Below are 57,671 nucleotides of genomic sequence, written 5' to 3'. Positions count from 1 at the left end.
TCAAGTGATGGGAAGTTTCATCTTGAGGGGGGCTTCATGCTTAGATGCTTTCAGCACTTATCCTTACCACACGTAGCTACCCAGCTATGCTCCTGGCGGAACAACTGGTACACCAGCGGTGTGTCCATCCCGGTCCTCTCGTACTAAGGACAGCTCCTCTCAAACTTCCAACGCCCACGACGGATAGGGACCGAACTGTCTCACGACGTTCTGAACCCAGCTCGCGTACCGCTTTAATGGGCGAACAGCCCAACCCTTGGGACCGACTACAGCCCCAGGATGCGATGAGCCGACATCGAGGTGCCAAACCTCCCCGTCGATGTGAACTCTTGGGGGAGATAAGCCTGTTATCCCCGGGGTAGCTTTTATCCGTTGAGCGATGGCCCTTCCATGCGGAACCACCGGATCACTAAGCCCGACTTTCGTCCCTGCTCGACTTGTAGGTCTCGCAGTCAAGCTCCCTTCTGCCTTTACACTCTTCGAATGATTTCCAACCATTCTGAGGGAACCTTTGGGCGCCTCCGTTACCTTTTAGGAGGCGACCGCCCCAGTCAAACTGCCCGCCTGACACTGTCTCCGAACCGGATTACGGTCCTGGGTTAGAATGGTCATACAGTTAGGGTGGTATCCCACGGATGCCTCCACGTAAGCTGGCGCTCACGCTTCAAAGGCTCCCACCTATCCTGTACAAACTGCACAAACATTCCATATCAGGCTACAGTAAAGCTCCACGGGGTCTTTCCGTCCTGTCGCGGGTAATGCGCATCTTCACGCATAGTATAATTTCACCGGGTCTCTCGTTGAGACAGTGCCCAAGTCGTTGCACCTTTCGTGCGGGTCGGAACTTACCCGACAAGGAATTTCGCTACCTTAGGACCGTTATAGTTACGGCCGCCGTTTACTGGGGCTTCGGTTCAAAGCTTCGCTCCGAAGAGCTAACTCTTCCCCTTAACCTTCCAGCACCGGGCAGGTGTCAGCCCCTATACTTCGCCTTTCGGCTTCGCAGAGACCTGTGTTTTTGCTAAACAGTCGCTTGGGCCTATTCACTGCGGCTCACTCACAAGTGAGCACCCCTTCTCCCGAAGTTACGGGGTCATTTTGCCGAGTTCCTTAACGAGAGTTCTCCCGCTCACCTTAGGATTCTCTCCTCGCCTACCTGTGTCGGTTTGCGGTACGGGCACCTATAATCTAACTAGAGGCTTTTCTTGGCAGTGTGAAATCAGGAACTTCGGTACTCTATTTCCCTCCCCGTCACAGCTCAGAATCATGTCAGACGGATTTGCCTATCTGACTTCCTCGCATGCTTGGACGCACATCCATCGGTGCGCACTCCTTATCCTCCTGCGTCCCCCCATTGCTCAAACAATCATGAGGTGGTACAGGAATATCAACCTGTTGTCCATCGCCTACGCCTGTCGGCCTCGGCTTAGGTCCCGACTAACCCTGAGAGGACGAGCCTTCCTCAGGAAACCTTAGGCATTCGGTGAAAGAGATTCTCACTCTTTTTTCGCTACTCATACCGGCATTCTCACTTCAAAGCGCTCCACCAGTCCTCACGGTCTGACTTCGCAGCACTTTGAACGCTCTCCTACCATTGTTCGTAAGAACAATCCGCAGCTTCGGTGATACGTTTAGCCCCGGTACATTTTCGGCGCAGCGTCACTCGACCAGTGAGCTATTACGCACTCTTTCAATGATGGCTGCTTCTAAGCCAACATCCTGGTTGTCTGTGCAACGCCACATCCTTTTCCACTTAACGTATACTTTGGGACCTTAGCTGGCGGTCTGGGCTGTTTCCCTTTCGACTATGAACCTTATCACCCATAGTCTGACTCCCAAGCGTAAGTAACTGGCATTCGGAGTTTGACTGAATTCGGTAACCCGGTAGGGGCCCCTAGTCCAATCAGTGCTCTACCTCCAGTACTCTCTATCTTGAGGCTAGCCCTAAAGCTATTTCGGAGAGAACCAGCTATCTCTGTGTTCGATTGGAATTTCACCGCTACCCACACCTCATCCCCGCATTTTTCAACATACGTGGGTTCGGGCCTCCAGTCAGTGTTACCTGACCTTCACCCTGGACATGGGTAGATCACACAGTTTCGGGTCTACGACCGCATACTCATTCGCCCTGTTCAGACTCGCTTTCGCTACGGCTCCGTGTCTTCCACTTAACCTTGCATACGATCGTAACTCGCCGGTCCATTCTACAAAAGGTACGCCGTCACCCATTAACGGGCTTCGACTACTTGTAGGCACACGATTTCAGGTTCTATTTCACTCCCCTCCCGGGGTGCTTTTCACCTTTCCCTCACGGTACTGGTTCACTATCGGTCACTAGGGAGTATTTAGCCTTGGGAGATGGTCCTCCCGGATTCCGACGGAATTCCACGTGTTCCGCCGTACTCAGGATACACTCCGGAGGAAATTCCTTTTCGATTACAGGGCTGTTACCTTCTTTGGCTGACCTTTCCAGGTCGATTCATCTAAAGAATTTCTTTGTCACTCCAATGGAATGTCCTACAACCCCAAGAAGCAAGCTTCTTGGTTTGGGCTCTTTCCGTTTCGCTCGCCGCTACTCAGGAAATCGATGTTTCTTTCTCTTCCTCCAGGTACTGAGATGTTTCAGTTCCCCGGGTCTGCCTCACCTACCCTATGTATTCAGATAGATGTACTGTTCCATTACGAACAGTGGGTTCCCCCATTCGGAAATCCTCGGATATCATGTTTACTTACAACTCCCCGAGGCATATCGGTGTTAGTCCCGTCCTTCATCGGCTCCTAGTGCCAAGGCATCCACCGTGCGCCCTTATTCACTTAACTAAAGTTTTTGAATAAGATGGCTGATTACAGAATGTAATCAGTTGTGTCGCTATATCAATAGCTTTTTTGCCTTATTTTTAAAGTTTGATGTCGTTGTTACTCTTATTTAGTTTTCAAGGTACAAACTTCCTTTGAGAGAATTGCTCTCTCAAAACTGAACCAAACAACCACGTACGAATTCCGTTATATATCCTTAGAAAGGAGGTGATCCAGCCGCACCTTCCGATACGGCTACCTTGTTACGACTTCACCCCAATCATTCGTCCCACCTTCGGCGGCTGGCTCACGTCTGTGTTACCTCACCGACTTCGGGTGTTACGAACTCTCGTGGTGTGACGGGCGGTGTGTACAAGACCCGGGAACGTATTCACCGCGGCATGCTGATCCGCGATTACTAGCGATTCCGGCTTCATGCAGGCGAGTTGCAGCCTGCAATCCGAACTGAGAACGGTTTTATGGGATTTGCTGGACCTCGCGGGTTCGCTTCCCTTTGTTCCGTCCATTGTAGCACGTGTGTAGCCCAGGTCATAAGGGGCATGATGATTTGACGTCATCCCCACCTTCCTCCGGTTTGTCACCGGCAGTCACCTTAGAGTGCCCAACTGAATGCTGGCAACTAAGATTAAGGGTTGCGCTCGTTGCGGGACTTAACCCAACATCTCACGACACGAGCTGACGACAACCATGCACCACCTGTCACTTTGTCCCCGAAGGGAAAACTCTATCTCTAGAGCGGTCAAAGGATGTCAAGACCTGGTAAGGTTCTTCGCGTTGCTTCGAATTAAACCACATGCTCCACCGCTTGTGCGGGTCCCCGTCAATTCTTTTGAGTTTCAGCCTTGCGGCCGTACTCCCCAGGCGGAGTGCTTAATGCGTTAACTTCAGCACTAAGGGGCGGAAACCCCCTAACACCTAGCACTCATCGTTTACGGCGTGGACTACCAGGGTATCTAATCCTGTTCGCTCCCCACGCTTTCGCTCCTCAGCGTCAGTTACAGACCAGAGAGTCGCCTTCGCCACTGGTGTTCCTCCACATCTCTACGCATTTCACCGCTACACGTGGAATTCCACTCTCCTCTTCTGCACTCAAGTCCTCCAGTTTCCAATGCACGTTTGCGGTTGAGCCGCAAGATTTCACATCAGACTTAAAGAACCGCCTGCGAGCGCTTTACGCCCAATAATTCCGGACAACGCTTGCCACCTACGTATTACCGCGGCTGCTGGCACGTAGTTAGCCGTGGCTTTCTGGTCAGGTACCGTCAAGGTACGATCAGTTACTATCGTACTTGTTCTTCCCTGACAACAGAGTTTTACGATCCGAAAACCTTCATCACTCACGCGGCGTTGCTCCGTCAGACTTTCGTCCATTGCGGAAGATTCCCTACTGCTGCCTCCCGTAGGAGTCTGGGCCGTGTCTCAGTCCCAGTGTGGCCGATCACCCTCTCAGGTCGGCTACGCATCGTCGCCTTGGTGAGCCGTTACCTCACCAACTAGCTAATGCGCCGCAGGCCCATCTGTAAGTGACAGCAAAAGCCGCCTTTCAACTTTCTATCAGGTGATAGAAAGTGTTATCCGGTATTAGCTCGCGTTTCCGCGAGTTATCCCAGTCTTACAGGCAGGTTGCCTACGTGTTACTCACCCGTCCGCCGCTCGTTCCACGAACTTCCCTCCGAAGAGTTCCGTTCGCTTCCCGCGCTCGACTTGCATGTATTAGGCACGCCGCCAGCGTTCGTCCTGAGCCAAGATCAAACTCTCCATAAAAGTGTTTGAAACATTAGCTTTCAGAAGTCAACTTCTGACTTATTTTTTAAGAAAAACGAGGTTGTCTTTCTTCTTTCGTACTGGTTGTTTTGTTCAGTTTTCAAAGAGCAATTTGTTTCTGTCGTTTTTAGCGACAAGATATAACATATCATGTTTGTAAGACATTGTCAACAACTTTTTAAATAAATTGTTGAGTGGAGCCTAGCGGGATCGAACCGCTGACCTCCTGCGTGCAAGGCAGGCGCTCTCCCAGCTGAGCTAAGGCCCCGTAGATAAATCAGTTATATTTATTTAATGGTCGGGAAGACAGGATTCGAACCTGCGACCCCTTGGTCCCAAACCAAGTGCTCTACCAAGCTGAGCTACTTCCCGATGGCGCGCCTGAGAGGAGTCGAACCCCTAACCTCTTGATCCGTAGTCAAACGCTCTATCCAATTGAGCTACAGGCGCTTATGGTGCCGAGGACCGGAATCGAACCGGTACGGTAATCACTTACCGCAGGATTTTAAGTCCTGTGCGTCTGCCAGTTCCGCCACCCCGGCAATATTTTGGAGCGGAAGACGGGATTCGAACCCGCGACCCCCACCTTGGCAAGGTGGTGTTCTACCACTGAACTACTTCCGCATATTGCTTTTTAAATTAAAAATAGTGGTGCGGGTGGAGGGACTTGAACCCCCACGCCCGAAGGCACTAGATCCTAAGTCTAGCGCGTCTGCCAATTCCGCCACACCCGCAAATGGTGAGCCATGAAGGATTCGAACCTTCGACCCTCTGATTAAAAGTCAGATGCTCTACCGACTGAGCTAATGGCTCCTGCAAAAAGGAAAATGGTGCCGGCCAGAGGACTTGAACCCCCAACCTACTGATTACAAGTCAGTTGCTCTACCAGTTGAGCTAGGCCGGCGTAATGGTGGAGGATGCAGGGCTCGAACCTGCGACCCCCTGCTTGTAAGGCAGGTGCTCTCCCAGCTGAGCTAATCCTCCGGATTGATAAAGCCTGGCAACGTCCTACTCTCGCAGGGGGAAGCGCCCAACTACCATTGGCGCTGAAGAACTTAACTTCTGTGTTCGGCATGGGAACAGGTGTGACCTCTTCGCTCTCGCCACCAGACAATAAAATATGTAACTTGAAGATGTTTCCTGAAAAACAAGGACAAGTTATATTATATGCATTTTAGAATAAAAATGCAACACTTTTTTTCAAGAATTTGCACCCTGAAAACTAAATAAGAGTAACGTGACATGAAAAAACTTAGATAAGTCCTCAATCGATTAGTATCCGTCAGCTGCACGTGTCGCCACGCTTCCACCTCGGACCTATCAACCTCATCGTCTCTGAGGGATTTTACTCACTTCAAGTGATGGGAAGTTTCATCTTGAGGGGGGCTTCATGCTTAGATGCTTTCAGCACTTATCCTTACCACACGTAGCTACCCAGCTATGCTCCTGGCGGAACAACTGGTACACCAGCGGTGTGTCCATCCCGGTCCTCTCGTACTAAGGACAGCTCCTCTCAAACTTCCAACGCCCACGACGGATAGGGACCGAACTGTCTCACGACGTTCTGAACCCAGCTCGCGTACCGCTTTAATGGGCGAACAGCCCAACCCTTGGGACCGACTACAGCCCCAGGATGCGATGAGCCGACATCGAGGTGCCAAACCTCCCCGTCGATGTGAACTCTTGGGGGAGATAAGCCTGTTATCCCCGGGGTAGCTTTTATCCGTTGAGCGATGGCCCTTCCATGCGGAACCACCGGATCACTAAGCCCGACTTTCGTCCCTGCTCGACTTGTAGGTCTCGCAGTCAAGCTCCCTTCTGCCTTTACACTCTTCGAATGATTTCCAACCATTCTGAGGGAACCTTTGGGCGCCTCCGTTACCTTTTAGGAGGCGACCGCCCCAGTCAAACTGCCCGCCTGACACTGTCTCCGAACCGGATTACGGTCCTGGGTTAGAATGGTCATACAGTTAGGGTGGTATCCCACGGATGCCTCCACGTAAGCTGGCGCTCACGCTTCAAAGGCTCCCACCTATCCTGTACAAACTGCACAAACATTCCATATCAGGCTACAGTAAAGCTCCACGGGGTCTTTCCGTCCTGTCGCGGGTAATGCGCATCTTCACGCATAGTATAATTTCACCGGGTCTCTCGTTGAGACAGTGCCCAAGTCGTTGCACCTTTCGTGCGGGTCGGAACTTACCCGACAAGGAATTTCGCTACCTTAGGACCGTTATAGTTACGGCCGCCGTTTACTGGGGCTTCGGTTCAAAGCTTCGCTCCGAAGAGCTAACTCTTCCCCTTAACCTTCCAGCACCGGGCAGGTGTCAGCCCCTATACTTCGCCTTTCGGCTTCGCAGAGACCTGTGTTTTTGCTAAACAGTCGCTTGGGCCTATTCACTGCGGCTCACTCACAAGTGAGCACCCCTTCTCCCGAAGTTACGGGGTCATTTTGCCGAGTTCCTTAACGAGAGTTCTCCCGCTCACCTTAGGATTCTCTCCTCGCCTACCTGTGTCGGTTTGCGGTACGGGCACCTATAATCTAACTAGAGGCTTTTCTTGGCAGTGTGAAATCAGGAACTTCGGTACTCTATTTCCCTCCCCGTCACAGCTCAGAATCATGTCAGACGGATTTGCCTATCTGACTTCCTCGCATGCTTGGACGCACATCCATCGGTGCGCACTCCTTATCCTCCTGCGTCCCCCCATTGCTCAAACAATCATGAGGTGGTACAGGAATATCAACCTGTTGTCCATCGCCTACGCCTGTCGGCCTCGGCTTAGGTCCCGACTAACCCTGAGAGGACGAGCCTTCCTCAGGAAACCTTAGGCATTCGGTGAAAGAGATTCTCACTCTTTTTTCGCTACTCATACCGGCATTCTCACTTCAAAGCGCTCCACCAGTCCTCACGGTCTGACTTCGCAGCACTTTGAACGCTCTCCTACCATTGTTCGTAAGAACAATCCGCAGCTTCGGTGATACGTTTAGCCCCGGTACATTTTCGGCGCAGCGTCACTCGACCAGTGAGCTATTACGCACTCTTTCAATGATGGCTGCTTCTAAGCCAACATCCTGGTTGTCTGTGCAACGCCACATCCTTTTCCACTTAACGTATACTTTGGGACCTTAGCTGGCGGTCTGGGCTGTTTCCCTTTCGACTATGAACCTTATCACCCATAGTCTGACTCCCAAGCGTAAGTAACTGGCATTCGGAGTTTGACTGAATTCGGTAACCCGGTAGGGGCCCCTAGTCCAATCAGTGCTCTACCTCCAGTACTCTCTATCTTGAGGCTAGCCCTAAAGCTATTTCGGAGAGAACCAGCTATCTCTGTGTTCGATTGGAATTTCACCGCTACCCACACCTCATCCCCGCATTTTTCAACATACGTGGGTTCGGGCCTCCAGTCAGTGTTACCTGACCTTCACCCTGGACATGGGTAGATCACACAGTTTCGGGTCTACGACCGCATACTCATTCGCCCTGTTCAGACTCGCTTTCGCTACGGCTCCGTGTCTTCCACTTAACCTTGCATACGATCGTAACTCGCCGGTCCATTCTACAAAAGGTACGCCGTCACCCATTAACGGGCTTCGACTACTTGTAGGCACACGATTTCAGGTTCTATTTCACTCCCCTCCCGGGGTGCTTTTCACCTTTCCCTCACGGTACTGGTTCACTATCGGTCACTAGGGAGTATTTAGCCTTGGGAGATGGTCCTCCCGGATTCCGACGGAATTCCACGTGTTCCGCCGTACTCAGGATACACTCCGGAGGAAATTCCTTTTCGATTACAGGGCTGTTACCTTCTTTGGCTGACCTTTCCAGGTCGATTCATCTAAAGAATTTCTTTGTCACTCCAATGGAATGTCCTACAACCCCAAGAAGCAAGCTTCTTGGTTTGGGCTCTTTCCGTTTCGCTCGCCGCTACTCAGGAAATCGATGTTTCTTTCTCTTCCTCCAGGTACTGAGATGTTTCAGTTCCCCGGGTCTGCCTCACCTACCCTATGTATTCAGATAGATGTACTGTTCCATTACGAACAGTGGGTTCCCCCATTCGGAAATCCTCGGATATCATGTTTACTTACAACTCCCCGAGGCATATCGGTGTTAGTCCCGTCCTTCATCGGCTCCTAGTGCCAAGGCATCCACCGTGCGCCCTTATTCACTTAACTAAAGTTTTTGAATAAGATGGCTGATTACAGAATGTAATCAGTTGTGTCGCTATATCAATAGCTTTTTTGCCTTATTTTTAAAGTTTGATGTCGTTGTTACTCTTATTTAGTTTTCAAGGTACAAACTTCCTTTGAGAGAATTGCTCTCTCAAAACTGAACCAAACAACCACGTACGAATTCCGTTATATATCCTTAGAAAGGAGGTGATCCAGCCGCACCTTCCGATACGGCTACCTTGTTACGACTTCACCCCAATCATTCGTCCCACCTTCGGCGGCTGGCTCACGTCTGTGTTACCTCACCGACTTCGGGTGTTACGAACTCTCGTGGTGTGACGGGCGGTGTGTACAAGACCCGGGAACGTATTCACCGCGGCATGCTGATCCGCGATTACTAGCGATTCCGGCTTCATGCAGGCGAGTTGCAGCCTGCAATCCGAACTGAGAACGGTTTTATGGGATTTGCTGGACCTCGCGGGTTCGCTTCCCTTTGTTCCGTCCATTGTAGCACGTGTGTAGCCCAGGTCATAAGGGGCATGATGATTTGACGTCATCCCCACCTTCCTCCGGTTTGTCACCGGCAGTCACCTTAGAGTGCCCAACTAAATGCTGGCAACTAAGATTAAGGGTTGCGCTCGTTGCGGGACTTAACCCAACATCTCACGACACGAGCTGACGACAACCATGCACCACCTGTCACTTTGTCCCCGAAGGGAAAACTCTATCTCTAGAGCGGTCAAAGGATGTCAAGACCTGGTAAGGTTCTTCGCGTTGCTTCGAATTAAACCACATGCTCCACCGCTTGTGCGGGTCCCCGTCAATTCTTTTGAGTTTCAGCCTTGCGGCCGTACTCCCCAGGCGGAGTGCTTAATGCGTTAACTTCAGCACTAAGGGGCGGAAACCCCCTAACACCTAGCACTCATCGTTTACGGCGTGGACTACCAGGGTATCTAATCCTGTTCGCTCCCCACGCTTTCGCTCCTCAGCGTCAGTTACAGACCAGAGAGTCGCCTTCGCCACTGGTGTTCCTCCACATCTCTACGCATTTCACCGCTACACGTGGAATTCCACTCTCCTCTTCTGCACTCAAGTCCTCCAGTTTCCAATGCACGTTTGCGGTTGAGCCGCAAGATTTCACATCAGACTTAAAGAACCGCCTGCGAGCGCTTTACGCCCAATAATTCCGGACAACGCTTGCCACCTACGTATTACCGCGGCTGCTGGCACGTAGTTAGCCGTGGCTTTCTGGTCAGGTACCGTCAAGGTACGATCAGTTACTATCGTACTTGTTCTTCCCTGACAACAGAGTTTTACGATCCGAAAACCTTCATCACTCACGCGGCGTTGCTCCGTCAGACTTTCGTCCATTGCGGAAGATTCCCTACTGCTGCCTCCCGTAGGAGTCTGGGCCGTGTCTCAGTCCCAGTGTGGCCGATCACCCTCTCAGGTCGGCTACGCATCGTCGCCTTGGTGAGCCGTTACCTCACCAACTAGCTAATGCGCCGCAGGCCCATCTGTAAGTGACAGCAAAAGCCGCCTTTCAACTTTCCATCAGGTGATAGAAAGTGTTATCCGGTATTAGCTCGCGTTTCCGCGAGTTATCCCAGTCTTACAGGCAGGTTGCCTACGTGTTACTCACCCGTCCGCCGCTCGTTCCACGAACTTCCCTCCGAAGAGTTCCGTTCGCTTCCCGCGCTCGACTTGCATGTATTAGGCACGCCGCCAGCGTTCGTCCTGAGCCAAGATCAAACTCTCCATAAAAGTGTTTGAAACATTAGCTTTCAGAAGTCAACTTCTGACTTATTTTTTAAGAAAAACGAGGTTGTCTTTCTTCTTTCGTACTGGTTGTTTTGTTCAGTTTTCAAAGAGCAATTTGTTTGTCGCTGTTTCAAATTGGCGACTTTATTAATTTATCATATCTGCAATTCGTTGTCAACAACTTTTTAAAATTTATTTTGTTGTTAATCTGTTGAATCGTTTGTGTGATGCGCATTGCGTTATGCAACGATAATTAATTTATCATGATTCCAAACCGAAAGCAAGTCTTTTTTAAAATAAAATAGTACAAGTTAAATATTTCTATAATTCATTTTATTGAAGCAGTTTTAAAACCCCTTAATAAATCACTATTCTCAAAGGTTTTCCTCTCTTTCACTCCCTTACGTATACATACAAAAGCACCGACAGAAGAGTAACCTTCCAGCGGTGCTTTCAACAATAATATAATGGTTAATTAACGATTTTTCATTTGCGGGAATAACAGTACGTCCCGAATAGAAGGCGAATTTGTTAACAGCATCACCAAACGATCTACTCCAATTCCTAAACCGCCAGTTGGTGGCATACCATATTCTAATGCTTCTAAAAAGTCTTCATCCATATAATGTGCTTCATCATTTCCTTGGTCTCTTTCTTTCACTTGCGCTTCAAAACGTTGGCGCTGGTCAATCGGGTCATTCAGCTCACTAAAGGCATTAGCATGCTCTCTTCCTACAATAAATAACTCGAAACGATCTGTAAAACGCTCATCCTCTTTGTTCTTTTTAGCGAGAGGAGAAATTTCTACAGGATGTCCAAAAATAAATGTAGGTTGAATGAGTGTTTCCTCTACCTTTTGCTCAAAGAATTCATTTACAATATGTCCGAAAGTCATCGCATCTGTAATTTCTACGTTATATTCCTTTGCTAAAGCACGTGCTTCATCATTCGATAAGTGCTGCCAGAAGTCTACACCTGTCTCTTTTTTTATCGCATCTACCATATGCAGTCTTGTCCATTTAGGCTCAAGGTTTACTTCCTCATCGCCATATTGAATCGTCGTTTTTCCATATACTTCTTTTGCAATATGTGCAATTAAGTTTTCCGTAAGATCCATAATATCATGATAATCCGCATATGCTTCATATAGTTCAATCATTGTAAATTCAGGGTTATGTCTTGTGGAAACCCCTTCGTTACGGAATACACGGCCTATCTCATATACTTTTTCTAACCCGCCGACAATAAGGCGTTTTAAATGTAGTTCGATTGCAATACGCATATATAATTCAGCATCCAGCGCATTATGATGCGTAATAAATGGACGCGCAGATGCTCCGCCCGGAATACTGTGCATCATCGGTGTTTCTACTTCTAAATAACCTTGAGCATTTAAATATTCACGCATGGATTGAATAATCTTACTGCGGGCTACGAACGTATCTCTGCTGTCCGGATTAGTGATTAAATCAAGATAACGCTGACGATAGCGCTGTTCAATATCTTTTAAGCCATGATATTTTTCTGGCAGCGGGCGCAGTGATTTGGTTAATAGATGAAATTCTTTCGCTTTAACAGATAATTCTCCAACATTTGTTTTAAACATAACCCCTGTCACACCGACAATATCACCTAAGTCCACTGATTTAAATACATCATATGCCTCTTCGCCAATTGCATCTTTACGAACATATAATTGAATTTGTCCGCTTAAATCCTGAAGATGCGCGAATCCCGCTTTCCCTTTTCCGCGCTTTGTCATTAAACGTCCTGCAATCGTTACTTCATCTGGAATTTCCTCCAGCTCTTCTTTAGAATATTGATCATATTTTTCAACTAGATCGTTTGTTAAATGCGTACGTTCAAATTTTTCACCGAATGGATTCAATCCTTTTTCCATGTATTCTGTGAGTTTGTCACGTCTTACCTGCATATGTTCATTCAATTCTTCTGACACTTCTACCACTCCACTTCTTAATTAATTATGATATCTTCTAACCTTGTCATTAAAACAGTTATTGCTTTATCATCACGGAGAATCACCCGTGAAACTCCCACGGAATGAAGCTTCGTTTTATATTTCTGTCTTCCACAGTCTGACGTCCGCCTTATCCTTCTCTGGAAGTTCTTCTAAATAGGCTTCTACAGTCTTCTTTTGTACAGGTACAACAAAACCCGGAGCGATTTCTGCTAATGGAATTAATACAAAAGCCCGCTCATGCATGCGGGGATGCGGTATAATCAATCTTTCTACTGTACTATTTTCATAATTAAATGTCAAAATGTCAAGGTCAATCGTCCGCGGACCGAATCGGATATCACGTTTTCTGCCGAGTTCTTTTTCAATCTGCTGACAAGCCTCAAGCAGATCCATGGATGATAAATTTGTTTGAAGCGCTAATACCATATTTAAAAAATCTGCCTGGTCCTGGTATCCAACCGGCGCAGTTTCATATATAGAAGATTTTTTTTGGATAGAGATATATTCATTTGTCTCTAATAAGTCTAATGCTTGCGTCAGATGTTCTTCTCTCGGTTCAATATTTGTTCCGAGAGCAATAAATGCTTGATTCATTTCGTTCTCTCCCTATAAATTTCTACAGCTACCGATTCATAGTAGCCCGGAATCGGTGGATCCGGCTTTGTTAGACGGATGGAACATGCCTCCAATTGTTCAAAAGAAGTAAAGAGCTCATCTGCAATTGCTTCTGCCACCGCTTCAATCAAATGAAACCTTTCCCCCTCTACGACATGCTTTATTTTTTCATATGCTTCCCCATAGTGAACGGAGTCCTCCATTGCATCAGACTGTCCCGCCTTCTTTAAAGATAGGTACAGGTCAGCATCCACATAAAAACGCTGCCCCAACGTATTTTCTTCAGGTAACAGCCCGTGATATCCATAAAACTGCATTCGTTTTAGAATAATTTTGTCCATCCTTGTCCATCCTTTCTTTAAACATGCTCTCTCCTCTATTCCTATCCCTTATAGATTCGTATAATAAATCGCATCTGCTACTTTTGCCGCTTCCAGGTTCGCCTTTACATCATGTACACGAACAATACGGGCGCCTTTAGCAATTCCAATTACTGTCGTTGCTGCCGTCCCGATATCTCTTTGATTTGCAGGAACATCTAAAATATCACCAATAAATCTTTTACGGGATGCTGCCAAAAGCAGCGGATAACCAAATATATTCAGCTCTTGCAGTTCTTTAATCATATATTGATTTTGCTCCATTGTTTTTGCAAAGCCGATACCTGGGTCAAGAATAATCTGTTTATCCTCTACACCGGCTTGTTTAGCAATAGAAACACTTGCTTCTAAGTCTGCTTTCACATCCGAAATAAAGTCCCCATAGTCCATATCCGTTCGATTATGCATAAGAATAATGGGCACCTGATAACGGGCAGCAACCGCAGCAATTTCCGGTTCTTTTTTTGCTCCCCAAATATCATTTATCATAGAAGCGCCGGCTTTTACTGCTTGCTCTGCTACAGATGCTTTAAATGTATCCACGGATATAGGTATCTGCAAATCATTTTTTAACGCTTCAATAACCGGGATAATACGCTCTGCTTCTTCTTCCGCACTGACAGGAGTATGGCCCGGCCTGGTGGATTCTCCGCCGATATCAATGATATCCGCCCCTTCTTTCTCCATTTTCTTCGCCGCGGCAGCCGCCTTTTCAATATCTGTATATCGTCCCCCGTCCGAGAAGGAATCCGGCGTCACATTTAATATCCCCATAATATGCGTCCGTTTATTTAAATCTAATTGAAACTCTTTTGCCTGCATCACTTGCATTATCCGCCCCTTCTCTGTTAAAAATATATCTATTCTACATCCTACCCTAAGAAGGTAAAGAACAAAAGTGGAAAGCGCTGGTTAAGAAAGATTAACGTAAAAAAGGAACCAGCTTCAATACGGCTGATTCCTTTTACATTCCGAGATTTATTTTTCGTCTTCAAATTGATACAGCGCTGTAGATAGGTAACGCTCTCCGTTATCAGGAAGGACTGCAAGAACCTTCTTTCCTTTTCCTAAGTCTTTCGCTACTTTTAGTGCTGCAGCAACCGCTGCTCCAGAAGAAATTCCTCCCAGAATTCCATTTGTAGTAGCAACTTTACGCGCTGTTTCAAAGGATTCTTCATTTCCGATCGGAAGTACCTCATCATAAATTGATGTATCAAGCACTTCTGGTTTGAAGCCTGCGCCAATTCCCTGAATTTTATGAGGTCCAGGATTTCCACCTGAAAGCACCGGGGAATCCTTTGGCTCAACAGCATAAATTTTAATGCCGTCAAAATGCTCTCTCAGCACTTTTCCAGCACCAGTAATCGTTCCACCGGTACCAATACCGGAAATAAAAGCATCTAATCCATCTGACATCTGCTCTACAATTTCTTTACCAGTTGTTTTTGCATGAATTTCAGGGTTAGCTGGATTATTAAATTGCTGTGGCATGAAATAGCCATTTTCCTCTTGTAATTCCTTCGCTTTGGCAATGGCACCCTTCATTCCTTCAGCTCCTGGAGTTAAAACTAACTTCGCTCCATACGCCTTCAATAAATTACGACGTTCTTGACTCATTGTATCCGGCATAACCAGAATCGCCTGATATCCTTTAGCAGTAGCAACCATTGCCAAACCAATCCCGGTATTTCCGCTGGTTGGTTCAATGATGGTGTCACCTGGTTTTAATTCACCTGCATTCTCTGCAGCTTCTACCATCGCAGCTGCAATGCGGTCTTTCACCGAGCTTCCCGGATTCATAAATTCTAATTTAACATATACATCTGCACTGTTCTCATCCGCTACATTATGAAGCTTTACAATCGGTGTTCCTCCAATTAAACCTGCAATATTATTAACAACTGTCATATAACTCCTCCTAATACCAAGTATTTTTATATGATTTATATATAATGTATTGCTTTCTTAAGAAAATGTCAATCCTAAATGCGAAAAAAACGCCTATTTTTCTAATCTAAAAGCAATATACGAATTTGTCGTCCGATTTTAGCTGCATCCAAAGCAGCTCGTCATGTTTCCATTTTTATCAATGTACCACCTATGATTGCTTAAGTTCTTCTAGCTCTTCTTCTGTAAAATGGTAGTGTTCATTACAAAAATGGCAGGTTGCTTCTGCTCCGTGATCTTCATCGATCATTAGCTGGATTTCTTCATTACCTAACCCAATGATAGCATTAGCAAGTCTCTCTTTCGAACATTTGCATTGAAATTCAATTGGCATTTTCTCCAATATATTTACATTTTCTTCGTCAAACAAGGTATATAGAATTTCTTCTGGTGTTTTTCCTTCCCGGATCAGCGTAGAAATAGCAGGGAAAGACTGAATACGGTCTTCCAGCCGTTCAATCACCGCTTCATCCGCTCCTGGCATTACTTGTACGATAAAACCGCCTGCCGCTAAAATACTCAAGTCCGGGTTAACCAGAACCCCTGCGCCTACTGCGGATGGAACCTGTTCAGAGGTTGCAAAATAATACGTGAAATCTTCACTTATTTCTCCAGAAACAATCGGTGTTTCACCGGTGAAATAGTCTTTCATCCCTAAATCCTTGATAACGCTCAGATTCCCCTCTGTCCCGACTGCTCTAGCCACATCCAGCTTTCCTTTATCATTTAAATCAAAATCGACATGCGGGTTTGTAACATAGCCGCGGACGTGACCTTTACCATCTCCATCAGCAACAATAGCTCCAGTTGGTCCATTTCCCATTACTTTTACGGTAACGGAGTCGTCCCCTTTTAACATTGCTCCCATCATTGCTGTTACCGTTATGGTACGTCCAAGTGCTGCAGAAGCTGTTGCCCATGTATCCTGTCTCCGGCGAGCTTCCTCCACTGTTTCTGTCGACGTAATAGCATATGCTCGGATCATGCCATCATAGGTTGTCGCTTTAATTAAATAATCCTTCACCATCATCATTCCTCCGTTTATTGATAATACTTTTTATAAATAAGATACAGCCCATTCAACGTGAGATAGGGCTCGACAGCATCTATGGTTTCTGATTCATGTGCAATAAGTTTAGACAAACCACCCGTTGCGATAACCGTTGAGTTTGTCCCTTTTTCTTGTTGTATTCGTTTGACCAGCCCATCAATTTGACCAATGTACCCGTAAAATACACCAGATGTCATTGCCTCAACAGTAGAAGAACCAATCACACGCTGCGGTTTCTGAATCTCAATTTTCGGCAGCTTCGAAGCTCTTGTGTTCAGCGCCTCCATCGAAATATTTACACCCGGGGTAATAATCCCGCCAGCGTACCTTGCTTCTTCATCCACATAGCAGTAAGTTGTCGCTGTCCCAAAATCAATGATGATTAGCGGTGCTCCGTATTTTTCAATACCTGCTATAGCATTAACAATCCGGTCCGCCCCAACTTCAGACGGATTTGGATAATTCATCTTAATTAGCTTATCATAAGAAGTTTTCCCGATAACCACAGGTTCTATATCAAAATAATCGCGGCTCATTTTTTCTAACGCAAACATAATAGGCGGTACAACGGAAGAAATAATCACCCCGGTGATTTCCTTAAAATGAACACCTTTATATTCAAATAAAGAATGGACAAGCATGCCAAATTCATCTTCTGTTTTATACCGGTCGGTTTTTATCCGCCAGTGATGAATTAATTTATCATTATCAAAAACACCCAGAACTGTATTGGTATTCCCTACATCAAGAACAAATAACATCTGTCACCATACCTTCCTTTGTTTCTCTAAAATTTAATATAACATACTTCTTTTCAGGAAAAACCAAAAAAGCATCCGTCCAATGAACAAAAAGAAGCAGCCTTTCTATTCCTTTGGCTGCTTCCTTTCTATATCTTTTCCAATCCTTTAGTTTTTACGATCAGAATCGGAGTCATCTTCCTTATTATCATCCGTGTGATCTGTTTCTTTTTCTTCAGAACCACCGCCCATAATCGGGTCGTTAATATAAGAGTCGGATTTCTTTTCCGCTCTTTCTTTTGCTTCTTCAAAAGAAAGACCTTTTTTATCCTCATCCTCTTTTTCTTCCTTCGAATGGATGCTTACCTTCACATCATCTGAATCCTCTTCCGGTTCAGGAAGCGTTCCATTTTCAAAAAGAGACTTGATTTGTTTCGCATCGAGTGTTTCTACTTCTAATAATGTTTTTGCAAGCAATTCTAATTGCTCTCTATGCTCTGTAAGAATACGTTTTGCACGGTCATAACAGTAATTAATGAAATTTTGCATTTCCTTATCGATATCCTGTGCAATCGCATCCGAATAGGTCTGTTCATTTTGAATGTCTCGGCCAAGGAATACATTCCCGCCACCGCCGCTGCTGAATTGAAGCGGACCAATCTTATCACTCATACCGAATTCGGTTATCATCTTATGCGCAATACCTGTTGCACGCTGGAAGTCATTCGAAGCACCTGTACTCACTTCGCCAAAAATGATTTCTTCTGCAACACGTCCGCCCAGTAAACCGGTGATTTTATCAAACAGCTCTGGTTTTGTCATGAAGTAACGGTCTTCCCTTGGAAGCATCACCGCATAACCGCCGGCTTGGCCACGAGGAACGATGGTAACTTTGTGAACCACATCTGCATCATCAAGAACCATCCCGATAACGGTATGACCACTCTCATGATAAGCAACGATATTTCTTTCTTTTTCAGAAATAACTCTGCTTTTCTTCGCAGGTCCCGCAATCACACGGTCAATGGCTTCATCGATATCCAGCTGACTGATTTTCTTACGGTCAGCTCTTGCTGCAATTAATGCTGCTTCATTGAGTAAGTTCTCTAAATCCGCACCTGAAAAGCCTGGTGTACGCATAGCAATCGTTTTTAAATCTACTGTATCTTCCAACGGTTTATTTTGAGCGTGAACACCAAGAACCGCTTCACGGCCTTTGACATCTGGACGATCTACCATAATCTGCCTGTCAAAACGTCCTGGACGCAATAGGGCCGGGTCAAGAATATCAGCACGGTTTGTTGCAGCGATCATGATAATACCTTCATTCGCTCCAAATCCATCCATTTCCACCAATAGCTGGTTTAATGTTTGCTCACGTTCATCATGTCCACCGCCAAGACCCGCTCCACGCTGACGGCCGACTGCATCAATCTCATCAATAAAGATGATACATGGCGAATTTTTCTTCGCATTTTCAAATAAGTCACGGACACGGGACGCACCGACACCAACGAACATCTCTACGAAATCAGAACCACTGATAGAGAAAAATGGTGTTCCCGCTTCACCAGCAACTGCTTTTGCTAATAAAGTTTTACCAGTACCTGGAGGTCCGACAAGAAGTACACCTTTTGGAATACGTGCGCCTACTTGTGAGAATTTGCGCGGGTCTTTTAAGAATTCCACAACCTCGACAAGCTCTTGTTTCTCTTCATCGGCACCAGCGACATCTTTAAAGCGGACTTTTTTCTTATCTTCAGAGTACATTTTTGCCTTACTCTTACCGAAGTTCATCACACGGCCGCCGCCACCGCCGCCTTGCGCCTGGCTAAGAATGAATAGTAAGAATAGACCAATCAATAAGAATGGAATAATTCCAGTTAAGAATGTGAGCCAAGGACTAGGCTGCTCTTCCTCTTCCACCGTTAATTCACTTTGCTCGCTTGCACTATTTGTAATTTGTGAAACAAGTGCTTCATTATCCGGTACCTGAGCAACAAATTCTGTCTCATCGTCCATTAATGTACCCGTCAAACGGATGATACCATGTGACGGCTGAAAGGTCAGTTCTTTAATCTCACCATTATTTAAAGCATTCATAAATTGCTGTACATCATACTGCTCCTGATCTTCACTTGGATTGTTAAATACTCCGATTACACCAATAATGATTATAAATAAGAGCATCCATACGAAGACCTTACGAAATATCTGATTCATTGCTTACCTCCTCCCAAATGGGGAAAAACTATAGTAAATCGTATCATAGTAAAATCGCTTTATACAAATAATTTAACCATTTTTGACGAATTATTTTTTTGGAATGTTTAAGAAATCCGATAAATATAATCATACGCTTGGAACATCCGCATGTATGAAAGAAATTATTGCAAAAACCCGGATGATATCGTCCAAGATGATTTTTCAAATACATGCATTGCCCGCAAAGTAAAAAATCTATTTTATGCGGGCTTTCTTTTACAGCCTGTCCCTTCCCAAGCGCGGCTTCTTCCTTTTCATTTTCTCCATCAGCCGCCATAAATTTCTGGCTTAAGAACACCGATATACGAAAGGTTTCGATATTTTTCTGCATAATCTAAACCGTAGCCGACAACAAATTCATCCGGAACTTCAAAACCAATTAAATCTGCTTTAATATCTGCTGTTCTTCCAGCCGGTTTATTAAGAAGTGTCACGATCTTAATGGAATTTGCTTTACGATATTTAAACAGGTCTACTAAGTAGTTCAATGTCAGTCCGCTGTCAATAATGTCCTCAACAATAATTAAATCGCGGCCCTCTACTTTTGTATTCAAGTCCTTCAGGATTTTTACTTCTCCTGTGGAGGATGTGCCGCCGTCATAGCTGGATACATCCATAAAATCCATTTCTAAATGGATTTCTGTATGCCGAAGAATATCTGACATAAACGGCAATGCACCTTTTAACACGCCAATAGCCAAGGGAAATTTGCCCTCGTATTCTTCTGTTAATATTGCACCGAGCTCCTTGCATTTTTTTTGAATTTCTTCCTCGCTTACCAAGATTTTTTCAATCTCATTATGAATTGTTTCCTGCGCCATTTTTTCTCCTCCTAATCAGCGTCATGAGCTAATTTTCAGTTTTATATTCATTCCTTTACCATTTTGTGCAGTCTCCGCTTTTTTTAGACCGACGACCCACAGGATCTCCTCTTTATCATCCACTATTATCGGCCAATTATCCCGCAGATTTTGGGGTATCTTCGCATCTATAAAAATATCCTTCAGCTTTTTTGAACCATTTAGTCCCCTTACAGACATACGATCTCCCGCTCTTCTTACTCGGATATGTAGTGGTAATGAAATCGAATCTAGCGGAAAAACAAAGGTTGCTTCATCCTCTGCCGGGGCTTCTTTGATAATGGCAGCCTCAATCTTTGTGCCATCAGACAGCACCGTTTCACCTGGAACTGGCAATAAAGAGGGTTGAGCTGACTTTACGGATGATTGATGACCAAATTGCAGATAAATCTTCCCATATATATTTGTCACACGGAGCCTTAACGGAAAATCAATACTTGTACTTCCATTTCGGCGTCTCAACAGGTCAAAAAAGTTTACTTCGTGGATATAAGATAGGTCTTTAGGCAAGGTTCCATATAGATAGTTTAATATTAGATGAAAGGCCCGTCTTTGTAAAGCCTGAGGAAGCTCTGAAAACGCTTCTGCTGCAAAACAAATTTCCCTTGTATCTTCCCGAAATTCCGCCACTTTTTCTACCATTTCCTTCGCCTGCTCCTGCAAGTATTGTTCGTCCTGGACTAACGTTTCGCTGAGCGTCTGAATGGTGTCTGCGATACGCGGATTTTTCTCCTTCAGCAGCGGGACGACGTTTTTCCGGTAATAATTTCTCGTATACGTATCATCCGCGTTCGTTTTATCGACCTGATAGCTCAATTGATATTTTTCCAAATAAGCCAGGATGTTATTCTTTGTCACCCCTAATAAAGGACGGATAATTTCACCGCCGGCAAAATCACGCCGCACGGGAATCCCTTTTAAAGCATTTGAGGTCGCCATTCTTACCATTCGCATAACCATCGTTTCAATTTGATCATCGGCGTGATGTCCAAGAGCAAGCAGTTCAGCTTTTTTCTCATGCATCAGATCCAAGTAAACACCATAGCGTAATTCACGTGCAGCAACCTCTTCACTGACACCCTTTTCCTTTTGATATTGTCTGACGTCCACCATTCTTTCCACGCAGGGTATTCCCCATTCCTGACAAGTATCTTTCACAAATTGACAATCGTCGGCAGAATCTCCGTTACGCAGCTGATGATCTATGGTCACTGCTATAAGGCTTAATTCCCATTTGGATGAAATGTTGTTCAAGAAATGTAATAGCGCAATCGAATCCGGTCCTCCTGAAACGCCGACAAGAACCGTTGCATGCTTTTGAATTAGGCGGTGCCTTCTGATAAATGCACACACTTCCTGCTCCATCTCATTCCTCCTCCATCCATCGGTTCTGGCTCCCTATACGGTTAGGATAAAATTAGAAAAAAACCGTATTTTAACTATACTTCTATCATACTCCTTTTTGAGGAACGGTTCAAAAGAGAGGATGCAAAAAAGCATATTTTCAGACGATCTTTTTTCAGTTTAAGGCAATAACAAAGAAATAATCCAAAAAACAGAGGCTGCCAGAGAAATACTAAAGGATTCTTTCACAGGATATACTTTTTTTTGCTGCGTTTTTTTTCGATATTGGCTGCGCTTGTGCTGTACCTGTTTTATCTTGCCCATTACATCTTTTTTCATTTCTGTTGCGGTAGAATACTTTCCTTTTAGTGCCTTCTTTAAAAATGGATGCAGGAGCTGCAGGTCGTTGGCCCGATACAACTTTTTCTCAAGCAGCTTTTCAGAGGATTCCCCCGCTATCCGGTCAAAGCGTCTCGGATAATAGATATGGAGAAACACCATCGCAACCGCAAATAAATCATAGCTTGGCTCTGCCTTGCGCGTTCCAAGCCCCCAATAGCCGCGATCAAAAAACTCTGTATATTCTTTAATAGAACGCCCCATCCTTGTTGTGCCGCCTACATCAACCAGTCTGATTCTTGGCGGATTCGATTCCACAAGAATATTATCTGTTTTTAAATCGCCAAAGGTCCAGCCTGCCTGATGAAGCTGGTCTAAATCCTCTAACAGCTGAACCATCAATACGCCCAGCCACTTCTTGCCTCTCGCCTGAATAAACGCACCTAATGTCTGCCCCTCCATATACTCCATCACATAAAAGGAATACACCCTGCCGCCTGGTGCTCTCCAATCATCGACATCCAACAAAGAAGGTCCAAGGCGATATCCTTGAACCTTTTTCAATGCTTTGAGCACATTGACTTCTACCGTTACAGCCGTATCCTGTTCGCTTATTTTCAAAGCAACCGGCCGTCCATGATGCATGCAGAGATACACAGCTCCAATTGCACCTTCGCCAATTTTTCTCACAACGGTATAGGATTTTTGATGCCACTTCCCTGTTATCTTTTGCTGAGAATGTAACCTAATAGCCGGTTTCTTCCATGTCGAATGGTTCTTCATCCGAATTCCTCCGTAGCTGCTTTTTGCTAAATTGGTACATTGCTGCTCGTAATGCCGGCCCGGTCGGGGTGATTCCTCCGCTTGTTAATTTCGGAAAAACCTTGGAAATCCCATCCAGCCTCGGCGACCAATCAAGCACAAGCTCAATATCGTTCCGCCTGCCAGGAAACCGGTAAATACAAAAGCGGTTTTTTCCAACTCGTGCATTCAAGCTCATAGATAAGTCAAACAACGCCTCCTTGACTGTTTCTAATTTATCACGCATGCTCGCACTGCTGTCGACTAGCACCACCACCTCTAAATCGCTGGTTTCTCCTAAGTCCTCTACCACTTCCATGATTTCACCGCGTTTTTCCGGATCCAGCTCTTCCATCGACTGATCTTTTCCTAAAATGCTGCGCAATTCTTTATTGACAAATCCCTGCAATGTTTGTGTCATTGCCTGTCTGGTTACCATTTGCACCGTTTGAGATAAACGTTCACTATAGACAATTTGACTGACTCCGCCGCCAGATACAGCGATATCCTCCACTTCCTGAAGACCCTCTGGCTGTTCCGTCTGATCATCGTCTAATATACCAATGACATTCACTGTGATTCCCTGTTGGTTTGCTAAACCGGCTACCGTTGCAGGGCTTTCGCCTTTATTGGAGCAGCCATCGGTTAATAGCAAAATTTGTTTTAATGTTCCTGCGTTCATTTCATGTATACCTCCTCATCTTCCATTACCATCATCACCAAATAATGCTTTCTGTATACGTATATTTGGCAGATTGGCTTGAGAGAAAGAAGCATACAGCTGAGCGTGCTCTACATCGAGAGCAGCTTCTCTTGCCGGACTGGAACATTAGCCCATTTCGGTGTATTTTTCTTTACTTTAGCAACCAATACGGTCATGTCATCATGAATATCCCCCGATCTGGTTCGAATCACCTCTTCTAATAATAAATCAGCAATTTCCTGCGGATCCTCCGTATCCATCTCTTTGATTTTCCGTTTAATCCAAATATCAATGTTTTCCACGTCTTTCGGGCCGTCAAAAATGCCGTCACTCATCATGATTAATAAATCATTCGGCTTTAGCTGCTCACTGACAATATCTACATCAAATTCCTGAATAATCCCCATCGGCAAATTGCTGGCCTCTATTTTTATCATGGAATTCCCTCTGCGGACAAAGCTTGGAGTCGAACCAATTTTTAAAAATTCAGCAGATGCATTATGCAGATCCACCACTGCTAAATCAAGCGTTGCAAACATCTCATCCGTGGTACGCAAAGCAAGAATCGAATTAATTGTTTTGATTGCTACCTTTTCCCGTATCCCAGTCTGCAAAATTTGCTGCAGTAAACGTAATGTCTCTGTACTTTCTTCCTTTGCACGCTTTCCATTCCCCATCCCATCGCTGATAGCCATTGCAAATTTCCCTGCGCCCAGCTCAATGGTCGTAAAGCTGTCACCAGATACAAGCCCCCCTCCTTTTGCTGCATTGGCCGCCCCTGTCTCCACCTCAAAATCCCTTGCTGATCCAAAGACGAAGTGGCTGTATCCATAAGGGAAAGAAGAAATGTCCTCATTCCTTACCACAATCATCTCATCGAGCAGCTCCGAAAGAACCGGAGCAATTAATTTTTCCCCTTCCCCATGATATTCGTAGAAACTTGTCGTTAGTTCAATATCTACATTTCCCTTCTCTAAGTGATAAATATCTAAACGGACTAATTCGATCCCCATCTGTTTCAAAGCTTGAATAATTTGCGATTCCTGCAGTTCATGATGCTGCCGTTCTTTTAATATTTCTTTAGCAAAATCATTCATTACATCAGAAACGCCCTGAAGCTGGTCAGAAACTAAGCGCTTACTTTCTGTCACCTGCTGTCTCAGCTGTTGGTTCGCCTCATAGAAGCTCATTTCTGACTGCATTGCCTCCTTGACCTGGCGCGATCGCACACAATGATTCTCAAATTCCTTCACGACATTTCGGTGGGGCTCCTGCCCGGCGGTAATATTCTGCTTCATCGTCTCCATCAGCGAATAGGTTTTATCAAATTCCTTCTGCCAGCATTTATTCTTTAAAAAGCAGTCCTGACATGTTTTTTCCGTTACCTGGCTTAAAAAGTAATCGGTATCTCGCTTCTCGTCCCTTTTTTCATCACTTAATGTCCTGTCTGTCACGGCAAAGCTTTTGGATAACGCCTGAAAGACATCGGAAAATTGTTCCACGCGTTTGGCAGTAACATTTCGGACCTTTTGCGAGTACTGCTCCTGTTCATTTGTATATGCTTCTGTTCCCGGAATATAACGGGCAATTTGCTCCAGCCAGGATGCCGGTGTCATCAAAAATAGCAGCACAGCCATAAGTGATTCCGTTAACGACGGCAATAAAGCAACACTCTCCCCATAAACACCGATGAGTCCTGTCCCAATCAAAAGCCCCACCGCTGTTCCCGGTTTCCTTCCTTCCTTCAGCAGTCCTCCAAGCACACCTGAAAATGCAAGCAGACTCATTTGATAGAGGTTAACCACATTGGCTAATGACAAGATCATTCCTGCCACCACGCCCACCGTAGAACCAATAGCAGCACCTCCAATAAAGGCAAACACCAAAACAAAATACCTTGAAAAAACATGCTCTAAGGATGCGCCGTACACCTCCCAGCCGATAAACCCTGTTAATACCGAGGCAATCAGAATAATCAAGCAGACAATTTCTTCACTTTTTAAGGTGGGTTTATATCGTTTTGGTGATAATAACGGAATACTTTGCATAAATATAAGTACAAGGATTGCCCCAAGGACTCCTTCAACGGCCAGCATCATCCATTCAAAGGATGATATGGTGCCCTGGAGAGAATATAAAAACATTCTCGGCAGACTGGTTGCAAAAAAGACAGTAATGGGCAGCATCCACTGTTGATGCTTTAAAGATTTTGTTGCTGCCGAGATAAAGATAAATAAAATAAAAGCAATAAAAATATAAGCTACATGCTGCATCGAGTAAGTCAGCGCCCCTAATATAACAGCTATCATCGACCGGAAGGATTTTTCCCGATGGACAAGCCACATGCTCGCAATGAAGGCCACAGCAAATGGAGATACTGTCTGCAGGATGACAGCTCGTCCTAATAAAAAGCCTGTAATATAGAATAACCAGCCCTGTGCGATCAATATATGGTTGACCTTCGCAGTAATCTGTTCTCTCCATTTTCTCTTTTTACTTGCTTTCTCGATTGTAATGCTTCCCGATTCCACCCTTGGAATTGAACCTATCATTTTATCCACTCCCATCTTTCCAACTAGTAAAACATAGGTTGCTTTCTTTTTTTGTCAAAAAAACATGGCAGTTTATAAAAATCGTTCGACGTAATCTTGGGAAGTTACCATCGTTTTACAAAAAGGGTGTACCTTAGGATATTCATCCAGTTTCATTAAAAAAGCAGAGGGTACGTTGCTTTGCAAATCATATACGGGATTTTACTTCATTTTAAACCTCCGCATTTTTTTAAACATCGCTACATCATTTGTAGAAAAAGTGAGGGGAAATGCGGTTCTTTTTTATAACCTCGACAAGATAACCGAACTTTTCGAAATTAAGGAAGTAAACGCGGATTTTTTAGTTCGCAGGAATCATATCCGGAAGAATTTTAAAATAAGCTTCAAAAAATTATAGAGAAACTATTGACAGTTTATGCTGTCTGTTGTATGATTTTTCTTGTTGATTTCACTTGGCGGCGTAGCTCAGCTGGCGAGAGCGTACGGTTCATACCCGTGAGGTCGTGGGTTCGATCCCCTCCGCCGCTATCCTAAATAATAAAAAAACTCATTTCTTTAAATAAAGAGATGAGTTTTTTTGTGTAAACGAAATAAATTGATTTCATCATTCCATATGTTGACAGGAGGAGAAATCCTCGCTACATGTTAAAAAAAAGCAGGAACCAGCGTCCCTGCTTTTTTATTTATCCATAGAGCATTATTAATAGACAGCAACTACTATCCTCTTCTGGCACCCCGTCCTCCGCGCTTGGATTCTGTGTGCTTCTTCAAAGAGGCTAAACGATCCTCGGAATCCTTCAGGAAACGATTCATTTTGGACTCGAAGTTCTCTGTGCGTTCTTTTTGACTCTTTTGACTTTTTGGACGTGCTTGTTGCGGGCGATCTTTCGCCTTTCTGATGGACAGGCCGATTTTGCCATCCTTTTCGACATTAATGACTTTAACTGTTACTTCGTCTCCAACTGTTAAATGCTCATTAATATCTTTAACATAGTTGTCAGCAACCTCACTAATATGAACGAGACCTGTTTTACCCTCTTCTAACTCCACAAAAGCTCCAAAATTAGTGATTCCGGTTACCTTTCCTTGCAGCTTGCTGCCTACTTCAATTGACATAAAAGAAATGCTCCTCCTTAAAAGATTAAATGTTCTTCAATATATAGTATATTAATCAAAATAAAAAGTGTCAATATGACGGGTCTTCATCCGGTAATTTAAATATAAGTTCTCCTTCATTTGAGAAGAAATAATTAGTTCTGGCAATCTCAAGAACATATTCTTCATCCTGCAGGAGTTCGATTTCATGATTTAAATCTGATTCTTGCTGCTCTAAATCTGCAAGCTGCTGTTCTAACTGTTCGTATTCTTCCATTTTGTCTGCCTTTGTTGCCCGCTGATTAAAATGATAGATGGACATACTTCCTACGATAACCGCTACAACTAATGCATACAGTACCAACCGTCTGGTAAGACGCTGTTTTTTTCTATTCTGCCGCTCTATGTACGCATCGTACTGGTGCACGGATTTAGATTGAAGCTTTGTTACTTTCTTCTTTCTTTCCTCCACAGCTTTACCTCCTTCGATAAGACTGAATCCATTTTGGGATGCTTAAAAAATCCACTTAATCATATTTTTTAAACACGTATTTATAAACTATATTCTTCATTTTACTATAAAATCCTGCTATTTGCAGAAAGAAATTTTGAATAGATTGTGGACAAAGGCGAAAAAGCCCTTTCCCTATCCACCGGAAAGGAGTAAATAAAAATAGACACAGCCATGTTATTATTTTGAAAACTCCCATCAGAATTGCCTTTATCATACGATAGAACGTCAAGAATATCCACTGCAAAGGAGAAATAAGCAAGAAATTTATTATTTTTTCTATACCCCGATAAATTGCTTTAAAAACACGAATCATATGCTCTAATAATTTTTTATACAGCTGCTTCGCCAAGGCCTGGTAAATAGAAAAACCAAAGAGACACGCTAACACAATATAAATCCTGAGCTCTCCTTGGTTGACACGATATAATATATAAAATAAAATGCCGGCCTGGGTCATCCAAAATAATATTTCTAAAAAATAAGTTAAAAATAATCGTCCCTTCCAATAAATCGTGAAGCGCCGGAAGGTTTCCTGGACAACACCTAGATAAAACCCACTTATAATCATCGTGATAAGTGTTAAAAATTGCGTAGATAACGTCATCGGAATATCTTGCTAAAGAACCCTTTAGCTTTCTCCTGCTGCTGATCATCTACATAGGAAAGCTCGTATATTTTTCCTTTAATGGTGACAATACCTTCTGTCACATCTAAATTCTTCAATTGCAGATTCTGTCCGCGGATAATCAAGTATCCCATCACCGTTTCTAAAAGGAATGCTTCATTATCAAAGCTGTCCACTTCTTTGACGCCCGTAATTTCAAGGTTTTTTCGTTTGTCTATTTTTACGGTATGCTCTAGTTCAACATGATTTCTTACATCTTTATTCTCATAATAATTCATATAAAAACCCTCCCTATCGTTAATAATTTATGATGGGAGGGACAAGTATAGAACTATATTTTTACTGCTCTATTTTTTCTTCTTTCACAATGGTGTAAAGGGTATCTGCTTCATCTTTACGGACATTTTCCCGCAGTGAATTTACTTTTACCGTAACCAATTTCTGGCCAAATCGAATAACAAGCTCATCCCCTTCAGAAAGGACGGAAGAAGCCTTCGCTGCGTTTCCATTTACAGTGATTCTTCCTTGGTCTGCTACTTCTTTAGCTAATGTACGGCGTTTAATGATTCGGGATATTTTTAAAAATTTATCTAATCTCATCTTTCTTCTCCTCTCACCGCTTGATTTTTCTTCGCTTCTTCCCAATAAGCATCCATTTCCTGCAGAGAAGCTGTTTCAGGACTCTGCCTCTTTTCTTCAAGCTTGTTTTCTATATATTGAAATCGGCTGATAAATTTCCGGTTGGCACGCTCCAGCGCAACCTCAGGATTGACTTTATAGTATCTGGAAATATTCGCTAAGACAAATAATACATCTCCCAGCTCCTCTTCCACATCCGTCAAATCTTTATCCTGAACAGCTTCGATAACTTCATCGATCTCTTCCTTCAATTTCTCCCATACTTCGTCTACATGACTCCATTCAAAGCCGACTTTCCCTGCTTTGGACACAAGCTTATATGCTTTAGCTAAAGCAGGAAGATGTACGGGAATACCGTCCAGCACGGATTCCCTCTCTTTTCCTTTTTCCTGTTTTTTGAGCTCTTCCCAGTTCTCTAACACTGTTTCCTCAGTATCTGCTGTTGCTCCCCCAAAAACATGCGGATGGCGGTAAATCATTTTATCCGAAATCGACTGAATTACATCATCTATCGTAAAATAACCATTGTCCTCGCCAATTTGACTATGCAATAAAATATGCATCAACAAATCACCAAGCTCCTCGACAATATGGTCATCATCTTCTTCATCAATCGCTTCAATCAGCTCATAGACCTCTTCAATCGTATGATGACGCAAGGATTCATGCGTCTGCTTCTTATCCCACGGGCAGCCATCAGGTCCGCGCAAAATCGCCATCACTTCACGTAAGAACGGGAAGGTATGGTGCAGATATCCTTTTGGAACCGGAGGGATATATAGCGTAGTCAAATTGCTGATTTCCATCCGGTGATCCAATTCTTCTAAACGAACTTTTTCAATTTTTTCCGCCCTGCTGCCAGCCGCTTCCACAATATAAACCTCATAAGCAGGCGGCAAATCCTCCAATAAAGTCAGCTTGACCTCGGAGGCAATGAACATGTCATATACCTGACAAACAAATAAATGATTACCGAAATGAAGCTGATCACGTCTGAAATCTGTTCCGTCTACAAATTGAAATCCTTCAATAGGATCAATTTGCATGGCAGTAAATAAGTCATCTAAATAGCTTTGCCCGCCTGCAATCAATACCTCGACCTCGTTCTGCTCCAATAGAAGCTGAACGGTTTTCTCTGCCAGCATAGGATGGCCGGGAACAGCGTAGATAACGGTGTCCTCACTTGTTTTAGCAGCTTCTACAAGCTGTGCTGTAATACGGGCATATACCGTATCAAACTGCTCTTCTTCTTCATAAAGCGTATCAAAAGAAGTAAAAGAGACTCTCTCTGCTTCCAGCACTTTGATAACGGGATGATCATTAGTTCTTGCATAAATCGTTTGCTGTGCTTGCGTTAATTTTCTATATATACCGAGCGGGAGCTGCTCTATATCTCCTGCGCCCAATCCAATAACCTCTATTTGCTTCAAGGTTTTTTCCTCCCTTTATGATAAATACGTAACAGGTACGCTGATTTTGGTAAAATACGAATTTGTGCTTCGGTTAATCCGCCTGTTTTTAGCAATACAAAGAGGAATAAACCTGCGCCTGATACCGAAATAAAAAGAACATATATCAGCAGCAGCAGCCTTATATCTATCACAAGTGCAGAAAACATTCTCTGCATCACCAAAAGGTATATAACCATCGATAAGCTCGCTGCAGCCAAGCTTTTCCATGACATTGAACGATATAATGACACGCTTGGCAATTTTCGATATAACTCGATTCCTACAAGCAATAATAACACACTGAGACTTAAAATCGTTGCTATACTCGCGCCATATACCTCAAAATGCGGAATAAGAATCAGGTTGCTGCCTACCTTCACTACAAAGGAAATACCGATAAATACAGCTGTTCGCACAATCATCCCCAAGCTTTGCAAAATCGATGCGCCGATAATCGAAATGGTAGACATGCCGATAGCTATAATCAATAATCTTAATTCGCTCGTACCCTGCATATTTTTATAAAGCAGCTGGTTGACCTCCGGGAAAATAATAAATAGCCCTAAAACAGCACCTATGGCGATAAAAATACCAACATGCATGGCTGTTTGAATATAATTCATTACTTGCTCCCGTTGTTTTTTTAATTTCTGATAATTAATCGCCGGTATAATCGCTAAAGCAATGGACGAACCAATGATGGTCGCCACCTGAATCAGCGGCTGCCCCCGGTCAAACACGCCTTTCATTTCTTTAGCAGCTATCTCTGCTGCTCCGCTTGCCATCAATCTCGGCACAAATGTAAAAGCATCTGCTAACTGCATGAATAAAAGTGTCATATGATTCATCGCCGCAGCTACCCCAAATAAAAGCAAGGTTTTCACATATTTTTTCCATGGGACAGCTTCCTCCAAAGAAAATGCTTTAACGTCTGCAGGGGAATGCTTTCGATTTTTATAATAAAAGCACACCAGCACAACAAGCGCACTGACTCCTCCCAGCAAGGATGCAAGCACGGCCGTCGTTCCAATGGCATCAATTTGAAAAATACCTTGGCTGACCAGCAGCGCTCCGGCAATAATGGTCCCTACACGAATAAATTGTTCTCCGATTTGCGAAAATGCAGTAGGAGCCATCTCATACTTTCCCTGCTGTATCCCCCGGAATAAAGCCAGTACAGGAACAATCAGGAACACGGCGGCTGTAACTTGATATAAACCAACAAAACGCTCATCCCCAGCTAATCGGGCTAATAATGGAGCTGTAAAATACACGATTGCAATAAGCAAGAGATGAAAGCTCCCAAGAATAAAAAGGATTGGCCGATAGAATCCTCTCCAGGACAGCGCTCTTCCTTTTTCCAGCTCCGTTGCTGTTAGCGAGGAAATAGCAGAAGGGAACCCGTACAATGCAAGCATCGTAGCAATTCCCAATAATGGATAGAGCTGCTGATACATATAAAAGCCGATATCCCCTGTTAAGTTTTGCAATACAATACGATAAACAGCACTAAGCACTTTACTTATCAAACCAGCGATACTCAGTACCACCGCACCTTTAACCAGCCGGCTTGTTTCATTATCTGACATGATAAATTTTTCCTTTTCCAAATGAATTTCTCTCAGTATATCATATCAGGGAGAGAAGCACGTTGCTAAGAAAAATCAAGAAAAAAAGAAGCCTGTCTTCTAGATTGGAGGTAACCTAGAGAAAGCTTCTTCTAGAAAAAATAATAGTAAAAGTATGGTCTATTCCATTTGTTTCGCCAGGAAAACAGATGCCGTCTCTGCCGCCTTCTGTTCTACCTTGCTCAGTTTATCTTCTTTCGAAAAAATCATTACACAGCCGATGGGGTCGCCATTGGCAATAATCGGATGAATCGAATAAGAGTGCAGCTCCTGTTCATTTCCATCTACAATTTCCATCTGGGACTTATCCCCTTCATAAACAGGCGATCGTCCTTCAATAATGTCAGTAATCTTACCGCTCAGCGATTTATTCAAGTACTCTTTTTTAGATTCTCCTGCTACAGCAATAATTTCATCCCGGTCAGTGATAATAACCGGTGCTTGCAAGGATTGAAACAATGCCTCCGCATATTCTTTCGCAAAATGACCCAGTTCACTGATTGGGGAATATTTCTTTAAAATAACCTCTCCTTCCCGGTCAACGAAAATTTCGAGGGGGTCTCCTTCACGAATACGCAAGGTTCTCCGAATTTCTTTTGGCACCACTACTCTTCCTAAATCATCGATACGTCGTACGATTCCTGTTGCTTTCATCTAAGTATCCTCCCTTTCTAAATGACGATTCTGACCTGGATGGAAGGACTTCCTTCCATGATTCATCACCGGTTGTTGTTATAGTATTAAACAACCAGAGATAACTATACATTCCAATTGAAATTTTTGTTATTTTATTTGGAATGTATAGGAAAACCCTCCGCTCCAGCCGTGTTCTTCGCATAAAAAAAGCTGCTCTCTTTTCGTAAGAAAGCAGCTTTTCACTGGTTTATCATATCTTTAACGATTCACATCGCTTAATTTTTTAATGAATTCAATAACGGTATCGTGCCGTTTATAAGCCTTGTCTTTGCTCCATTTAATACCTGCTTTTAAGTTTTGATTTTCGGTGCCCAGACTGACTTGACGATCAAATTGATTCGCCGCTTCAAATAATTTAGAGCCATCAATTTCCTGACTTCTTTCTTCATCGAGCAGCATCGTGATTTTTTGCGGCGCTTCTGTAATGGATTGCACACGCTGTTTCTTCGCATGCATTCTCATAATGCTTACCGTGAATAAATTTTCGACTTCTGCAGGATAATCTCCGAAGCGGTCAATTAATTCGTCTCTTAAATCCTGGACTGCTTCCGGGCTATCCACGTTTTGGAATTGCTTATACATTTCAATTTTCTGTTTCTCATCATTCAAGTATTCATCCGGAATATATGCATCGATTTTTAATGAAATCTCCGGTTCAAACGGCTTAATATCTTCTACTTCTTTTCCTTCTTTGCGGGCATCGATTGCATCCTTCAGCATTTGAGAATACATATCAAACCCAACTGAATCAATAAATCCGTGCTGCTGTGCGCCGAGTAAATTTCCAGCACCGCGAATAGACAAATCGCGCATCGCAATCTTAAATCCAGAGCCGAGCTCTGTAAATTCTTTAATGGCCTGCAATCGTTTCTCAGCCACCTCTGTTAATACCTTATCACGCTGATACGTGAAATAAGCATAAGCTACACGATTAGAACGCCCGACACGGCCTCTTAATTGGTAAAGCTGGCTCAGCCCCATACGATCGGCATGATTGACAATCAAAGTATTCACATTCGGGATGTCCACCCCTGTTTCAATAATGGTCGTACTGACTAAAATATCAAATTCCCCTTCTATGAAACCGAAAATAACATTCTCCAGTTCGGATTCATTCATTTGTCCATGCGCAATGGCTACCTTGGCATTTGGTACAAGCATGCCAATATCGCGGGCTGTTTTCTCAATATTTTCTACTCTGTTATGCAGGAAGAAAACCTGCCCCCCTCTGGACATTTCCCGATCAACAGCTTCCCGAATAAAGGATGGATTATATTCCATCACATAGGTTTGAATCGGAAATCTGTTTTCAGGGGGGGTTTCAATAACAGATAGATCCCTTACTCCCAGCATGGACATATGAAGTGTTCTTGGAATAGGCGTTGCTGTCAGCGTTAAAACATCGACATTGGTCTTCAGCTGTTTGATTTTTTCCTTGTGCTTCACACCAAACCGCTGTTCCTCATCGACAACAAGCAAGCCTAAATCCTTGTATTTTACATCCTTTGATAACAGACGATGTGTCCCTACAACAATATCCATATTTCCATCTTCCAGCCCTTTTACCGTTTCATTGGATTGCTTACGCGTGCGGAAACGGCTTAATAAACCAATGTTTACCGGGTAATCCTGGAATCTTTCGCGAATTGTCTCATAATGCTGCTGTGCCAGAATCGTTGTCGGCACCAGAATAGCAACCTGCTTTCCATCTGCCACTGCTTTGAAAGCAGCACGGATAGCAACCTCTGTTTTCCCGTAACCAACGTCCCCACAGAGCAAGCGGTCCATTGGTTTTACTTTTTCCATATCCTCTTTGATTTCTGTGATACACCGCAGTTGATCCTCTGTCTCCTGGTAGGCAAAGGACGCTTCAAATTCACGCTGTAATTCAGAATCTGGTGAGAAAGCGTAGCCTTGCCGGGATTCACGCTCCGAATATAACTTGATTAAATCATCAGCAATGTCTTCCACAGATCGCTGAACTTTGCGTTTTACCTTTGTCCATTCCGTACCGCCTAATTTATATAGCTTCGGTTCCTTTCCTTCAGAACCGACAAATTTCTGAACTAAATCAATTTGATCAATTGGCACGAACAGCTTATCGTCTCCAGAGTAACGGATCAGCATATAATCCTTATGCAGTTTGTTAACTTCTAACGTTTCAATCCCGAGATATTTCCCGACACCATGATTTGCATGAACTACATAATCGCCGACCTTGAGCTCTTGATAATTCTTAATGCGCTCTGCATTCGTAATCTTTGGCTGTTTTCTAGAACGCTTCGTGCGCTGCTTGAACAATTCATTTTCGGTGATAATCGCCAGCTTATGCATCGGGAATTCAATTCCCGAATGCAACTGCCCCACGATAACGGTCGGCTTTTGTATCGGCAGTTTTAATTCTTTTTCCACCTGTGTTTCAATATCATAATCTTCTAAAATAGAATGTACTTTTTCTGCGCGCTGTTCATTTGGTGTCAGAATAACAACCGAGTAATCTCCCTTTTCCCAGCGCTTTAATTCATTTTTAAATAAAGGCATCTGCCCATGAAATTCCTGCATCGTTCGTGTCGATAGATTAATAATATTTTGCGGGTTCGTATTTGGAATATGCCGCATAAACACAGACATATATACACGAGAATGGGAAATACCGTCTATCAATGTATTCCATCCAAAAGAAAATTGACTGCCCTGGACCATTTTATTTCCTTCCAGCAGCCCCGTATACCATTCCAGCTCTTCATGATCTAAATTGGTCGCCGTTTCCTGAATACGGCTCATTTCATCAAAAAAGACAACCCCATTCCGCGGCAAATAGTCTAACAAACTAGCTGGCTCGTCATATAAATAGCCAATGTATTTATACATCCCCTGGAAACGGTTTAATTGTTTAAATTGTTCAATATCTTGTTCAATAACCTCCACAAGCTCTTCTTGATCAGAAGGTTTTTTGACTTTTTTCAATGTATCTGAAAGGGCATCCTCTAGCCGTTCTGCTACTTTCACCATTTCTTGTTTATCTATCAATAATTCTGTAGCAGGGTGGATTATTACCTCTTCTACTTTGTCTAAAGAACGCTGTGACTCCGCATCAAAATAGCGGATAGAATCTACCTCTTCATCAAATAGCTCAATCCGGATTGGATGCTCCTCCGTAATTGGATAAATATCAATAATTCCTCCCCGCTGGCTAAATTCACCAGGGGCGGTAACCATTGAGGCGCCTTCATAGCCCATTTCCACCAAGGAACGCAGATAGGCCTCTACCTCAATGTCTTTTCCTGTTTGAAATAGAAGCTGATATTTATTCCAATATGCTTTTGGCGGCAGCATTCTTTTTAATGCTGCAACAGGAGCGATTAGTATCCCTTTATCTTTCTGTGTCCAAGCAGTTAATGCTTCAATCCGCTGAGCGCGCAATTCAGGGCTCGCTACAGCCATTTCGGAGGCTATTAACTCGTTGACAGGATAAAGATATACCCCCTCCTCATTTGCCAGCTCTGCTAAATCATCATACAGCTGCTGTGCCTGAGCGAGCTGATGGGTAACAATTAATAAAGGACGATTCATGGATTGATGTATGGTGGATAAGAGCAGGCTTCTAGCAGAGCCGCTTAAGCCGGCAACCATCTGCTCCTTCATGCCTGCCAGCAATCCATCCATAATCGACTGAATATCTTCCTGTGATTTTAAATAATTATGAATTGCTTTCATTCGTATTTCCCCTCTAAATTGTTAAAGTATTTTAAAAACGCGCATTGTGCGTGAAAATAGTCGATAAAATATATTTTATTTTTAAGAAAATGGTATATACGGTCATAGGTCTATCCAGAAAATAATCATCAGACCGGAATCCATTCAGGCTATTGTAAAAAATGGTCCAATTCATGATAATCAGGATGCATATCAAGAGCCTGCTGACAGTATTCACAAATGACTTCTAAGCGGAAATAGCCATCTTTTTCAGAGACTATCATTTCTGCTAAATCCTTTTCCTCCAGAAGTTCAAGGAATCGTAAGGTTATATCCATTTCTGTATGCTGCAGCACACCCAGCTCTTTTCCGCAATGTCGACAACCATAGTAGATAACCATCTCATTCACCTCGATTAAAATACAAAAATTTAGAGCGCAGCCTATTCCTTGCTCAGAAAGGATATCTGCACTTTTCATTTAGTTTTAACCGAGAGGAATAAGAATATACCCTGCTTCCATTTCCCACTCAAAAAGGTGGATGAATGGAACTTCCCCTTCAAACCAAAGGTATGCTTTATTGATTAAAATCATTCATCACTTCTACAAAAGGTTTGCCTTCTATCCACGCTTCAATAGCATCAGCTGCATCTTGAACACTTTGTTCAACCGCTTCTTTTTCATCTTTGGGAAACTTCCCTAATACATAATCTACGACAGGAGTTGCATTTACCGGTCTTCCTACCCCTAAACGTATTCGTTTAAATTCTTTTGTTCCTAAATGTTCAATTGTGGAACGAACTCCATTATGACCGCCATGGCCGCCCTTTTGCCGTAACCTGATTTTCCCTGTCGGCAAATCAAGATCATCATAAATAACGATCACGTCTTCTGTCTCTATATCATAATAATCCATCAGCGGCCGAATGGACTCGCCTGACAAATTCATATAGGTTTGCGGCTGTAATAATACAATCTTTTCTCCATTGAAATGTTCAATGGCATAATCCCCGTGAAATTTCGAGTTATTCAGCTTCCATCCATGACGATCTAACAGCGCATCAATCGTACGGAAGCCAATATTATGACGCGTCTTCTTATATTTCCTTCCAGGGTTTCCTAGCCCAACAATTAACTTCATCACCATACCCTCACTTTTCCCTGTCCACAATTTCTGTTAAACGCAATAACCCTTCTTTACGCATACCAGTATTGTATGCGTAAAGAAGGGAGGTATTACTTCTATATTGTTAACTTAAAAATTACTCTTCCTCTGAGTCAGATTTTTCTTTAATGACTTCCGGTTCTGCATTTTCATCTGCTTCTGTGTCTGTTTCTAAATCTTCTTCTGTAGTTGGAGGAACAACGGAAGCGATTGTCGTATCTGGATCATCTAAAAACTCATAGTTTCCAGTTACTTTCAAATCAGAAATAGATAAGCTTTCGTTCACATCCAGGTCAGAGACATCTACCACGATTTCCTCAGGAATATCTTTTGGTTTTGCACGGACTTGAATTTCATAAAACGGCTGCTGTAGTACGCCGCCTTCTTTTTCACCTTTTGATTCACCATCAAGGCGAACAGAAACATCAACGTCCATTTCTTCAGACATATTTACGATATAGAAATCGGCGTGAAGCAAATCATCTTTTATCGGATCTATTTGATAATCATGCAGCATCACATCTACCGTGTCGCCGCCTTCGACTTGAAGTGAAATGATTGCATTTCGTCCTTCATCCCGAACGGTTTTCACTAAATCAACGCTATCTACAGAAATTGTCTTCGCGTCTTTGTCCTTTCCATAGACGACCGCTGGAATTCTACCGCTTTTTCTAATTTCGCTTGTTACTGATTTTGCAAGATCTTCTCTTTTTTTTGCGTTTAATTTTACTGCCATTCGTATCACCCTCCAAGTTGATTAAAAAAATAATATGAAACATTGTTACTGCATATGTTGCATTATTTCTTTTTCTCAATAAAATAAACGGTCAATATAATACATACCCTAAAATGGAACAAGTTAAACCTTTAATCAAAAAGAATACTTACAGATTGCATTTCGTGAACACGGATAATCGCTTCGCCCAGCAGAGAAGCAACCGATAATTCGGTAATTTTATCAATACATTTTTCTTCCGGCAAAGGAATCGTATCTGTGACAACGAGCTCTTTGATTTTTGAATTGTCAATGCGCTCGATAGCTGGTCCAGAAAGTACCGGGTGGGTACAACAAGCATATACTTCTTTTGCGCCACTTTCAATTAATGCGTTCGCAGCTAAGGTAATTGTACCAGCTGTATCAATTAAATCATCAATTAAAATAGCTGTCTTCCCTTCAATGTTACCAATAATATTCATCACTTCAGCAACATTGGGCTTTGGACGTCGTTTATCAATAATACCAATTGGGGCTTTTAAGCGGTCTGCCATTTTTCTGGCACGCACTACACCGCCATGATCAGGAGAAACAACAATCACATCTTCCAGATTCTTCTGTTCGAAATAAGTAGCTAAAATAGGGACACCCTGTAAGTGGTCAATTGGAATATCAAAGAAGCCTTGAATTTGTGGTGCATGCAGATCAAGTGTAATCATTCGATTTGCTCCTGCTTTTTCAATTATATCTGCCATTAATTTTGCCGTAATCGGCTCACGGGCTCTGGCTTTACGGTCCTGCCGAGCATAACCGTAGTAAGGCATAACAATATTGATTGATTTGGCAGAAGCGCGCTTCAATGCGTCGATCATAATCAGCAGCTCCATAATATTCTGGTTTACCGGTGCTGATGTAGACTGGATAACATATACGTCAGAACCACGCACACTCTCATCTATATTAATTTGAATTTCACCGTCACTAAATTGCGTTACGGTACATTTTCCTAATTTCGTTCCGATTTGAGCTGCAATACTTTCTGCTAATGCTGGATTCGAATTTAACGAAAATACTTTCAACGAAGCGTCCTTATAGTTGGATGACATTCCTCTAACCTCCATGACTTTGTTTGTAGTCTATTTTTTAAACTTCTTTGCATATCCTTCTTTATTTGATTGCTTCGATCTTGCAATGGATAATGCCTCGTCCGGCACATCATTTGTAATTGTCGATCCGGCTGCCACATATGCACCTTTACCAACTGTAACCGGCGCTATTAAATTGGAGTTACATCCAATAAACGAATCATCTTCTATTGTTGTCAGGAATTTATTTTTTCCATCATAATTTACTGTTATTGTACCACAACCGACATTTACACGCTCTCCCACATTAGCATCCCCTACATAACTAAGATGAGAAACCTTGCTGTTGTTGCCCAGAGTCGTTTTCTTCAGCTCTACAAAATTGCCAATTTTTGTGTCGTTTCCAACATTTGAGGCTGGACGGATATGTGCGTAGGGACCAATATTCACTCGATTCCCAATGCGGCTGTCTGCAGCGACACTGAATCGGATCGTTGTAGCTTCCCCAACTTCACAATCTTTTATTTCTGTATGCGGACCAATCTCTGAACCAGCCGCAATGGAGGTATCCCCTTTTAAGACCGTTCCTGGATGAAGATACACATCTGCAGCAATTTTCACATCCGGACCGATATATGTATTATCAGGATCCACGATGGTCACACCATTACGCATGTGCGTCTCATTAATACGCCGTTTCATAATTTTTTCCGCTTCACTTAATGCAACACGATCATTAATCCCTATCGTTTCATTAAATTCAGCTGCTACATAAGCGCTGATACGCTCTCCCTGGTCACCTAAAATTTTAATGACATCAGGTAAATAATACTCTCCTTGTGCATTGTCATTAGACACCGATTTTAAAGCTTCAAATAATGCTTTATTGTCAAAACAATAGGTTCCTGTATTAATCTCATTTATCGTTAATTCCTCTTCCGAAGCATCTTTATGTTCGACAATTTTCTCAACTTCCCCTGCATCATTTCGAACCACCCGGCCATATCCGGCAGGGTTATCTGCAAGTGCCGTCAATATACTTGCTTTAGAACCCGTCTGCTCATGATGTTCAAACAATTTTTGGAATGTTTCTGCACGAATCAAAGGGGTATCCCCGCAAGCTACAATGGTTACACCTTCTTTATTCTGTAACAGTTGTTCCGCCTGCATCACAGCATGTCCTGTGCCGAGTTGTTCTTCCTGTACGACAAAGTCACTGGACGCTCCAAGCTGCTCTCTTACTTGCTCTGCTCCAAATCCGACAATGGTAACTAATTTATTTAACCCAGTTTGTTGTAATTGATCCGCAACATGCTGTACCATTGGTTTGCCAACTACAGGATGAAGCACTTTATATAACTTTGATTTCATCCTTGTTCCTTGCCCAGCTGCTAAAATAACAGCAAATCGATTCGTCATTAGGAAACCTCCATCATCTCTAAATATCCATTTAAAAATATATCGTAAAAAAACCTTTATTTCAATAAAATAAAAGGTTTTATTTCTATATCTTATGTTATCATATTTTTATTTTTTTCGTGACATCGCTTAACTAAAATACGAAAAAAACTTTCATTGCTGCATTCATTGGTTTATTACAGACAAAACGGCAGCCGGCAGCTCAAATTAATCCCATAAAATACCAGGTTTGTTATTATTAAAAAGCCTTTGAGGACGCAGCAAATATATTTTTTCTACAAACGATTGCTGCGGAAATATACTACATCAGCCAGTTGCCTTGATCACATTTAATTTGATTTTTCGGCCATATGGTGCTGCTCCAATAAAAAAGAACAAAAAAAAGAAGGCAAATCTTCATTCAGATTTCTACCTTCTCGCCCAATCGCCCTCCAGCGTATGTTCAGGAAACACCGGCTTCTTCTTTATAGCCTAGTCCCTCTTCATTCTCACGTTCACGTTGATACTCCCCCAAAACAGCTTCTTGAATTTTTGAGCGTGTTCCAGAATTAATCGGATGAGCAATATCCCTAAACTCTCCGTCTGGCGTCCGCTTTGACGGCATTGCAACAAATAATCCACTATTCCCGTCGATGACACGGATATCATGGACAACAAACTCGTTGTCTAATGTGATTGAGGCAATGGCCTGCATTCTTCCATCTGTTTTTACGCGGCGCAATCTTACGTCAGTTACTTCCATGATGTTTCACCACCTTTTTCCTAATTCAAAAATCATCCTTTATACTTATACTATTTCAACATAAATTACAAAAATCCTTCTTATAAATACCAATAAAATAAAATATTTTAAATTTATTCTCCCCTATACCTAAGAATTGATTTGTTTTCGACTTTCTTAGTCATTATTATCCACCTTTTTCTTCCAAGTAAAATGATTGTCTAAAAACAATGAAATTTCATCTTTTTAAGGTTCTATGTCAAATGTGGTGGTGGAAAAACATTCCTCCACCTCTTTATTTATAAGCTTGCTTCAGCACAAGCTTGACCTCTTGTTGCCATAGAATTTTCTTTCTCATTCGTTCAAAATTTTTAATTCCATAAGATAATCGTTTCAATACTTTAATCGTATTATTGACTCCTTCTATGTAGCCATTATTATAAGGATACATAAAAGAATGCAGAATTTCCTGGTGCCATCTTTTAAATGTACGTGCGACACGATGAAATCCTTCTAATGTGGATGCCTCTAACTTTTCCAGACATACTTCTAAACCGGAAGTTACATTGTATGCATCACTTTCTTTAAACCACGTATCTAACGCTTGTTTTAAATCATAGGCTTCTTTTAAACGGGCATCTATTTCTACTAATTGCTGTACTTTTTTCTTCTGATCATCCGAACAGGCTGCCCATGATTTCCAAAGAAGTTTCTTGGAGCGTTTCATTCGAAGCCGATCTTTTTTAGGAAGCTCCTTTTGAACTTCACGGCGCACCTCATCCAAAGCCCAATAGACCTGACGCATGAAGTGGAAACGGTCAGCGATAATCAGGGGATTGCCCAATGCTTTTCGAATGGCTTGTTTAAACGCTTGAGATAAATCCATCACAACCATTTCTACTTTACCTGTATCACATGACTTTAGATACTTCTCAATCGTTTCTACTTTTCGATCAGGTAAGATATCGATGATTCTTCTATTCTCCACATCGACCACATTCAATTGAAACCTCTCTCCATCCGCATCGCCTTTAAATTCATCAATCGCAATGACTCGAGGTAACACTTTACTGGAGGTTAGCTCCTTCCGATCAAACCACCGTAAAACACGATTCACTGTTACACCAGTTACCAGTGCTGCCGTACGAAAGGAACTCACCGCTGCATGCTTCATCGCTGTGGTCTGAACACTTGCTATACACCGTTGATAACGGTGTATCATCTGAAGCCGTTCATAAAAGGTGCGATGACAGGACACACAAATGTAACGCCTTTTCCGTAATGAAATATGAACTTCTTTTGTCGTAAAAGCAGGCCCTTGAATGCTTTGCCAACGGTAACCATGAATCCGTTTGGTTCTTTCTCCACAAAACGGACATTTCTGCATGCGCGGTTTCGTGAATAACTCCGCAACGAAATGACTTTCTTCTTCTCTGAGATCCCAGACATTTACATGAGAATCTTTTATTCCTAATAACTCTGTGATAAAATGATGATGCACTCTTTTCCTCTCCCATTCCTTTTGTCTCGACAACTCAAGGTTATCAGAGAGAGGAAAAGGAGTGTATTTTTTTGCCTCCGTTCCATCTGGCGATGGAACGGAGGACACCACCACATTCAGTATAGAGCCCTTTTTAATCAATCAAATGTATAAAAAAAGACCTTAATCTGTAAATAGATTAAGATCTGTATCGTATGCTTTTGGATACGGTTTATTCCATTTGATAATTCCCCGGCAGTACAGACACATGATGATTCTGTATGTCGACAGGAGATATTTTCAAGAGGGACGTATAATCGGTAATCACTCTTTCATCTTCCTCATCATCTGCTTCTGCCAGTACTCCAACAGCCTGTACCGTTGCAGAGAATTCCTCCAAGAGGCTTTTTATCCCTGTAATCGTTCCCCCTGCTTTCATAAAATCATCGATGATACATACGTTTGAGCCATCAGGCAGACTGCGCTTTGGCAGCACCATCGTTTGAATTTTCCGGGACGATCCAGAAACATAATTGATACTTACAGAGGATCCTTCTGTTACTTTGGGGTCTCTGCGCGCAATAACAACCGGCACATTTAAAAAGGATGCTGTTGCATACGCCAAAGGAATCCCCTTTGTTGCAACAGTGACAATTGCATCAATCTCTAAATGGGCAAAGCAGGAAGCAAAGACACGGCCAATTTCCCGGACCATGGAAGGGTCACCAAGGATATCGCTCATATACAGATACCCTCCTGGAAGAATACGGGCAGGATCTTCTAACTTTTTCTGAAGCGTGGAAATAAACTCTCTGCTTGGTTCTGCCGAGCTGGTAGCAATATATTTCACACCGCCGCCAGCTCCGGTCGTTCTCTCCAGATACCCCAATCCTTTTATTTGAAAAACTTCATGTATAATATCTAAATCCTCACTTATCGATGACTTCGTTGTATCACAAAGCTCGACAAAGTAAGGCAATTGAATATGTTTCCTCGGGTTTTCTAAAAAGTACTCTGTTAACACAACCAATCGATTACTTCTTTTCAAACTCACACCTCAAATCCGAATGTTCTTAATATAATATAGCATTTTCATATGCATTTTAGCAATGCCTATCCTAACATTCGGATTAATTGAACGTCCTTGCAAAAGCCCCGCATACTGTTATAAATCCGCAGTGCCTTCCGGTGATGCTTCATTAAGCCAAACACGGTCGGCCCGCTCCCGCTCATCATCACACCTTCTGCTCCTGCCAGCTGCATCGCTTCCTTCAGCCGTGCAACTTCCAGATGCATGGAAAAAGTAATTGGCTCCAATGCATTTCCCAGATGATTGCACAGCTTTGAAAAGTCTCTTTCCTCCAAAGCTGCCAGTACCTGCTTAGTATTTGGGTGCTGTAACTCCGGAATTTTAATTTGATCAAATACAGTATAGGAGGATACACCAATATCCGGTCTGGCAAGAACAACCCAGCAAGTAGGCGGTGCAGGCAACAGTTCAATGCACTCGCCGTAACCTTTTGCTATCGCTGTTTTACTGTGAACGCAAAAAGCAATATCCGCCCCTAATTGCGATCCTAAATCAGCTAATTCAGCTAACGGGATATTCAGTCCCCATAATCGGTTCAATCCCCGTAAAACTGCTGCAGCATCAGCACTTCCGCCCGCCAATCCAGCAGAAACAGGAATCGATTTATCAATTTGGATGTGAACACCTTTTTTGATATTGTATGTTTTTTTAAATAAAATTGCTGCTTGATATGCTAAATTCCGTTCATCGCTGGGAACATAACGGCTTTCCAAAGATAATTGAATTTTATCTGCAGGTAATTCCCGTAATTCTAAACGATCTGCTAAGTCTATTGTTGTCATGACCATTTCAACATCATGATAGCCATCCTCCCGCTTATTTAGCACATCTAATGATAAATTTATCTTAGCAGGCGCCTTCTCCATGACAAGCATCTTCAATCACATCCTCAAAGCGTTGGAAATTCGTTCACCTATTTGAAACTATAGCTACGTCCATAAAAATATGTTTTATTGTATCATAATCAAAACACGTAGGCTAATTTAGTTTAAGAAAGGGTTTCAAGGGCAGCCGAAAAAAGATCTTGATTAAGCTTTTCAGTCTCCTGAAGCCAGGAACAGAATTGCGTTAAAACAAAAGAAGCAAGCCCGGTCAGGACTCGCTCTTTTTCATACTTTCTTCTGCCATTTCTATCGCCCGTTTCACCATATTACCGGCGTCGCGAGCTTTTATTCCTCCCCAGCCTTCCTGCTGTACCGTATCGTAAAATCCTAATTCTTTCGCTATTTCTTCTTTCATCTGTGTGGACATAATCCCTCGTCTACCCATATAAAAGCTCCCCTTTACGAATGAAGTTTTACTTTATCGACAGGCAATTATAGCTTATGTACTTTTCCTCCATTCAATCACAAAAGAATTAACCAAGAAAACCATTTTCTGTTCTTTTTACCCAATATAAAAAACAGCAGACAATATGCTTGTCTACTGTTTAAAAAATACCGCTGAACTTCCTTCCACAAAATTCAGCTCCACCGTTTCTGTCAATATGTCTGTATAGCTGTATGAAACCCGTTCGAATGCATTCTCGTCCTGGTCAAGCTCAACAATGAAAACAGAGGGATATGTCTCCGCTAGAACACCGCATCTTTCAACGGTTTTCCGTCTTCCGCCATTCGCTCTGAGCTTTAACCGTTTACCTACCTGACCATCTAGACCTTGCTTGATTTCGATCAACGTTTTGCCCACTACACTCCACCTCACATACATTTATTTTAGCATATATGCCGATGAAATGTCAAGCAAAACAAACAATTATATCAGCATATGTTTTAGGTTGTCAACTATTTATTTTGTCTATTTCTGATATTATTTGTCATGATGCTATTTTTATACATAAATTGTCACAAAAAAATGCATAATAGGCTGATTTTATAAAAATTACAAAAAAATAACTAATCTGAATGGTCTAATTACAGGTTCCAATTCATTGGAAAGAAGGAGGAACAAAAGCATACCTCATATTCCCATAACTGTCTTTTCTAAGCAGCTTTTGATATTATCATTCACCTTCGTCCTCATTCGCTAAGTAAGGCATGCCTGTTCGTAATAATCCCCTTGTCTGTATTCCTCCTAACCCTTTTTCTCCCGTTAACGTATTACGGAGTGCTTCCCACACCGATACACTTTCCATAAATGACGTGTACGCTACCTTCGCGACAATATAGACTGGATCCAGGGCATGAATATTGACTCTGGATGGCGAGCTGGCAAAATTGGATCCCGCACGAATCAATGACTCAAAATGCGATTGGCATGCTCCTGCAAAAATAACGAGCTGATCCAGATTCGGATAAACGCTCCTCGCTTCCCGCACAGCCTCTACAAAATATTTAGAATGTCGGTAGGCACTTAAATCATGCTTCATCCCCTTATTATGTGAATAAGCATCGTGACCCGTAATAACCATAATATCCGGCTGGATTTTCTCAAGCAGATCTTTTATTTGAAAAGGCATCTCTGTCTCCGTTAAGTGAACACCGTGCACTTGCAGCCCAATACGCTGATATAATTGGATACACTTTCTTAAATAGGACGGATCTCCATCAATATGAAGGACTTTTGCCGGTAACTGAAAATAATTTGCAGCATCCGTATAGCCTTCTGTTGCCTCATAATTTCTTTTTTCTTTCATCATTTGATAGTCCTGACGAAATAACCGATAGGAGGATTCTTGTTTTTCTCTGTCTACTGCTTTTCTTTTTTTATGCTCCCTTTGGTTTACTAGTGTTAAATCAGATAAAGTTGCATCTGCCTTTAACCTCAATTCTTCCCCGTGAAGGATAGCAACTCCCTTTTTTATTTCTGCCACACGGAATAATAAATCATGATTATATGATTTCCTTGTAACTAACGCACCCTTCTGTATATCCATCGCTGCACCTCTCACCTTTTACTCTTTCTCATTGTATGAATAAAAGCACAGCTCTGTTCCAATCATAAGAAAAAACAAGAACACCGCTTGAGCTTTAAAACTTCGGTGTTCTTGCCAAAGAGATGTCCGCTACGGGAAGTCGCTTTCCGCGGGCAACGTTCAGTCGCACGGTAAGAAAACCGCTTCCTGCTCAGGTCTACCTGTTGCTTTTCCCGCAGGAGTCGACAACATCCGCTCCCATCTAAGTGGAATTATGTTTTATTTGCTTTTTTACAAGGAAATAACGCAAATTCTAGCGACGGTTTTGATGGGGCGAGTAATCGCAATGGTTTTCGGTGGGACGAGTAATTGCAGTCCCAGTCCCAGAAGAAATACACGGAGACTCCTGGTCGGCTAAGAACGGTCACGTCCTGTGACCAACGACCGACACTAGGACGTCCTGTCCGTCGTGGGAATGCGCAGTGATCTTCGATGGGGCGAGTAATCGCAGTCCCAGGGAAAGACCCCGCAGGAAAAAAGGGTTCTTCTTTTTTTCTACCCGCGGGACTAACTTCTGTCTGCGCCTGACGGCTTGCCAATCAGCAAGTCTTCTTTAAAGGAGATGAGCTCGGGGCCCACGGAAAGCGGAGTGTATTTCTGGGGCCTAAGATTACTCACCCTGAAACCCGTTGGAGCGGCTATATTCAGCATTTTTTATCCTTTCTTATTCTTAAAAAAAATTGATCAAAAGATTATATCTTCTGATCAGCTTTTTGGAAGCTCTTTATGGATTACATTTGCCAAGGATGCAAATTCCTCCATGGTTAAAGTTTCACCGCGTCTTCCTCCATCTATTGCTGCGTTTTCAAGGAAGGTTTCTATTTGCTGTTTTGCAAATTTATCCTGCAAAAACCGGTTTAAGTTATTACGGAGGGTTTTTCTTCTTTGAGCAAAGCTTGCTTGAATCAATTCAAAAAAGAAATCTACATTATCTACTTGAACAGGCGGTTCTTTGCGCATCACAAGCTTTAACACACTGGAATCGACATTAGGCTGCGGCATAAACACCTGCTTCGGCACATTTAAAACGACACTGGCTTCCGTATAGTATTGTACGGCAATGCTAAGCGAGCCATAGCTTTTGGTATTTGGGACAGCAGCCATTCTATCCGCTACTTCTTTTTGGATCATCACAGTCAGGCTGGTAACCGGAAGCTGATCACGTACAAGCTTCATCAAAATTGGTGTCGTAATATAGTAAGGAAGATTAGCAACGACATGAATATCCTGACCTTCCTCGAAATGTGTCTGAATCACTTCTTCTACATTCGCCATTAAAATATCATGATGAATAATTTCTACATTATCGTAATCGGCTAACGTCTCTTCTAAAATCGAGAGCAGGCGCTGGTCAATCTCAAATGCAACAACCTTGTCTGCATGAATAGCTAATTGCTCCGTTAAAGCACCCATTCCAGGTCCAATTTCAATAGCTCCTGTTTCCTTTGTTATCCCCGCTTGATGGATAATATTTTCCAATACATTCACATCAATCAGGAAATTTTGTCCTAAGCTCTTTTTAAATGCAAAACCATATTTGTTCAGCAGTTCTTTTGTTCTCGTCGGTGTTGCAATAAATTTTTTAGACATCCTGCTCCTCCTGCTCTATAACTTCCATCGCTTCCTCCAATTGTTTCTTGGGAATTTGGAATTGGGTAAGGCGTTTTAACAGCTGCTTTCCATTGGTATGTCCAATATGCAAAAGCTCTCCCAGACGTTTTCTCCGTCCGGCCGCCTTCTTACCTCCAATTAATCCATAATCAATCAGGTCTGCTTTGTTAATATCGCTATCCGAAAAATCCGCTAGTTCATAAACATCCGCAAGTGCTTTTTGAATATCCTCCACAGAGGCATGTTCAATACCTAAGCTTTTATTCATGGAATGCTTTGCCTTTGCCTGATCTCTTCGTAAAAAAGCGTGCTTGCAGCCGGGGATTGCCTGATTAATTAAGTGCCTGATCCGCTCGCCCGGATAATCCGGATCTGTAAACACAATCACTCCGCGCTTTTCTTTTGCATGACGAATTTTATCGAGCGTTGCTTTGTTCACTGCAGAACCATTTGTTTCAATCGTATCTGCATCCACAGCAAGTCTGATTCGTGTTGTGTCGTCCCGTCCTTCTACTACAATCATTTCTTTTATCTTCAATCGATTTCCTCCACTTTATTCCATAATACGACAGATTTAATCAATTTTAAAAAATCGTTTCGCATTTTCAGTTGTAATATTTCCAATTTCCGCTGTATCCATGTCACGTAATGCCGCAATATCTTCCGCTACACGTACTACATATGCCGGCTCATTTCTTTTTCCACGGTATGGATGCGGTGCTAGAAATGGGGCATCTGTTTCAATCAGCAGACGGTCTAAAGGGACCTGCTTTGCTACTTCCTTCGGCAACGGAGCATTCTTGAAGGTTACCGGACCGCCTAAGGAAATATAAAAATTCATATCCAGACATGTCTGGACATATTGGACAGAATCATTGTAACAGTGCATGATGCCGCCAACCTCTGCAGCGTTTTCTTCCTGCAGGATAGCAATAATATCTTCTGTCGCTTCCCGGTTATGAATAATAATTGGCATTTTTACTTTTTTGGCAAGTGCGATTTGCTGACGAAAGACCTTCTTCTGTACATCTTTCGGCGATTTATCCCAATGATAATCCAAGCCTATCTCGCCAATCGCGACCACTTTAGGATGTTCTGTTAATTCTTCAATCCATTCCAATTCTTTCTCTGTCATATCAATTGCATCAACAGGATGCCAGCCGACTGCCGCATATATATTCTCATGTGCTTCCGCGATTTCAATAGCCAGGGGAATTGTTTCATGATCAAAACCAACCACGACCATATATTCCACACCTGCATCCTTTGCGCGCTGAATTGTCTCTTCTCTATCTTCAGCAAACTGCCTTGCGTTTAAATGAACATGTGTGTCAAATAACATTCTAATCATCCTTTTTTGTTCTTCTATCGAAAAGGAAGGAGCTGACATGAACACGATGACAGCTCCCTTCCATCTATTATTAATTAAGAAATCGGCGATCCGTTTGGTGCGCTTTCCGGTGCTGGAACGATTTCTAATTTCCCGTCCTTCTCGGCAGAAAGAATCATTCCCTGACTGATTTCTCCACGCATTTTACGCGGTTTAAGGTTCGCTACGATAACAACCTTTTTCCCAATCAATTTTTCCGGTTCCGGGTAATATTTGGCGATTCCCGACAAAATTTGTCTGTCAGCTTCATCACCAGCGTCCAGGCGGAATTTCAATAGTTTATCTGCACCTTCGACCTTACTGCAGTCTTTCACTTCCGCAACTTTCAGCTCTACTTTATCAAATACATCATATTTGATTTGTTTTTCTTTGGTAGAAACAAGCTCTGTTTCATTCGGGTCCCAAGTTTCTTCTTCTTCTTCAACTGCAGCAGTTCCTTCCATTTGGGAACGGATATATTCTACTTCTTCTTCCACATCTAAACGAGGGAAGATAGGCTGCCCTTTTTTCACAACGGTAGTGCCTTCCGGGAAGTTTCCAAACGTAACATTCTCCCAGGCTAATCCGCTGGCTTCGTCTAAACCAAGCTGCTCGATGATTTTTTTCGGTGCATGCGTCAGACAAGGCTGAAGCAGCGTTGCAACAACACGTAATGTTTCTGCCAGATGTGCCATAACACTGGCCAATTCAGGACGCTTTTCCTCATCCTTCGCAAGAATCCACGGCTGTGTTTCATCAATATATTTATTCGCACGGGAAATTAACGTCCATACTTTTTTCAATGCATTACTGAATTCCATCTGCTCCATCGATTCTTGATAATCCTGGATAACAGATGCTGCCAGCTCCTGCAGATCAGCATCTTCTTTATTAATAACGCCGTTTACTGTAGGGACTTTTCCGTCAAAATATTTATTAATCATCGCTACAGTACGGTTCAATAAGTTCCCTAAATCATTTGCTAAATCATAGTTTACTCTGGAAACAAAATCTTCCGGTGCAAAGACGCCATCACTGCCAAAAGCAACTTCTCTCATTAAGTAGTAACGTAAAGCATCGAGACCATAACGCTCTACAAGCATTTCCGGATAAACCACATTTCCTTTTGATTTCGACATTTTTCCGTCTTTCATCAACAACCAGCCGTGGCCAAATACTTTCTTCGGAAGCGGCAAGTCTAAAGCCATCAGCATAATCGGCCAATAAATGGTATGGAAACGAACAATTTCTTTCCCTACCATATGCACGTCTGCCGGCCAAAATTTTTGGAAGTTTTCATCATCATTTGTACCATAGCCTAATGCTGTGATATAGTTTGCCAATGCATCGATCCATACATAAATCACATGCTTTGGATTACTTGGTACCTTGACTCCCCAGCTGAAGGTAGTACGGGATACTGCTAAATCCTCTAAACCTGGTTTAATGAAGTTATTAATCATTTCATTTTTACGCGACTCCGGCTGAATAAAATCTGGATGCTCCTCGTAATATTTTAATAAGCGATCTGCATATTTACTCATCCGGAAGAAATAGGACTCCTCTTTAATCAGCTCAACAGGGTGACCACTGTCCGGTGACTTCCCGCTGATAACATTACCATCCTCGTCCCTTTCAACATCTTCCAGCTGTGTTTCCGTATAAAACGTTTCATCCGGCACAGAATACCAGCCCTCATATTCATCCAGGTAGATATCTCCTTGTTTTAAGAAACGCTCAAAAATATCAGCTACAACCTTCTGATGCTGTTCATCGGTTGTGCGAATAAATTTATCATTGCTGATTTCAAGTTTCTTCCATAAATCCTGCATTCCAGCAGCCATGCCATCTACATATTCTTGCGGAGAGATATTTTGTTCAGCAGCCTTCTGCTCAATTTTTTGTCCATGCTCATCACTGCCTGTTAAATAAAACACATCAAACCCTAATAAGCGCTTATATCGCGCCATCGTATCGCAAGCTATCGTTGTGTATGCACTGCCAATATGTAATTTTCCGCTCGGATAATATATTGGCGTTGTAATGTAAAAAGTATTTTTGCTTCCCATCCGTTTTATTCCTCCTAGATTTGTTCCTATTTAAAAAATCTTGTCCTGAGATGTACAAGCGGCAGAAAGATTTCCCATTTATCTATAAAAAGATACATGCTATGAAACAAGCATTGCCATCTCATCCGAAAAAGATTCAAAATCAACTTTTGGAATTTCAGCTTTCGCCCTATTTTTTTATGGTATCACATGACGCATATAAAATATCAACATCTATTGTAGCTATTATAACGTAATTTGCCAAATTGTGTACCTATTCACTCATTCTTTATCCAACTTCTTAGAAATTAATTTTACAAAAAAGAGATACTTTCTTCCTCTTAAATAAATAAAAACGGATAAAAACCTGAATATTTATGAAAAAGGAATAAAACTTTTCCTTTTACAGTAAAATTGTATTGACAATACCAAATATTGTTGCTATTCTAATGTTATCAGTACCGACTAGTAACGACATTTTTTGCAATTTATCTCATTATTTGAAATTGTAATACTTATTTATTCAGAAAATTTTATTAAATCTAACATTGGAGGAATGAAGAATGAAATCTACTGGTATCGTACGTAAGGTTGATGAGCTTGGTCGCGTAGTCATTCCTATTGAATTACGCCGCACCCTTGATATTAAAGAGAAAGATACAATGGAAATATATGTAGACAATGATCGTATTGTCTTGAAAAAATACCGCCCAAATATGACCTGTCAAATCACTGGAGAGCTGACAGATGATAATCAGACCCTGGCTGACGGCAACCTCATCCTTAGCCCAGAGGGTGCAAAAATTTTACTGGAAGAAATTCAAAACCGTTTTAAATAAATTTAAAAGGCAAAAAAAGGACGACCTCCTCTATGTACGTAGGTCATCCTTTTTTTTGCCTTTATTATCTAGCGAACTGGAACAAAGCTAATCAATATGGTAGCTCTGATAAACTTCCCTTTTCGGCACTTTCCGTTCGATGGCTGCCTGCTTAATGGCTTCTTTACTGGATAGATGCTCTTTATCCATCAACGCTTCTACATGTTCTTTCACAGATAACGCTTCCCACCAGCTTGATTCCTGCTCAAATGAAGCTGATTCTGCTTCCGTTGGACCTTCTACCACAATAACAAACTCGCCTCGCATGTCATTTTTCTTACTCCATGAAAAAAGTTCTTGTATGGTACCTCTAACAAATTCTTCAAATTTCTTAGAGATTTCTCTTCCTATAGCCGCTTTCCTGTCATTTAGGATACCTTCCATTTCCTGCAGGGTATCTTTGATGCGGTAAGGAGATTCATAAAAAATTAAAGTTGTATTAAAATTTTTTAATTTTTCCAGTGTTTCTTTTTTATCTTTTTTCTTTCTGGGAAGAAAACCGTAAAATGTAAAAGGCTGTGCTGTTAGGCCAGACCCGACCAGTACTACGAGTGCCGCATTGGCTCCTGGTAACACGATGACATCCAGCCCTTCTTGAATAGCTGCTTGGACCAGCTCTGAACCAGGATCAGAAATCGCAGGCATCCCCGCGTCGCTTACAACAGCAACCGATTCTCCCTGACGAATCGTATCTAAAAGCTGTTTTTCTCTTTCCTGATGATTATGCTCATGATAGCTGATGAGAGGGGTGTGAATCTCAAAATAATGAAGCAGCTTTTTTGTATTCCTCGTATCCTCCGCAGCAATCAACTTGCATTCCTTTAATACCCGAATCGCCCGAAAAGTCATATCCTCCAAATTTCCAATAGGTGTCGGGACAACGTATAATGCAGCATGCTCCTCCGGCTGATAACTATTTTGGATATTCATTCATGGCACATTCCTTTCTCATAAGCTTGAATCATTTCCAGCTTTTCCTGGCGGGTTAATTTTTTTATTCGATATTCCTCGCGCAAGGCATCTGACTTATTTTCAAATGCGCATGTATAGATGATTTCAAAAGGCCCTCTTCCTCTAGTATATTTTGCCCCTTTTCCCTCTTCATGCATACGAATCCGATGCGCTAAATCATTTGTATATCCCGTATACAGCGTTCCGTCCTGACAATGTAACATATAAACCAAATGCTCTCCGTCAGCCATAGATAACTTCCTCTGCCTGCTTCGTATAGGAACCATCCTGTTCATAAATATAGAATGGCGGCAGGATTTTCACATCTGCTTTCCCGTCACGAATCCCTTCTATCAAGAGCATATTTGCTTCCTTTCCTTGTTTCGGATAAACAAATTGCACACGTTTGGGCTCGATACGGTACTTTCTAAATTGCTCTATAATATCTACCAGGCGTCCGGGACGATGCACCATGGCAACTTTTCCTCCGGGCCGGACATATCTTTTACAAGCTTTGACGACATCCTCTAATGTACAATACACTTCATGCCTGGCAATCGTAAGGTACGCATTATGATTATGCTCTGTTGCAGAGGGTGTTTTAAAATAGGGCGGATTACAGGTAACCATATCAAAAGCACTTTGATCCAGGGTCGACTGCATTTCCTTTAAATCCCCATGAATCATTCGTAATCGAGATTGCAAATCATTTAAAGCGACATTTCTCTCCGCCATCTGAAAAATACGTTTTTGAATCTCCACCCCAATAATTTCCGCATTTGTCTTTTTAGACAGCAATAACGGAATGACCCCATTTCCTGTACACAAATCAAGAATTTTTCCTCGTTTTTTAGGGATAGAACTAAAATGAGCTAACAACACCGCATCCAATGAAAAAGCAAACGCTGTCGGGCTTTGGATAATTTTCATCGTTTCATCTGCTAATAAATAATCTAATCGTTCATCATCATATAGCTCCACCATTGGTTCACCACATCCTTATGTTCTCATTGGACAGCTTATCAGAAAAATAGCTGCCTTCATAGGAAGACAGCCATCCAATACGATACTTACCGTACTCTATTTCATTTTATCACAGCATGAGTGTCCGTCATTTTCCCCTTTAGGTTATAGAAGAAATATTTAAATATCCCTGGGGAAAAAACGGTCACTTCATCTCCTGATTAACTCAAGCTAATAATCATGGAGAGAAGAACACCACTCCCCATGGTTAAAGTTTCGTTTTATCAAAGAAGTCCAAGCAAAAAATACAATCTTCGTTTCGTCTCGGACTGCCAAACTCTAAACTGCAAATATGGAAACCTTCTTCATAAAGACGTGCTAAATTATCATAGCCTTCCCCCGGAAATATTCCTTTTTGTTGTTTAGAATCGCTTTTTTCCTGCTGTTTTTCCACAGATTCTTCTGTAAAACTGTCTAGGTGATTACGCAAATGATGATTTTCATGGGCCAACCGGTGATTTTCTTCAAGCAAATCACTAAGTTTACCTTTTAAATCACCTAACTGCTCATATAATTCACCAATTTGCTTCTCCATATCGGAAACTTGATCGAATATCTCTCTGTTTCCCAAGATTGATCACCTGCCTCTATTCTGTGACTTGTGCTACAATTCCTTCTTCGATTAATTCATCTAATGTATACTCCACAACACGTTCTTTATCTAAAAGCTCAATTTGAACCATTTTTTCTAATATATTTAACCCGACAACCTTTCCTTTTCCGTGCGGTGTCGGCATCGTTTCACCAATATCCGGGAGCTCTCTTTTTGCTGTTTCATATTCATCATTCTCATATTTCAAACAGCACATTAGCCTTCCGCATAAACCGGATATTTTTGCCGGGTTTAAAGAAAGATTTTGATCCTTTGCCATTTTAATAGACACCGGCTCAAAGTCTCCTAAGAAAGTGGAACAGCAGAGCATACGGCCGCATGGACCAATTCCGCCCAGCATTTTCGCTTCATCTCTGACTCCAATTTGCCTTAATTCAATACGTGTCTTGAACATCGACGCAAGATCTTTTACAAGATTTCTGAAGTCCACTCTTCCGTCCGCTGTAAAATAGAATATGATTTTATTGCGGTCAAATGTATATTCTACATCAACCAGATTCATATCCAGCTTATGCTGCGTAATTTTATCTGTACATATGTCAAAGGCTTTTTTCGCCTGATCCTGATTCTCTATAACCGTTCGCTTATCCTTCTCGTTTGCGATTCGGATTACTTTCTTTAACGGTAAAACTACATCTTCTTCATCGACTTGCTTTTCCGTAATGACTACTTTTCCAAATTCTATCCCTCTCACTGTCTCCACGATGACATAGCTATCTGGAGTGACCGGGTAAGAATCTGGATCGAAATAGTAGATTTTACCGGCTTTCTTAAAACGTACGCCAATAACTTCTAACATTTTTTCACCTCTGTATTTGAAGCGCTAGTTGTTCAATCACCAATGTTGGCTGAACATTTGCCTTTAATTTTCTTTTCGCCATTAAAATCTGATTTAAAATAGTCAATAATTGAGCTTGGGAAAACGTGATGACTATTTTTTCTAACTTAGATGAATCATTGGATAGCAGTATCGTATTGGCGTCTGTATATATATGCTGATGTAAAATATCTTTAAATCCTAGTATTAATAAGTCCAGACCTCGTTCTTGACCTTCTCTATCTTTAAAATGAGGTATCCAATTTTGATGAATGTATGTGTAGATATCCTCAGGCTGTGCAGTATACATTTCTACCCATTGTATCACTATTTTTCGCGCGTCTGCAAACCAATCATCTTGGGCAAGTTCGAGGGCTTCTGTCAGACTGTTTGTCAATGCACTTAAAAGTTTAGCATCGGTCTCATTCACACCCTCTTGCTGTAATCTTTCCTGCAAAATCCCCGGCGGAAGCGGCTGCAAATCAATAATCTGACAGCGTGATCGAATAGTTGACAGCATGGAGTGACCATTCTCTGTAAGCATCATAGCCGTTGTTTCCACACTTGGCTCTTCTAAAAATTTCAACAATCGATTGGCAGCATTTACGGTTAATGTATCTGCATCCTTAATGATATACACCTTCTGGTTGGACTCCATTCCCGAATACGTAAATTCCTTCTGCAGATTACGCACCTGTTCTATTTTAATAGAGGCGCCATCCGGCTCAATCCAGTGCATATCCGGATGGTTTCCAGAATCAATCCGCTGGCAATTGATACAGTGATTACATGGATTCTCTCCTTGGCGATTCATACAAAATAAATACTTTGCCAACAGAAGCGCCATTTCTTTTTTGCCAGTCCCTCGATCTCCTTGGAATAAATAAGCATGGGAAATACGATTCTTCTTGATACTATTCATTATCGTCCGGGTTGCTACAGGCTGTATTTGTTCTATCTCTTCCCATGTCTTCATCATTACTTCCACCTTTAAACAGGAGCTGTTTCTATTTATTTTTATGAAAGGCTGCTAAAGTCCTTTCGATATAAAAGCTTTGCTCAAGTATAAATATTAACTAATAACCCCTTGATTTCCCCGATTAATCCGAGAATATCAATGGTTTTCTTTTCTTCATCCATTAAATCTTCTGCTAACTGGGCAATCTTTTCATCAATTATCTTCACTGTAGACAATTGCCTGCTTCCTTGCATGCTGAAGCTTTGCTTTTTTTCTAAAAGATACCCTTCCGAGGTCGCTTTTTCCAAAAAGCCCTTTACCATTCGTTTAAACTTGACTAGTTCACGAAAGGAACGATATCGGCTCAGTTTATCTCCCTGCTC

Annotated in this window: 46 protein-coding genes, 10 tRNA genes and 5 rRNA genes (2 of these 61 cut by a window edge); 2 read left to right on the top strand and 59 right to left on the bottom strand. The window is 42.5% G+C overall.

Annotated features, from left to right (window positions below; genetic code table 11):
* The 27 genes from MKY45_RS00580 to spoIIE form a co-directional block, all read right to left on the bottom strand.
* A 23S ribosomal RNA gene (locus tag MKY45_RS00580) occupies positions 1 to 2,820 on the bottom strand; it reaches 102 nt to the left of the window's first position.
* A gap of 197 nt (positions 2,821 to 3,017) precedes the next feature.
* Positions 3,018 to 4,581: ribosomal RNA gene (locus tag MKY45_RS00575) — 16S ribosomal RNA — on the bottom strand.
* Between the two features lie 195 nt (positions 4,582 to 4,776).
* A tRNA-Ala gene (locus MKY45_RS00570) sits at positions 4,777 to 4,849 on the bottom strand.
* Positions 4,850 to 4,876: 27 nt separating this feature from the next.
* Positions 4,877 to 4,953, bottom strand: a tRNA-Pro gene (locus tag MKY45_RS00565).
* 1 nt (position 4,954) lies between these two features.
* Positions 4,955 to 5,031, bottom strand: a tRNA-Arg gene (locus MKY45_RS00560).
* Between the two features lie 3 nt (positions 5,032 to 5,034).
* Positions 5,035 to 5,123: transfer RNA gene (locus tag MKY45_RS00555), tRNA-Leu, on the bottom strand.
* A 7-nt stretch (positions 5,124 to 5,130) separates the two neighbouring features.
* Positions 5,131 to 5,205, bottom strand: a tRNA-Gly gene (locus MKY45_RS00550).
* A 25-nt stretch (positions 5,206 to 5,230) separates the two neighbouring features.
* Positions 5,231 to 5,315, bottom strand: a tRNA-Leu gene (locus tag MKY45_RS00545).
* A 3-nt stretch (positions 5,316 to 5,318) separates the two neighbouring features.
* Positions 5,319 to 5,394 (bottom strand) — tRNA-Lys (locus tag MKY45_RS00540).
* 15 nt (positions 5,395 to 5,409) lie between these two features.
* Positions 5,410 to 5,485 (bottom strand) — tRNA-Thr (locus tag MKY45_RS00535).
* Between the two features lie 4 nt (positions 5,486 to 5,489).
* A tRNA-Val gene (locus tag MKY45_RS00530) sits at positions 5,490 to 5,565 on the bottom strand.
* Positions 5,566 to 5,576: 11 nt separating this feature from the next.
* Positions 5,577 to 5,692: ribosomal RNA gene (rrf, locus tag MKY45_RS00525) — 5S ribosomal RNA — on the bottom strand.
* A gap of 141 nt (positions 5,693 to 5,833) precedes the next feature.
* Positions 5,834 to 8,755 (bottom strand): 23S ribosomal RNA (locus MKY45_RS00520).
* A gap of 197 nt (positions 8,756 to 8,952) precedes the next feature.
* Positions 8,953 to 10,516, bottom strand: a 16S ribosomal RNA gene (locus tag MKY45_RS00515).
* The 16S, 23S and 5S rRNA genes sit together here with 9 tRNA genes alongside, the layout of an rRNA operon.
* A gap of 472 nt (positions 10,517 to 10,988) precedes the next feature.
* Positions 10,989 to 12,470 (bottom strand): lysine--tRNA ligase, encoded by a 1,482-nt coding sequence (gene lysS / locus MKY45_RS00510; protein WP_193065220.1) that lies wholly within the window; start codon positions 12,468 to 12,470, stop codon positions 10,989 to 10,991.
* Between the two features lie 117 nt (positions 12,471 to 12,587).
* Entirely contained in the window at positions 12,588 to 13,088 is a 501-nt protein-coding gene (gene folK / locus MKY45_RS00505) for a 2-amino-4-hydroxy-6-hydroxymethyldihydropteridine diphosphokinase (RefSeq protein WP_193065219.1), read from the bottom strand.
* The gene (gene folB / locus MKY45_RS00500; protein ID WP_193065218.1) at positions 13,085 to 13,450 is read right to left on the bottom strand and encodes a dihydroneopterin aldolase; all 366 of its coding nucleotides are present in this window, start codon (positions 13,448 to 13,450) and stop codon (positions 13,085 to 13,087) included. Before folB ends, folK begins: the two co-directional genes overlap by 4 nt.
* A gap of 48 nt (positions 13,451 to 13,498) precedes the next feature.
* Positions 13,499 to 14,320, bottom strand: a complete 822-nt coding sequence (folP, locus tag MKY45_RS00495) for a dihydropteroate synthase (protein ID WP_341172378.1) — start codon at positions 14,318 to 14,320, stop codon at positions 13,499 to 13,501.
* 147 nt (positions 14,321 to 14,467) lie between these two features.
* A complete protein-coding gene (gene cysK, locus MKY45_RS00490; RefSeq protein ID WP_193065217.1) occupies positions 14,468 to 15,397 on the bottom strand; it encodes a cysteine synthase A in 930 nt (309 codons plus the stop codon).
* Positions 15,398 to 15,587: 190 nt separating this feature from the next.
* Positions 15,588 to 16,460 (bottom strand): Hsp33 family molecular chaperone HslO, encoded by an 873-nt coding sequence (hslO, locus tag MKY45_RS00485; RefSeq protein ID WP_042535596.1) that lies wholly within the window; start codon positions 16,458 to 16,460, stop codon positions 15,588 to 15,590.
* 17 nt (positions 16,461 to 16,477) lie between these two features.
* Complete coding sequence (locus MKY45_RS00480) at positions 16,478 to 17,248, bottom strand: type III pantothenate kinase (RefSeq protein WP_042528555.1); 771 nt, start codon at positions 17,246 to 17,248, stop codon at positions 16,478 to 16,480.
* A gap of 147 nt (positions 17,249 to 17,395) precedes the next feature.
* On the bottom strand, positions 17,396 to 19,450 hold the full coding sequence (gene ftsH, locus MKY45_RS00475) for an ATP-dependent zinc metalloprotease FtsH (RefSeq protein ID WP_193065216.1): 2,055 nt from the start codon (positions 19,448 to 19,450) through the stop codon (positions 17,396 to 17,398).
* Between the two features lie 308 nt (positions 19,451 to 19,758).
* On the bottom strand, positions 19,759 to 20,313 hold the full coding sequence (gene hpt / locus MKY45_RS00470; protein ID WP_445667618.1) for a hypoxanthine phosphoribosyltransferase: 555 nt from the start codon (positions 20,311 to 20,313) through the stop codon (positions 19,759 to 19,761).
* Between the two features lie 21 nt (positions 20,314 to 20,334).
* Positions 20,335 to 21,717 (bottom strand): tRNA lysidine(34) synthetase TilS, encoded by a 1,383-nt coding sequence (tilS, locus tag MKY45_RS00465; RefSeq protein ID WP_341172377.1) that lies wholly within the window; start codon positions 21,715 to 21,717, stop codon positions 20,335 to 20,337.
* 159 nt (positions 21,718 to 21,876) lie between these two features.
* A complete protein-coding gene (locus MKY45_RS00460; protein ID WP_193065214.1) occupies positions 21,877 to 22,818 on the bottom strand; it encodes a serine/threonine protein kinase in 942 nt (313 codons plus the stop codon).
* On the bottom strand, positions 22,781 to 23,518 hold the full coding sequence (locus MKY45_RS00455; RefSeq protein WP_042528560.1) for a VWA domain-containing protein: 738 nt from the start codon (positions 23,516 to 23,518) through the stop codon (positions 22,781 to 22,783). Before MKY45_RS00455 ends, MKY45_RS00460 begins: the two co-directional genes overlap by 38 nt.
* A 110-nt stretch (positions 23,519 to 23,628) precedes the next feature.
* A complete protein-coding gene (gene spoIIE, locus MKY45_RS00450) occupies positions 23,629 to 26,091 on the bottom strand; it encodes a stage II sporulation protein E (RefSeq protein ID WP_042528561.1) in 2,463 nt (820 codons plus the stop codon).
* Between the two features lie 454 nt (positions 26,092 to 26,545).
* On the opposite strand from spoIIE, the gene MKY45_RS00445 reads away from it, so the two are divergent.
* Positions 26,546 to 26,619, top strand: a tRNA-Met gene (locus tag MKY45_RS00445).
* Positions 26,620 to 26,808: 189 nt separating this feature from the next.
* Here the strand turns inward: MKY45_RS00445 and MKY45_RS00440 are convergent.
* The 25 genes from MKY45_RS00440 to metG all read right to left on the bottom strand — a co-directional run bounded on the left by MKY45_RS00440 (position 26,809) and on the right by metG (position 52,069).
* Entirely contained in the window at positions 26,809 to 27,207 is a 399-nt protein-coding gene (locus MKY45_RS00440; protein ID WP_042528562.1) for a S1 domain-containing RNA-binding protein, read from the bottom strand.
* A gap of 70 nt (positions 27,208 to 27,277) precedes the next feature.
* On the bottom strand, positions 27,278 to 27,658 hold the full coding sequence (locus MKY45_RS00435) for an FtsB family cell division protein (RefSeq protein ID WP_042528563.1): 381 nt from the start codon (positions 27,656 to 27,658) through the stop codon (positions 27,278 to 27,280).
* A 55-nt stretch (positions 27,659 to 27,713) separates the two neighbouring features.
* A complete protein-coding gene (gene yabQ, locus MKY45_RS00430) occupies positions 27,714 to 28,304 on the bottom strand; it encodes a spore cortex biosynthesis protein YabQ (RefSeq protein ID WP_042528564.1) in 591 nt (196 codons plus the stop codon).
* Positions 28,301 to 28,603: a sporulation protein YabP gene (gene yabP / locus MKY45_RS00425; RefSeq protein ID WP_042528565.1), complete on the bottom strand. Its 303-nt coding sequence runs from the start codon at positions 28,601 to 28,603 to the stop codon at positions 28,301 to 28,303. The genes yabQ and yabP overlap by 4 nt, the downstream gene beginning before the upstream one ends.
* Positions 28,604 to 28,664: 61 nt before the next feature.
* Complete coding sequence (locus tag MKY45_RS00420; protein ID WP_042528566.1) at positions 28,665 to 28,925, bottom strand: RNA-binding S4 domain-containing protein; 261 nt, start codon at positions 28,923 to 28,925, stop codon at positions 28,665 to 28,667.
* The gene (gene mazG / locus MKY45_RS00415) at positions 28,922 to 30,394 is read right to left on the bottom strand and encodes a nucleoside triphosphate pyrophosphohydrolase (RefSeq protein WP_256705461.1); all 1,473 of its coding nucleotides are present in this window, start codon (positions 30,392 to 30,394) and stop codon (positions 28,922 to 28,924) included. Before mazG ends, MKY45_RS00420 begins: the two co-directional genes overlap by 4 nt.
* Positions 30,391 to 32,004, bottom strand: coding sequence for a putative polysaccharide biosynthesis protein (locus MKY45_RS00410; protein WP_256705460.1), 1,614 nt, complete (start codon positions 32,002 to 32,004; stop codon positions 30,391 to 30,393). Before MKY45_RS00410 ends, mazG begins: the two co-directional genes overlap by 4 nt.
* A gap of 159 nt (positions 32,005 to 32,163) precedes the next feature.
* Positions 32,164 to 32,697 (bottom strand): stage V sporulation protein T, encoded by a 534-nt coding sequence (spoVT, locus tag MKY45_RS00405; protein WP_042528568.1) that lies wholly within the window; start codon positions 32,695 to 32,697, stop codon positions 32,164 to 32,166.
* A 240-nt stretch (positions 32,698 to 32,937) separates the two neighbouring features.
* Positions 32,938 to 36,456, bottom strand: coding sequence for a transcription-repair coupling factor (gene mfd / locus MKY45_RS00400; RefSeq protein ID WP_256705459.1), 3,519 nt, complete (start codon positions 36,454 to 36,456; stop codon positions 32,938 to 32,940).
* Between the two features lie 149 nt (positions 36,457 to 36,605).
* A complete protein-coding gene (locus tag MKY45_RS00395; protein WP_042535602.1) occupies positions 36,606 to 36,836 on the bottom strand; it encodes an anti-sigma-F factor Fin in 231 nt (76 codons plus the stop codon).
* A 175-nt stretch (positions 36,837 to 37,011) separates the two neighbouring features.
* Positions 37,012 to 37,575, bottom strand: coding sequence for an aminoacyl-tRNA hydrolase (gene pth / locus MKY45_RS00390; RefSeq protein WP_042528570.1), 564 nt, complete (start codon positions 37,573 to 37,575; stop codon positions 37,012 to 37,014).
* Positions 37,576 to 37,696: 121 nt separating this feature from the next.
* Positions 37,697 to 38,335, bottom strand: a complete 639-nt coding sequence (locus MKY45_RS00385) for a 50S ribosomal protein L25/general stress protein Ctc (RefSeq protein WP_042528571.1) — start codon at positions 38,333 to 38,335, stop codon at positions 37,697 to 37,699.
* A 131-nt stretch (positions 38,336 to 38,466) separates the two neighbouring features.
* Positions 38,467 to 39,420, bottom strand: coding sequence for a ribose-phosphate diphosphokinase (locus tag MKY45_RS00380; RefSeq protein ID WP_042528572.1), 954 nt, complete (start codon positions 39,418 to 39,420; stop codon positions 38,467 to 38,469).
* Positions 39,421 to 39,450: 30 nt separating this feature from the next.
* Positions 39,451 to 40,818, bottom strand: a complete 1,368-nt coding sequence (gene glmU, locus MKY45_RS00375; protein ID WP_341172376.1) for a bifunctional UDP-N-acetylglucosamine diphosphorylase/glucosamine-1-phosphate N-acetyltransferase GlmU — start codon at positions 40,816 to 40,818, stop codon at positions 39,451 to 39,453.
* Positions 40,819 to 41,260: 442 nt separating this feature from the next.
* The gene (gene spoVG / locus MKY45_RS00370; protein WP_042528574.1) at positions 41,261 to 41,560 is read right to left on the bottom strand and encodes a septation regulator SpoVG; all 300 of its coding nucleotides are present in this window, start codon (positions 41,558 to 41,560) and stop codon (positions 41,261 to 41,263) included.
* Between the two features lie 274 nt (positions 41,561 to 41,834).
* Complete coding sequence (locus MKY45_RS00365; protein ID WP_341172375.1) at positions 41,835 to 43,040, bottom strand: ISL3 family transposase; 1,206 nt, start codon at positions 43,038 to 43,040, stop codon at positions 41,835 to 41,837.
* Between the two features lie 211 nt (positions 43,041 to 43,251).
* Positions 43,252 to 44,067, bottom strand: coding sequence for a pur operon repressor (purR, locus tag MKY45_RS00360; RefSeq protein ID WP_341172374.1), 816 nt, complete (start codon positions 44,065 to 44,067; stop codon positions 43,252 to 43,254).
* A gap of 65 nt (positions 44,068 to 44,132) precedes the next feature.
* Positions 44,133 to 44,984, bottom strand: a complete 852-nt coding sequence (ispE, locus tag MKY45_RS00355; RefSeq protein ID WP_341172373.1) for a 4-(cytidine 5'-diphospho)-2-C-methyl-D-erythritol kinase — start codon at positions 44,982 to 44,984, stop codon at positions 44,133 to 44,135.
* A gap of 217 nt (positions 44,985 to 45,201) precedes the next feature.
* Positions 45,202 to 45,378: a small, acid-soluble spore protein, alpha/beta type gene (locus tag MKY45_RS00350; RefSeq protein WP_040977646.1), complete on the bottom strand. Its 177-nt coding sequence runs from the start codon at positions 45,376 to 45,378 to the stop codon at positions 45,202 to 45,204.
* Positions 45,379 to 45,531: 153 nt separating this feature from the next.
* The gene (gene veg, locus MKY45_RS00345) at positions 45,532 to 45,795 is read right to left on the bottom strand and encodes a biofilm formation stimulator Veg (protein WP_212929459.1); all 264 of its coding nucleotides are present in this window, start codon (positions 45,793 to 45,795) and stop codon (positions 45,532 to 45,534) included.
* Between the two features lie 313 nt (positions 45,796 to 46,108).
* A complete protein-coding gene (gene yabG, locus MKY45_RS00340; protein WP_341172372.1) occupies positions 46,109 to 46,981 on the bottom strand; it encodes a sporulation peptidase YabG in 873 nt (290 codons plus the stop codon).
* 744 nt (positions 46,982 to 47,725) lie between these two features.
* Positions 47,726 to 48,610 carry a 16S rRNA (adenine(1518)-N(6)/adenine(1519)-N(6))-dimethyltransferase RsmA gene (rsmA, locus tag MKY45_RS00335; protein WP_341172371.1) on the bottom strand — a complete coding sequence of 295 codons (885 nt, stop codon included), beginning with the start codon at positions 48,608 to 48,610 and terminating at the stop codon, positions 47,726 to 47,728.
* Positions 48,603 to 49,169: a ribonuclease M5 gene (rnmV, locus tag MKY45_RS00330; protein ID WP_193063803.1), complete on the bottom strand. Its 567-nt coding sequence runs from the start codon at positions 49,167 to 49,169 to the stop codon at positions 48,603 to 48,605. The genes rsmA and rnmV overlap by 8 nt, the downstream gene beginning before the upstream one ends.
* Before the next feature lie 36 nt (positions 49,170 to 49,205).
* Positions 49,206 to 49,973: a TatD family hydrolase gene (locus MKY45_RS00325; RefSeq protein WP_341172370.1), complete on the bottom strand. Its 768-nt coding sequence runs from the start codon at positions 49,971 to 49,973 to the stop codon at positions 49,206 to 49,208.
* Between the two features lie 83 nt (positions 49,974 to 50,056).
* Positions 50,057 to 52,069 carry a methionine--tRNA ligase gene (gene metG, locus MKY45_RS00320; RefSeq protein ID WP_341172369.1) on the bottom strand — a complete coding sequence of 671 codons (2,013 nt, stop codon included), beginning with the start codon at positions 52,067 to 52,069 and terminating at the stop codon, positions 50,057 to 50,059.
* 542 nt (positions 52,070 to 52,611) lie between these two features.
* Here metG and MKY45_RS00315 point away from each other — a divergent pair.
* Positions 52,612 to 52,887, top strand: coding sequence for an AbrB/MazE/SpoVT family DNA-binding domain-containing protein (locus MKY45_RS00315; protein ID WP_040977653.1), 276 nt, complete (start codon positions 52,612 to 52,614; stop codon positions 52,885 to 52,887).
* 87 nt (positions 52,888 to 52,974) lie between these two features.
* Here the strand turns inward: MKY45_RS00315 and rsmI are convergent, their stop codons facing one another.
* The 7 genes from rsmI to MKY45_RS00280 all read right to left on the bottom strand — a co-directional run.
* On the bottom strand, positions 52,975 to 53,856 hold the full coding sequence (gene rsmI, locus MKY45_RS00310) for a 16S rRNA (cytidine(1402)-2'-O)-methyltransferase (RefSeq protein ID WP_341172368.1): 882 nt from the start codon (positions 53,854 to 53,856) through the stop codon (positions 52,975 to 52,977).
* Positions 53,853 to 54,128, bottom strand: coding sequence for a GIY-YIG nuclease family protein (locus MKY45_RS00305; protein ID WP_042528584.1), 276 nt, complete (start codon positions 54,126 to 54,128; stop codon positions 53,853 to 53,855). The genes rsmI and MKY45_RS00305 overlap by 4 nt, the downstream gene beginning before the upstream one ends.
* Positions 54,121 to 54,861: a tRNA1(Val) (adenine(37)-N6)-methyltransferase gene (locus MKY45_RS00300; RefSeq protein WP_341172367.1), complete on the bottom strand. Its 741-nt coding sequence runs from the start codon at positions 54,859 to 54,861 to the stop codon at positions 54,121 to 54,123. Before MKY45_RS00300 ends, MKY45_RS00305 begins: the two co-directional genes overlap by 8 nt.
* Positions 54,862 to 55,108: 247 nt before the next feature.
* The gene (gene yabA / locus MKY45_RS00295) at positions 55,109 to 55,471 is read right to left on the bottom strand and encodes a DNA replication initiation control protein YabA (RefSeq protein ID WP_042528586.1); all 363 of its coding nucleotides are present in this window, start codon (positions 55,469 to 55,471) and stop codon (positions 55,109 to 55,111) included.
* Between the two features lie 16 nt (positions 55,472 to 55,487).
* Positions 55,488 to 56,312: a PSP1 domain-containing protein gene (locus MKY45_RS00290; protein ID WP_042528587.1), complete on the bottom strand. Its 825-nt coding sequence runs from the start codon at positions 56,310 to 56,312 to the stop codon at positions 55,488 to 55,490.
* 4 nt (positions 56,313 to 56,316) lie between these two features.
* The gene (gene holB, locus MKY45_RS00285) at positions 56,317 to 57,306 is read right to left on the bottom strand and encodes a DNA polymerase III subunit delta' (protein WP_042528588.1); all 990 of its coding nucleotides are present in this window, start codon (positions 57,304 to 57,306) and stop codon (positions 56,317 to 56,319) included.
* A gap of 83 nt (positions 57,307 to 57,389) precedes the next feature.
* Positions 57,390 to 57,671, bottom strand: partial view of a YaaR family protein gene (locus MKY45_RS00280; protein WP_193063797.1) — the 3' portion only. 150 nt of this gene lie beyond the right edge of the window; the window shows 282 of its 432 coding nt (coding positions 151-432); its start codon lies beyond the right edge, outside the window; the stop codon is at positions 57,390 to 57,392.

Origin of the sequence: Oceanobacillus sp. FSL K6-0251, from assembly GCF_038004725.1 — a bacterium.
GTDB classification, from domain to species: Bacteria; Bacillota; Bacilli; order Bacillales; family Amphibacillaceae; genus Oceanobacillus; species Oceanobacillus oncorhynchi.
This window is presented reverse-complemented; position numbering and strand designations above follow the sequence as displayed.

Bases quoted from the DNA above. Each gene is read 5' to 3' on its own strand.
- MKY45_RS00460 (WP_193065214.1), bottom strand. From the start codon at position 22,818: ATGAAGAACCATTCGACATGGAAGAAACCGGCTATTAGGTTACATTCT.
- MKY45_RS00350 (WP_040977646.1), bottom strand. From the start codon at position 45,378: ATGGGTAGACGAGGGATTATGTCCACACAGATGAAAGAAGAAATAGCG.
- rsmA (WP_341172371.1), bottom strand. From the start codon at position 48,610: ATGTCTAAAAAATTTATTGCAACACCGACGAGAACAAAAGAACTGCTG.
- MKY45_RS00290 (WP_042528587.1), bottom strand. From the start codon at position 56,312: ATGTTAGAAGTTATTGGCGTACGTTTTAAGAAAGCCGGTAAAATCTAC.
- cysK (WP_193065217.1), bottom strand. From the start codon at position 15,397: ATGACAGTTGTTAATAATATTGCAGGTTTAATTGGAGGAACACCGATT.
- MKY45_RS00395 (WP_042535602.1), bottom strand. From the start codon at position 36,836: ATGGTTATCTACTATGGTTGTCGACATTGCGGAAAAGAGCTGGGTGTG.
- ispE (WP_341172373.1), bottom strand. From the start codon at position 44,984: ATGCTTGTCATGGAGAAGGCGCCTGCTAAGATAAATTTATCATTAGAT.
- folP (WP_341172378.1), bottom strand. From the start codon at position 14,320: ATGCAAGTGATGCAGGCAAAAGAGTTTCAATTAGATTTAAATAAACGG.
- pth (WP_042528570.1), bottom strand. From the start codon at position 37,575: ATGAAGTTAATTGTTGGGCTAGGAAACCCTGGAAGGAAATATAAGAAG.
- glmU (WP_341172376.1), bottom strand. From the start codon at position 40,818: ATGACGAATCGATTTGCTGTTATTTTAGCAGCTGGGCAAGGAACAAGG.
- spoIIE (WP_042528561.1), bottom strand. From the start codon at position 26,091: ATGATAGGTTCAATTCCAAGGGTGGAATCGGGAAGCATTACAATCGAG.
- yabG (WP_341172372.1), bottom strand. From the start codon at position 46,981: ATGGATATACAGAAGGGTGCGTTAGTTACAAGGAAATCATATAATCAT.
- MKY45_RS00480 (WP_042528555.1), bottom strand. From the start codon at position 17,248: ATGTTATTTGTTCTTGATGTAGGGAATACCAATACAGTTCTGGGTGTT.
- folB (WP_193065218.1), bottom strand. From the start codon at position 13,450: ATGGACAAAATTATTCTAAAACGAATGCAGTTTTATGGATATCACGGG.
- spoVT (WP_042528568.1), bottom strand. From the start codon at position 32,697: ATGAAAGCAACAGGAATCGTACGACGTATCGATGATTTAGGAAGAGTA.
- mfd (WP_256705459.1), bottom strand. From the start codon at position 36,456: ATGAAAGCAATTCATAATTATTTAAAATCACAGGAAGATATTCAGTCG.
- hpt (WP_445667618.1), bottom strand. From the start codon at position 20,313: ATGGCGCAGGAAACAATTCATAATGAGATTGAAAAAATCTTGGTAAGC.
- MKY45_RS00455 (WP_042528560.1), bottom strand. From the start codon at position 23,518: ATGAACGCAGGAACATTAAAACAAATTTTGCTATTAACCGATGGCTGC.
- tilS (WP_341172377.1), bottom strand. From the start codon at position 21,717: ATGGAGCAGGAAGTGTGTGCATTTATCAGAAGGCACCGCCTAATTCAA.
- yabQ (WP_042528564.1), bottom strand. From the start codon at position 28,304: ATGACGTTATCTACGCAATTTTTAACACTTATCACGATGATTATAAGT.
- MKY45_RS00410 (WP_256705460.1), bottom strand. From the start codon at position 32,004: ATGTCAGATAATGAAACAAGCCGGCTGGTTAAAGGTGCGGTGGTACTG.
- folK (WP_193065219.1), bottom strand. From the start codon at position 13,088: ATGAATCAAGCATTTATTGCTCTCGGAACAAATATTGAACCGAGAGAA.
- MKY45_RS00315 (WP_040977653.1), top strand. From the start codon at position 52,612: ATGAAATCTACTGGTATCGTACGTAAGGTTGATGAGCTTGGTCGCGTA.
- MKY45_RS00300 (WP_341172367.1), bottom strand. From the start codon at position 54,861: ATGGTGGAGCTATATGATGATGAACGATTAGATTATTTATTAGCAGAT.
- MKY45_RS00325 (WP_341172370.1), bottom strand. From the start codon at position 49,973: ATGTTATTTGACACACATGTTCATTTAAACGCAAGGCAGTTTGCTGAA.
- yabP (WP_042528565.1), bottom strand. From the start codon at position 28,603: ATGAATTATTATGAGAATAAAGATGTAAGAAATCATGTTGAACTAGAG.
- MKY45_RS00385 (WP_042528571.1), bottom strand. From the start codon at position 38,335: ATGGCAGTAAAATTAAACGCAAAAAAAAGAGAAGATCTTGCAAAATCA.
- rsmI (WP_341172368.1), bottom strand. From the start codon at position 53,856: ATGAATATCCAAAATAGTTATCAGCCGGAGGAGCATGCTGCATTATAC.
- spoVG (WP_042528574.1), bottom strand. From the start codon at position 41,560: ATGGAAGTAACTGACGTAAGATTGCGCCGCGTAAAAACAGATGGAAGA.
- MKY45_RS00440 (WP_042528562.1), bottom strand. From the start codon at position 27,207: ATGTCAATTGAAGTAGGCAGCAAGCTGCAAGGAAAGGTAACCGGAATC.
- metG (WP_341172369.1), bottom strand. From the start codon at position 52,069: ATGGGAAGCAAAAATACTTTTTACATTACAACGCCAATATATTATCCG.
- MKY45_RS00380 (WP_042528572.1), bottom strand. From the start codon at position 39,420: ATGTCATCCAACTATAAGGACGCTTCGTTGAAAGTATTTTCGTTAAAT.
- ftsH (WP_193065216.1), bottom strand. From the start codon at position 19,450: ATGAATCAGATATTTCGTAAGGTCTTCGTATGGATGCTCTTATTTATA.
- holB (WP_042528588.1), bottom strand. From the start codon at position 57,306: ATGAAGACATGGGAAGAGATAGAACAAATACAGCCTGTAGCAACCCGG.
- MKY45_RS00305 (WP_042528584.1), bottom strand. From the start codon at position 54,128: ATGGCTGACGGAGAGCATTTGGTTTATATGTTACATTGTCAGGACGGA.
- MKY45_RS00420 (WP_042528566.1), bottom strand. From the start codon at position 28,925: ATGAGATTAGATAAATTTTTAAAAATATCCCGAATCATTAAACGCCGT.